This window comes from Pseudoclavibacter sp. RFBI5 (genome assembly GCF_002931395.1).
GTDB lineage: Bacteria > Actinomycetota > Actinomycetes > Actinomycetales > Microbacteriaceae > Pseudoclavibacter.
The window spans coordinates 1-57,496 of sequence record NZ_PSYA01000014.1 but is presented as its reverse complement, the minus strand read 5'-3'; the positions used below and the strand labels follow the sequence as shown (position 1 = coordinate 57,496).

The following is a 57,496-nucleotide window of genomic DNA, read 5'->3' as shown; positions in this document are numbered from 1 at the left end:
GAGCTTGGGGCGGGGCCTGGGGCGTGGGGGCAGGAGCAGGCACAGGAACAGGAACAGGCGGCACCGCGATGCCCGCGGCGGCGTCGATGACCCTGGCGCCGAGGCGCAGCATCCGCACGCCGTCGAGACCGCGCGCCGCGCCCGCTCCCAGCGCCCGGTCGTGCCGCACGAGCACCGCGGGGAACGGCAGCCTGGTGACGAGCCTCTCGGTGGCGAGGCCGGCCCTCCGATGCACGTCGACGGCGACGAGCACGACGCGTGTGCGCTCGCCGATGGCGGCGGCGATGTCCAGGGCCTGCTGGATGCTCGCGCGCTCGGCGGTCGTCACGAGGCAGAGCACGTGAGAATGCTCGGCGAGGTCGCGGATGCGTGCGAGCGGGGAGGTACCCCAGTCGGTGACGGTGAGGTCGTACCGGTCGCTCGAGGCGCGGTGCAGCCGCCACCACGCCTCGACGTCCGCCGGCCACTCGGTCGGGGCGAGCTCGAGGGCCTCGACGCTCGTGCCCTCGAGGCCGCGCTCCGGTCGTGGGCTGGGACCCTGCGCGCTGACGAAGCGGACCCGGTCGTTTCTCGCGGAGGAGAGGAAGCGCGCGAGCTCGACGGCGACGGTCGTGCATCCCGAGCCCGGCACCAGCGAGGCGACGCCGACACGTCGCCGGAGCGCGAGGGGCACGGCTGCCCGCTCGCGCAGGTCCTGCAGCTCGGCCGCGCCGCGAGCCGTGAGCGCCTGCCTGAACCCGTCGAGGCGACTCAACGGAAGGCCTCGAGGAGGTCGGCGAAGACGCCGAACGAGCCAAGCGCGAGGGGCACGACCGTGAGCACGACAAGCAGCTCGAGGATGTCCGCCCATCTCCTGAGCTTCGCGGCGACGACCTCGCTGGGCTCCCACGCCGCGACGACTACCGCGACGAGCGCAGCGACGCCCGCGATGAGCGCCTTCCCCTCGTCGCTGACGAGCGTCGTCGAGAGCAGCCACAGCGCGGTCGGCACCGCGGCCGCCAGCAGGAGTGCGATCCGCGGCGGCGCGAGGGGGAACGTCCGCATGCGGAGCAGCGCGATGACGGCGAGGGACGCGGCGAGTCCCTGCCGCCACGGGTCCTGCGAGAGCAGCAGCTCGGAGAGCGAGAGGAGCGCGACGGCCGACACCGCGATGACGGTCCAGGTGAGCTGCGCGAACGACTCCGCGATCGCCGCCCGGACATCCGACGTCGTGGCGCGCGCGCCGCGCATGATGCGGTCGTCGTAGGCGGTGAGCCCGCTCAGCGAGAGCGCCGCGCCGGGGAGGAGACCGAGCACAGCGATGCTCAGCACGGAGGCGATGACGGCCACGCCACCGCGGTCGAAGCCCGCCAGGTCGACGAAGAACAGCCCGGCGCTGAGCAGCAGCCCGACCCCAGCCCCGTACCTCGCGGAGGTCCGCTGGAAGCCGACACCCCAGACGAGGCCGAGCACGAACCATGCCGCCATCGCCGCGACGAGCACGACGGTCGGCAGCGCGTCCCAGCCGCCCTCGCGGCCACTCGCCGCACCGATCTCGGCGGCAAGGCCGAAGGCGGCGGGCACGGCGAGGCCGAGCGCAGCGCTCGCCACCCCAGCCACCGCGGCCCGCTGGCCGGACCGCGCCAGACCCGCACCAGCGGCGGCGAGCAACGCGACCGCGGCGAGCATCCACTCGGCGGGCAGCGCGAACGCGCTCATGACCCAGAGACCGGCTCCAGCGGCGGCGAGACCGGCGGCCACCGCGAGCACGGAACGTGTGTGCGCCTGCGTCCAGGCGTCCCGCCTCGCAGCGCCAGCCTCGGTGATGGCGTCCGTGATGTCGATGACCTCCGGCGCCTGCGGAGCATCATCCACGGTCGTGACCCGCAGCAGTGCGCCAGGCCGCACGCCCTGCTCTTCGAGGGTCGCGTCGAAGTCGAGGGATGCACCCGTCAACGTCGTCAGCGTCAGCACGGCGCCCCCGCTCGGGGTCTCCTCGAGGAGCTCGAGCACGTGCGGCAGGAGCACCCCCACGGGCTCGCTGTTCGGGAGTGCGAGCTCGGCCTTGCGCTCGCTGCCGATGACGGTGAGTCGCGTGTACGACACTCAGTGCTCCTCAGGGGTCGTGCGACGGGTGATCATCCGGAGGCCGCTCACTCGACGACCGTCAGCGTCTGCGGGTCGATCGTGATGCCGCTCGTCGGGTTCGTGTAGTAGCCCGTCGCGGGGTCGATGTACCAGCCGATCCTCGTGTCGATGAGCTTGCCCTCCGGGTCGGTGGCGTAGCCGGTCACGGGATCGACGACGAACCCCGTCCGTGGGTCCGTGTACTCGCCCGTCGCCTGGTCGAGGAGGAAGCCCGTGGCCTCATCCTTCACGACCGTGCCGCCGGGCAGAACGGGGTTCGCGGCGGCCGCGGCCTGGAACGCGGAGATCGCCTCCTGCTGCTTCCGGTCCTCGAGGAGGTTCACGACGAAGCTCGTGCCGAGGCACGCGCAGCAGATGACGGCTCCGAGGATGACCGAGCCGAGGAGTCGCCCCACGTTGGTGTTGACCGACCGCCGCGTCGCCTGCGGTCCGTGCGCGAGCGCGCCCAGCATCCGCTCGCGGTGGGCGCGAGTCGTGTCGATGAGGGTGCGGTCGGTGTCGCTCATGCCGCCACCCCCGATCCTGCGATGCTCGCGCCGGGCCGTCCGAGACGCACGCGCCGCGACCCGAGGGCGAGCACGGTGCCGAAGGGAACCGTGATGGCGGTCTCCGGCTGGAGCCGCCTCGGGTCGCCGCCGGCGAAGGCCCACGTGCCGCCGATACTGCCGAGGTCGGTGACCAGCACGCCGTCGAAGTTCGGCTCGAGGCGCACGTGCGTCGGCGCGAGACTCCGCGAGAAGTCGGGGACCGCGACGGGCCGCTGCCCCCTCGAGGTGACCTGCGGCGCACGACCCACGATGATGACGCCGCGCACGACGTGACGCGAGCCGTCGTCGAAGTGCAGCTCCAGGTCCGGGCTCGAGAAGCGCTGGGGAACACGCGTGGGCGGTGCGAGCTCGATGGGAGCCGGCATCAGCTCGAGCGGGTCGAGGCCTCCGCGGATGTCGAGCGTCATACGCGCGCCGGCAAGCGGCCGCGCTGGCATCCCCGTCGAGCGCGCGACGGTGCGCAGACCGAGCAGCGTGTGGCCAGGGCTCGTGCCGAGGGCCGACCGCAGCCACCACCAGAGGCCGAGCATCAGAAGAGCCGCGGATGCTCCGACAACCGCGGCGAACGCGCCGCTGATCCGCGCGGCCAAGAGCGACAGGCCAGCCACGACGACGAGTCCGAGCGCGACATCGACCACGACCGACCAGGCGCGCTGGCGGGTCGCCGCTGGGAGATCGGCCTGTTTCCACACGAGTGGCAAGGCTAGTCGGACGAACCTGACCCCGGGAGGGGAGAACTCCCCTCGAAAAAGTTGGACGAGGGCGGTGCGATCATGCTGAACTGACGTCTCCGGAGGACAACGCGCGCCGACCGCGGTGCTGGAGAGGATGCCATGAAGTTCGCAATGGAAGACCAGACACTGGTCACGCTCGGGAACAAGTCGCAGACCGAATCGGACGACCTCGGCGAGCTCGTCAAGCAGCTCTTCGATGCTGCGGAGCCGCTCGCGTCCACCTTCAACGGACCGGCGAAGGCCAGCTTCAACAACTTCAAGGCCAAGACGGACGACATCTCGAACGCCCTCAACTCGGCGCTCGCCGGCATCGTCACGTCGATCAGCGGCCAGAACAAGGCGTTCGTCGCTGCCGCCGATGACGGCGCGGCAACCCACGAGGCGTCGTCGAACTCGACCGACTTCAGCTCCGAATCCTTCCTGTCGCGCATCCGCCCGCAGGCCTAGCCTTCCCGAGAACCGGAGAACACGCATGTTCACGAACCAGATGGATCGCAACGACTACAACATCGGCTCCTCCGAGGCGACGCAGGCGAACTTCGAGCAGGTCGCCGCGCGCCTCGAGTCGGCGCTCGACCGCCGCGACGCCGACGTCAAGCAGGCCATGGCCGACTACCAGGCAGACGGCGTCTCCGAGGAGTACGCGCACCTCGAGCAGCAGTGGAACTCCGCAGGCCAGCAGGTGCGCGACGTGATCGCCGCCATCCGCAACTCGCTCGTCGAGAACGACGACGTCGCACGCCGCGCCCTGTCGGCTGCGCGCGCCTCGATCCCAAGCTAGGCCGCGCCTCCCGTGCTCGGCCGAGTTTCCGCTCGGCAGAGCACGGGACGCCCGCACCCAAGACGGCGGCACGCTTCACGCGTGCCGCCGTCTTCTGTCGTCCCGTGTCGCTGCGCAGTGCGCAGCGGGCTGCTACCGGTTGTCGTCGGCGGTGCCCGGATTGCGGCTCGGGTCGATGCCGAGACGCTCCTCGACGCGTTCGATGTCGGCGAAGCGCTGGTCCTGGACCACGAGGAGCACCTTCTTCGGCACCGACTTCAGCCAGATGCGTCCGCCGTTGCCCAGCTCCCAGTAGGGGTCTCCCTGCTGCTGGCCCGACGGGGCCCCGAGCTGCGAGTGCACCGCGTCGCGAAGGGCGCTCGCCGCCTGAGAGAGGGCCGCCGAGTCGTCGCTCTTGTCACTCGCGGCGATCGTGATCTGCGAGACCGCCTCGTCGGCGACCAGCGACCGCACGGTCGGGAGGCTCACGGGGTAGCCGGAGCGGTGCTGGATGCCGCTCGACGTCTCAAGCTTCGGCTGCCAGCCGAGTTCCTCAGCCAGCGCCGCGTAGCCGTCGCGACCGAGCGGCCACTCGACCGCGTCGAAGGCCGCGCAGACCGCACGCACCTGTTCGTCTGTCGCGCGCGAGAGTGCATCCATGGGCTGATCCTATCGAGGCAGGCCGAGGTTCAGCTCGGCAGGGTTGAGGCCGAGCCTCTGGACGGAGATGCTGCCACCCGGGCTCGCCTTGACGAGCTGGTAGTCGACCCTGACCGAGCCGTCGGCCAGGCCCGCGGCGAGGGCCGGATTGTCGCGGAGGTACGCGGCGAGGTTGGCGTCGTTGCGGAACACATCGTTGAAGTACAGCGTGGACCCCTGAGCCGCGCGGCTGCCGTTCGGCAGCACGGTGCCGTCGGACAGCGTCGTGCCGTCTGGGAGGATCCGGCCCGTCGTGCTGAGGCGCGCGCTGCCGCCCTTCGCCTCGGCGACGATGAGCGTCTGCGTTCCGTCCTCGCCGACGCGCAGACCGATCTGATCGAACGTCCCGGGGCCAGCCCCGTCGCCGTCGACCACAACCGTTCCGCCCTGCGTGGCGATCGCGTCGCGTGCCGCCTGGTCGCCCATCTGCTCGGATGCGCCCACCTGCGCCCCGAAGGCCTCGCGCTCGGCGCTGGCCGCGACCTCGAGGTCGGCGATCGCCTGCGCCGCGGCGGCGTGCTCCTCCGGCGGCAGGTCCAGCTCATCGAGCTGGTCGTTGAGCTCGTCGATGGTCGCCATGATGTTCTTCTTGTTGAGCGCCCCGCCGTCGACATCGACCGTGAGATCGAGGTCGTTCAGGGCTTCGAGCTGCTCGTTGCGGGTCTCGAGCGCCTCATGCCGGATCGCCTCCTGCTCGGAGCGCGTGCTGTGGTGCCCGTCGAAGTCCGCCGAGCGGTCGACGCCGATGTCCGTCGGAGTGCGGTGCGCGGAGTGCGGGTCGATGCTCGAGGGCTCCACGCCGGGCGAGTTGACCGGAGCGCCCGTCCGCGGGGACTCGCCGCCAGGCGCATCGCCGCCAGGCACAGCCGAACCCGGCCCATCCGGTGCGTGCGCAGGCGGTGGGTCGAAAGTGGGCGCGGTCGGCGACCCCGGGCCGGAGCCCGGGAGGGTTCCGGTGCCAGGCGCGGTCCCTGTTCCCGGGACAGTTCCGGTTCCCGGGGCAGTTCCGGTTCCCGGGACAGCTCCCGTTCCCGGGACAGTTCCAGTTCCCGGGAGGGTTCCAGTTCCCGGCACAGCTCCCGTTCCCGGGAGGGTTGTCGAGCCGGGCGCCTCGAGGCCGAACGCGTTCGACACGGGAGGAACCCCTCCCGTGGGAGCGAGCGCATCCACGACCCCGGTCGCCCCGACGTACGGCGTGATGCGCAGGCCGTCCGGCGAGAACCGGATGCCCCGCGTCGCGAGACCGACGGCAAGCGAGCCGCCGGGGATGGCGAAGTCGGCGGCGAAGGCACCGGCACGCGTCACGATCGAGCCGACACGGCCCGCCGTCGAGACGCCCTTGGCGATGTTCGCCCCTGGGATGAAGAACGTGCCGATGTTCGCGAGCGTCTCGGTGCCCGTCGCGACGGCGTCCTCCTCCCAGGCGTGGAAGCCGTTCTCTCCTGCCAGCGCAGCCTGGTGGTCCCAGCCGATGAGGCTCCCCCAGCCGGTCGCGGCGACGTTCACGCGATCGTCGAACCACTGATCGGCCTCCGATCCCGGAGCGACGAGCTTCACGGCCCAGGTCGTCGGCGACAGCACGACGGCCGTCGAGAGGGCGAAGTTGCCGAGCCCTCCCCAGGCCGCGCCCGCCTTGTCCCAGCCCCACTCGCCGGAGACGGGGTCGCGGCCGATGAGCGACGCCGCGCCCGTCCACGTGCCGTGCCAGAAATTGCCGGCGCCGTGCGCGACCGACTCGGAGCAGTTGCGGTCCTCGTCGGCCGGGTAGCCCCAGGGCAGCTCTGTCGACGCCATGATCGCCTCGGCGGTGATGGCCTCGTCTTCCGTGACGTAGCTGCCCGTGCTGAGCGTCTCGAGCCCGGCCGCGCAGGTCGTCGCGGCGGCGGAGACGGTCTCGATGATCGCGGCGTACTCGGCGAGCAGCTCCTCGTTCTTGTCCCGCGCGGGGCCGTGCTCGGTCCACGAGATGTGCTCGGTCTTGTCGCCCAGCTTCGTGATGTCGGTCGTCGCCCACTCCCACGACAGCCCGTGCGCATCCCACACCGTGACGTTGTAGCCCCGGAGCGCCTCCTGCCGGAAGGCGGCGGCTCGATCCTCGAGGTCCTTGAGCGTCGTCTTGACGCCCTCGAGCTCCTCGGCGTAGGTGCGCAGGTAGCCGGCCGCGCTCGAGAAGCTCGTCTCGACGTCGGAGGCCGCGTTGGTCGCCGGCGAGATCGCCGCGTACACGGACTCCTGCTCTGGGGCCTGGTACGAGGCGCCGATGCCCGCCCAGGTCGTGCTGATCGTCGACACCTTCTCGACGAGGCCGCTCCCCATGCCCTCGAGCGAGGTCGCCGAACCCTCGATGACCGAGGTGTCGAGGTCCGCGCTCTTGCAGACGAACGCAGACGGGTCGATGAGGCCGTCCCCGGTGCAGACTTCGATCGTCATGCGTCCCCCTGGTATCCGTGCTGCTCGAAGAAGCTGAAGTCGCCGTTCGAGCCGTCGGCGATGGCACCCTGGAACTCGAGCGCCATCTGCTCCTGCCCGTTGTTGTAGGCGTAGACGGCGTTGGCGACACCCGCGACGCTCGCGTTCACGGTGTTGCCGACCGCGGTGACATTCGACTGCTGCTCCGTGAGCAGCCCGGCGAGTGCCTCGGAGACTCCGGCGGTGATGCCGCCGCCCCACGCGACCCCGGCCATGACGCCGTTCATGCCGGCCTCCGTGATGACGGTCGCGAGCTCACCCTGCGTGGCCTGCACGCTCGTGAGCACGCCCTGCACGCCGGTCGGATCGATCTTCCAGTCGGACACGTCACACCCTCTCTGTCACTGAGCCGCCGATAGCCGAGGCGAGCCGCTCGGCGAGCTCACGCCCTTGCTGCGCCGCGCCCCTCGGCACGGTCACCTCCGTCCAGAGCCCGAACGCGGCAGGCGGATGCGCCAGCGCCGCGGCCGCGCTCGTCGCGTCCACGATCGGCTGGCTCTCGAAGAGCGTGAGCAGCGACGCGCCGTCACCGTCGACGGCGTGGCGGACCGCGCCTCCCTCGAACGAGATGAGCTGCCCTTCCGGGTGCGTCTCCGCGATGGCGCGCGCGACGGCCTCGTCGCTCGGCGCCACCTCACTCAACAGGACCAGTTCGATCGGCATGCTCAGCTCCTCCCGACCTTGGTGTCGCCCGTGGCGAACTCGAGGGCGAGTGCGGACGCGAGGCGCTCCTGGTCGAGGTCGGAGGCGAACGCGCGCAGCTGGTGCCACAGCGGGTCGCCGCCGGAGAGGCGGACGACGAGCGCAGGAGCCCTGCGGAGGCCGACGGTCGTGACGTCGTGTCGCTCGGCGAGCGCCTCGACGTCGACCGCGAGGTCGCGGACGGCGCGGGCGCCGAGAAGGACGGCCAATGGCTGCTCTGGCCTGCGTACGCCTGGGAGCCGCCCGGAGGAGCCAGCTCGCTCTTCGACCTCGCCGCAGGACAGGAGCGCGACGTTCACGCGTGCCCGCTCTGCCAGCGCCTGGAGGGTGTCGAGGACTCGCGGATGCGCGGCGAGCGCACCGCCCGGCACGTTGGCGAGCGGGGAGAGCTCCGCGTCGCGGATCGGCACGGTGCCCCGCACGTGCTCGAGCAGTCCCGTCTTGGTCCGGGACGCTGCGAGGCTCACGACCGCGCCGTCGTCACCGGATGCGTAGTGGCGCTCGGTGACGGGCATCTGCCGCCGCATCGACTCGGTGACGGCAGCATGAGACCAGCGCCCGGCGAGCGGTTCGACCACACCCCACCGTTCGAGCCCGGTCCCGCCGAGACCCGCGACGAGCTGGTCGGCGACACCACCGATCAGGGTGCGCTCGTCGGCCCGGTCTCGCACGTACACGTCGAAGACGAACGAGGGGACGGTGTGCTCGCGAAGGCGAGAGAGCGTCGGGTGCGCTTCTGGCACTCGGTCGGCCCTTGGCGCCCAGAAGTCGCCGAAGCTGGAGATGCGTGTTCCCCGGAAGGCGTCGAACATCGCTCCCCCGAAGGAGACGGCCCAGTAGCCTCCTGCCGCCTGGAACGCATCCGCGACGAAGGTGGACACGTGCGCGTGGTCGGTGGTGACGAGAACGGGCCGGAGTCGTGCGGCGTGAGCGTCCATGAGGAAGCGCTGCAACGGCCTGGAGAGCGTCACGCGCTCCGCCGACGCCCAGTAGACCGTGTAGCCGCCGCCGGCTCCGTCAGCACCTCGCTCGTCGGAGAGCGGGTCGATGAACGCGGTCACGCGGTCACCTCCTGGCAGGCTCTCGCCTTGCTGAGCTGGCACGGCACGTGGGACTGGTGCGGCACTTGGGAACCTCCGGGGCACTCGGATGAAGCGCCAGATTATCTGCAGAACGGCGACACCCGAAGGGCAGTTCTCCCCTGCCGATCGACCGCCCCACGCGAACACCGCCACCGCCGCTCCGCTGCCCCGCACAGCGCGGCCTCCTCCACAGCCACGAAGCCGGGTTTGTTACTCGAGATTCTTCCTGCTACTGTCCAAAGTGCTACTTAAACGTAGCTTCCTGGGCGGCGGACAAGAAGGAATCCATCATGGCGAACACTGACCTCGAGCGCGACATCATCGCGGCGATCGTTGCCCGGCTGGGCTTGGAGATCGAAACGGTCGACGTCGACGTCGACGCGCCGATCTTCGCCGCCCTGGCCGAGGGAACCGAGTTCGAGGAGAGCTCACTTAACCTCGATTCCATCGACATCCTCGAGGTCGTCCTCGCCCTCGGCAGCGCATTCGACGTGGAGCTGCCGGACGACCAGCCTGAGATCTTCGGCTCCGTGCGGGCCATCGCCGCCTATATCCGCGAGCCGCGTCCCCTCGACGCGAGCACGTCCTAGCCTGCGTCGCCCGACGACTGGTCCGGCAGTGCGCATCCTCATCACCGGCGTCGGGCTGCTCAGCCCGATCGGCAACAGCTTCACGGAATTCAGCGACTCGCTTCGGACCGGCGACTCAGGTTTCGCGCCGATCGCGGCCTTCGACACCACCGAGTTCCCCTACGACCGAGGCGCGACCATCAGAGAGCTGCCCGACGCGTTCGCGGCATTCGTCGCGGACCGACCAGGATGGGAGACGGCCCAGCACTACGGAGCATTCTGCGCGAGCCGCGCCCTCGCAGACGCCGGCCTGTCCTCTGAAGATCTCGACCCGTTCCGCACTGCGGTGGTCGTCGCATCGTCGAACGCCGGCGTCGAGACCAACCAGGCATACGCGGAGCAGTCGCTGGCGGGAACTCTCGAGACGGGGGCGACCATCGTGCGGACGCCGGGGACCGTCGCGGCGTCGATACGATCCGAGTTCGGGCTCCGCGGCCCCCAGGCATCCGTGTCGACAGCCTGTGCCGCAGGAAGCAACTCCGTCGGACTCGCCTGCGACCTCATCGCATCTGGCCACGCCGAACTGGCTCTCGCCGGCGGTGCCGAGCCGTTCTCGATGCTCTCCTACTCCGGTTTCACGCTGCTCAAGTCGTTGACGCACGACGCGCTCCGGCCGTTCGATGAGCTCCGGGACGGCACCGGGCTCGGCGAGGCCGCCTGCATGTTCGTGCTCGAGTCCGAGGCGTCGGCCCTCGCACGAGGCGCGAGCGTCTACGGCGAGGTCGCAGGGTACGGGCTCTCCGACGACGCGCACCACGCGACGGCTCCCGACCCGAGCGGACGAGGGGCGGAGCTCGCGATCCGACAGTGCCTCGAGCAGGCGGGCGTGCTGCCCGCCGACGTCGACTACGTCAACGCGCACGGCACAGGCACGCGGTACAACGACGTCATGGAGCTGACCGCGCTGCGGAGCGTCTTCGGCGACGGGCTCCGCGCCATCCCCGTGAGCTCGACGAAGCCGCTGCACGGCCACACGCTCAGCTGCGCGGGCAGCATCGAGCTGCTCGCCTGCCTCGCCGCGATGAAAGGCGACTTCGTACCGGGGAACTTCGGCCTCCGAGAGGCCATGAGCGGCTTCGAAGACCTCGAGCTGCCGACGCACACCCTCGAGGATCACCGCGTGGACGTGGCCATCTCCACCTCGTTCGGCTTCGGCGGCAACAACACCTGCATCGCCGTGCGCAGCTTCCGGCCGCCGGCATGATGGTCCACGTTCAGCCGGTGGGCTCCGCCGTCGCGGCCTCCGAGATCAGCGCCTCCGAGATCAGGGCCTCCGAGATCGCAGAGGTCGCGCACCCCGTCATCGCACCAGCACAGCTCGTCTTCGGCCACCTCGGCATCGAGATCGAGCCAGTGGCGGTCTGCGCCATGGCCTCCACGTTCCGCTACGTCCGGCCCATCGCCGACGGTCGAGACGAGTTCGGTGGGCTGGAGGCCGCCTTCGACCTGTTCGAAGCCGCGGGGTTCAACTGCGAGCAGTTCCGCACCGCAGACAGCGCGCAGTTCCTCGAAGCCGCACGGCGCGAGCATGCGCTGACGGAGCGACGCTGGCGAGCGGCGCCCATGTACGCCATCCACCCGGAGACGGATCCCGCGACGGGTTCGAGGGTCCTCCTCCCCGTCGCACTCAGCGAGTTCGACGCCGCGTCGGTCCGCGTCACGTCGATCTACGCCGACCGCTCGCTCAGCTACCGCGAGCTGAGCAGCGCGTCCCTGACGTCCTGGGGGTACGCCGCGCCGGTCCCCTCCCTCAGGGCGATCATCGCGCCGAGCCGATTCTCGTTCGCACGGCGGGCCGCGCGTTCCCTCGGCCTCGCACTCCAGCGCATGCGGGTCGCGGAGGACGGGCTGTCCATGCTGTCGGACTGGCTGGCCACGCGCCCCAGCCGGGGCGACGTCGCCGCCTACCGCCACCGACTCCGCGCGGTCTCCTGCGGAGACAGCACCTACGGGCGCGCACGCCTTGTCGACGCCCTCGTCGCCTACGGCGGTGCCAACGCGCACGACGCCACGAGGCTGGGTTTCCTTCGGTCCGCTGGACTGCACCGGGCATTCCTCGACGGCGACGACACCGCGCTCACCGCGATCGTCGCGGTCGAACGAGCCGCCCTCGAGACGGTCCGCGTCTGGCGAGCAGCGGAGCCCGAGTCGTGAACCTCACCGCGCGCACGACGTGGCCCGAGACCTACCGCCGCGGGTCGCACTGCTTCTCCACCATGCTCTCGAACGTCTTCCAGGGCACCGGGTTCGACCTCGACGAGGGGCTCTGCTTCGTCATCGGCGGCGGTTTCGGGTTCCTCTTCCACCGTGAGGAGAGCACCGTCTACGTCAACGCGCGCATGCACGACCTCGAGCACTTCTTCGCGCGGCGCACGGGCTCGCGCATCGAATTCCTCTCGCATCCGGACGCGCACACGATGACCGAGCGCGCACGGGAATGGTCGGAGCAGGGACTCCTGCCCTACCTGTACTGCGAGGCGCGCGAGCTCCCGAGCTTCGCGGGCGTCCTCCCCTGGGACGAGGTGCATGCGTTCGGCGAGCACGCGCTTCCCGTCAGGGCCGTCCTGCCGAACGGCGACCTGATCTGCAACGACTACCTGTGGTCGACACCGGTCGAGGTGTCCGCCGCGAGCGCGGCGACCGCGGCCTCGATGCCGAGCGATGGGTCCCTGCTCATGGCGGCGCCGGCGCGGAAGTTCGCCGTCGGGCGAATCGTTCCGCCGAGGCTCGTCCCCGACCTCGACGAGGTGCTGATCGTCTCCCTCGCGGAGAGCGCCGAGCTGTTCCTCAACCCCGCCAACAACACGCAGGGAGAACGGGCGCTGAAGGCACTCGAACGCGAGCTGTCCTCCATGCCCGACGTGCTCACGACCCAGCAGATGCGGGGAGAGCTGCTGTCGATCTCGACCATGCTCGAGAAGATCGGGACCGGCGGCGGCGCCGGTCGGCACCTCTTCTCACGTGGGCTGCGCGCAAGCGCGCGGCACCTCGGACACGGCGACCTCGACCCGATCGCCGACAAGTACGCGAGCCTCGGACGAGGGTGGCGTGCGTTCGCGAGGGCACTCCGCGCACATGCCGGGGCCGAAGACCCGAGAGACGGCTGGGGTGACCTCGTCTCTCGGATGCGCGAACTGCGCCGCGCGGAACTCGAGGCCGTCTCCCGGCTCTCATCGCTCGCCGACTGCCTCCTCCGAGGCACCTCGTGATCGCGGTCAGCTGGCTGGACCGGGCGGAGATGCGACGCGCAGCGGCGCCGACCGGTGGCTGGCAGCTGCGCCGAGCCGCGGGCCGTGCACTCCTGACCGAGACCCTCGCGGAGTTCGGCGTGCACGATGCGCGGGTGACCAGGCGGTCTCCCGAGAAGCCCCGGCTCGAGACGAGCGGGCTCCACTTCTCGACGTCGCATTCGGGCGAGCTGTCCGTCTGCGCGGTCGCCCGCGAGCCCATCGGCATCGACCTCGAAGCCGTCGGCTCACCCAGAGAGCACCGGCTGACCTGTGAGCTGCCGTCGCTGCGGTCGGGGTTCTTCACCCCCGCAGAACGCCGAGAGCTCGCGACGTCACCGGCTCGGCTGCTCGAGATCTTCGTCCTCAAGGAGTCCTGGGGCAAGCGCGCAGGGCGCGGGCTCGGCATCGGGTTCGGCGCTTTCGACGAAGCCGCACTGCGCGCGTCTCACCCGGATGTCGAGTTCACGCGCCTCACCGTCCCTGGTGCCGTCTGCATCCTGGCCCACCCCGTGGGCAGCGAGATCACGGTCCTCCGGCGCACCCCGACCGCTATCCAGCTCGCCGCCGCGGCAGCCACCGATCGAAAGGAACGAGCCGCATGATCAGACTGGCGCTGCACGACGTCGTCCACTACCGGCGCGAAGCAGCGGGCGTGGTGAGCCAGGTGGCCATCGGCATCGCGCTCTTCGTCATCGCGCTGTCCTTCGTCGGCTCCATCGGTCAGAACGCCGACCGGCTCGTCTTCGGGAGCGTCGGGGCGACGTGGCTCGTCGAGCCGAGCGCCGACAGCGGCGGCGCCCTCAGCTTCGACGCAGCGACCGCGGAGCGCTTCTCGTCCGCGAGCGACGCGAAATCCGTGCGGCCCCGGCTGCAGCTCACCGCGAACGTCTCGAACCCGAACGGCTCGAGCGCACGCCCCGAGAGCGCATCGGTGAGCCTCATCGGCGCCGATCTCTCCACGGAACCGCAGCTCGCCGAGAACCTCGGACTCCCACCGGAGCGCATCGGCACGCAGCACATCGAACTCCATGAGAAGACCGCGAGCCGCCTCGGGGTCATGGCGGGAGACGAGGTCAGCATCTCCGTTGCCGGCACCGAGATCACCTACACCGTCGACGACGTCGTCACCCCAGACACCCCGAGCTTCGTCATGGAGAGCTGGGCGATCGTCGACCGAGACAGCCTCGCCGAGCGTGTGCACGGCGACCCGGACAGCGTCAACGCGATCCTCGTCGACGCCGCTGACGACGAGTCGGCGCGAGTCGGGATCACAACCGCCGCCGCCGCGCTGGGCACCCCGACCACGGTGTCCTCCTGGTCGGAGACGAGCTGGTCGGCTCTCATGCTCGGCCCGAAGATCTGGGGCATCCTCCTGGTGTCCGTCTTCACGTTCACCTACGTCGTCATCTGCATCGGCCTCACCTCGCTCATCTACTCGGCCATGCTCTCCCGCGTCGGCGATCTCGCCGTGCTGAAAGCCGTCGGAGCGCGCGGCGGGACGCTGCGGCGGATGTACCTCGCGGAGGTGGTCGCCCAGTTCATCGTCGGATACGCCATCGGCGCCCTCATCGCCACCGCCACGGTCGCCGTCGTGAACCTCCTGGAGGTCTCCTCCACCGACTCGGCCTTCGCATTCGCCGTCGGCTCGACGAAGCTCCACCTCGACCCGAGCTGGTGGGCATTCGCCGCCCCCTTCGCCATCGGCCTCACGTTGACCGTGGCAGTGCTCTGGTTCCCGGTCCATGGGGTGTCGAAGCAGCCCGCGCTCACCTTGCTGGAGCTCCGATGAGCGGCCGCAGCGTGAACGAGACCCGGTTCTCCGTGCGCTTCAGCGAGACCGACATGGCCGGCGTCTTCCACCACAGCAACCTGTTCACCTGGTTCGAGGTCGGACGCTTCGCGCTCATCGACGAGCTCACCCGCGGCGGGAGCCTGCTCGAACTCGAGGGGGACACGCTCTTCGTCCCCGTCACCAAGACGCGAGTCTCGTTCCTCGGCCTCGGACGCTTCGGCGACGAGCTCCGCCTCGAGACCTTCCTGAAGCCGCAGGCGACCACGAAGCTCGTCTTCTACTACCGCCTCACTCAGGTGCGCGACGGCAGCCCCGTGGCGATCGGCCTGACCGAGCACGTCGTGCTCCGCGGCAACAACCGGTTCCTCTTCAGGTGGCCGGAGTCGACGAGGCACCGCATGGACAGCTTCTTCGCGGAGCACCCGCACGCGGTCACCGACGGAAAGGAATTCGATGCCAGGCTCTGAATGCATCGTCGTCGGCAGCGGCATGGCCGGCCTCGTCGCGGCGGCCCGCCTCACGGCGCACGGTCACCACGTCACCGTCCTCGAGCAGCGCGAACAGGCCGGCGGCTACTTCGGGGGGTTCCGGAACGACGCCGGCGACCATTTCGACCTCGCCGTCTCGCACCTGCTCGGCGGCCACCCCGGAGGGGCACTCCACACCCTGCTCCACGAGCTCGACCTCGAGCACGCCGTGCACCTCGAACCCGTCGACATCGCCGACGTCATGGTCATCGGCGATCGACGCGTCACCCTGCCGACCGGCCTCGACCGGCTCCAGACGAGCCTCGGAGTCCAGTTCCCGGAGTCCACGGACGACCTGGCGGCGTTCTTCGGCTTCATGCGCCAGTTCCTCGGCGACGACGGCGGCTCCGAGGACAAAGGCCGGTTCATGATGCGGAACTACCGGCGGGGCTTCGAGGAGTTCTGCACGGCCACCATCGCCGACCCGCTGCTGCGCACAGCGCTTGCCATGCGCATCCAGTGCGACGAGTCGTCGCTCATGATCATGGCCGGGTTCTTCACCGAGTGCTACGCGAAGGGGATGGTCTCCCTCCGAGGAGGCATGCGCACGCTCGTCGACGCCCTGGTCGGGTACATCACCGAGTCGGGCGGCGAGGTGCTGCTCGGCGCGGAGGTCACCGCCATCCTTGCCGCCGACGGCATCGCGCATGGCGTGCGGCTCGCGGACGGCTCGACGAGAGCAGGGGACGTCGTCCTCTACAACGGCGACGTCTTCGCGCTCGAGACGATGCTGGCCGAACACGGAGGCACGGGCATCGCCGTCGAGGGGCGACGACGTGGGCACTCCTCGCTGAGCCTGTTCCTCACGCTCGAGGGCGCCGACCTCTCACGGTTCGCCGGCGCCGCCCGCCACTACCTCACGGACACCGACGACGTGTTCGAGACCTATCGGGTGCTCGAGACCGGCAGGCTGCCGCACCACCCGGTGATCAAGCTGCACTTCCCGAGCCGGATCGACCCCTCCCTGGCGGCACCGGGCCGAGACCTCCTGCGCGTGGAGGTCGACATGTACCACGACGACGACGCCCACGACGAGGCCTTCTACGCCGAGTACGCGCGGGTTATCGAAGCTCTCGTCGCGAGGCGCCTGGTGCCAGAGCTGCGCGAGCACTGCGTCTACCGCAGGGTCGCGACCCCGCTCGACTACCTGCGCTGGTTCGGGCACCGAGGCGGATCGGCGACGGGCTGGGCTCACGACGTCGACAACTACCTGGTGCGCCGGATCAGCCAGCGCACCGGCCTGCAGAACACCTTCATCACCGGCCAGTGGGGCGAGTACGGATCGGGCCTCCCGCAGCTGATCGCATCCGCAGCGAGATCCATCTCCCTCGCAGAGAACTGGCTGAGAAAGCGAGCACAGCAATGACAGCACCCACGCTCATCACCGGCTTCGGGGCGATCTCGCCGCTCGGCCTGCGCCTCGAGGACCACGCGGCGTCCGCCGGCGCGCTCGACCGATTCGGCTGGGCCTTCGCCGACATCGACGAAGCCGAGCGCCTCGCGTCCCGCTCGACGACGCAGCACGGACACGAGACCCGGCCGATTCCGGAGGGCTTCAGCGTCACGGACTACGTGAAGCCCGTTGGGCTCCGCCGCAAGAAGCGCTTCAGCCAGATCGCCATGGCGGCCGCCACCGACGCCTTCACCTCGGCCCGCCTCGGCGAACGGCCAGCCGACCTCGAGCGAGTCGGCGTGGTCACCGGCACCGAGTACGGGCCGCAGCGAGTCGTCAGCGAGTACCTCAACGGTCTCCTCGGCGGCGGGCTCCAGCAGGCGAGTCCCGGGCTCTTCACGCAGACCGTCTACAACGTGGCCAACGGCCAGGCGAGCCTCGCCCTCGGCCTCAAGGGGGCCAACTCGACCCTCGTCGGCGGGTCAGCGCTTGCCTACGCCGAGCTGCTGCTCGCCTCCGGCAAGGCGGATGCGCTGCTCGCCATCTCCCTCGACGAGACCAACCAGATCATGACCGAGTACTTCGACCGCGTCTTCGAGTACCCCAGAGGGGTCGCCTTCACCTTCGCCACGGGGGAAGCGGCAGCCGTCGTCGTCCTGGAGTCGGCCCGGTCGGCCGAGGCACGCGGTGCGACGCCGCTCGCGACGCTCCTGAGCACAGCCTCGGCTTCGGCGGCAGGCGCAGGCGTCAGCTACCTGGACTGGCAGCCAGACGACACGACCATCGAGCATTCGATGCGGCAGGCGCTCGAACGCGCGAACCTCACCATCGACGAGGTCGACACGGTCGTCGGCACCGCGAACGGCCTCGAGGGCCTCACGCGGAGCGAGCTCTCGGCCATCCGCGCCATCGGCCACCGCGGCAGCGTGCTGCTGCCGCGACTCGCGACCGGCGAGTGCTTCGGCGGCAACGAGGCCCTCGCCCACGTCATCGGCTTGCAGGCATCCGCGCCTGGCTCGAGCATCCTCACGACCGTGGCAACCGTCAACGGCGGCGTGACCTCGACGATCACCCGGAAGGCGGCAGCATGAACGCCCATCGTCACCCCGAAGGCACGACCCGCGTCTGCGTCACCGGCGCGACCCGCGGAATCGGCCTCGCCATCGCGGAGCGCTTCCTGCACAGCGGGGCTCGCGTCGCCGTGAACTACCGCAGCGCTCGGAACGAGACCATGTCGGTGCTCGAGCGCCTCGAGCACCGCTACCCCGGCCAGGTGCTGCCGGTCAAGGCGGATGTCTCCTCCTTCGCCGAGGTGAAGGCCATGTTCGCCGAGATCAAGACCGCGTGGGGTGGGCTCGACGTGCAGGTCAACAACGCTGGCCACGCGAAGGACGGGTACGCGCTCATGATGAGCGAGGAGTCCTGGCGATCGGTGGTCGACACCGACCTGTCCGGGACCTTCTCCTGCTCGAGGCAGGCAGCCTGGCTGATGGCCGCCGCCAAGCGCGGGACCATCGTGAACATCGCCTCCGTGAGCGCCCTCACGAGCCCCATCGGGCAGGCCAACTACGCGGCCGCGAAAGCCGGCGTCATCGCCCTCACCAAGACCCTCGCGAAGGAACTCGCGACGTTCGGCATCCGGGTGAACGCAGTCGCCCCCGGCTTCATCGACACCGACATGCTCGACTCGCTGCCGCAGCCGACGCGCGACGACTACCTGAAGCTCATCCCCCAGGCCCGCTTCGGGCGGGCGGAGGAGATCGCGGACGTCGTCCAGTTCCTCGCGGGGCCGAGTGCCTCCTACATCAACGGGCACTGCCTGGTCGCCGATGGCGGGCTCACGGCATGAGTGGCGCCGCGACCACGCGCGACCTCATGGCGCGGCTCCCCCACCGGTACCCGTTCCTCCTGCTCGACAGGATCGAGGAGCTCGATCCCGGAACCTCGGTTCGCGCGATCAAGAACGTCACGGTCAACGAGCCGCACTTCGCGGGCCACTTCCCAGGGAACCCGATCATGCCCGGAGTCCTGATCCTCGAGGCGATGGCCCAGGCAGGAGGCCAGCTGTTCGACATCGGGGATCGACTCTGCGTCCTCGCCCGGATCGACACCGTCCGCTTCCGGAACGCCGTGGTCCCCGGCGACCGACTCATTCTCGACGCACGGGCGATCGCGACGCTCGCCTCCATGGGGAAGGTCGAGGCGACCGCGACCGTCGACGACCGCATCGTCGCGAGCGCCGACATCACCTACAGCTTCCTCGAAGGACGTACCGCATGATCACGACGCATGACCTGACCAAGACCTACGGCGAGGGCACGAGCGAGGTGCGCGCGAACCGCGGCATCTCCCTCGAGATCGCGGCCGGCGAGTTCGTCGTGCTCGCGGGCCCCTCCGGATCGGGCAAGACCACCCTGCTCAACCTCATCGGGGGACTCGACACGGCGACCTCGGGCTCGGTCACGGTCAACGGCGCTGAGCTGACCCGCCTCTCGCCTCGCGAGCTCTCCGACTTCCGCCGCGATCAGATCGGCTACGTGTTCCAGAAGTCGAACCTCGTCGGCTCCCTCTCCGTCTACGAGAACGCCGTCCTGCAGCTCCGGGTCCAGGGCCGGCTCACGCGAGGAGCGGCGGCCAGGACCCGCGAGCTGCTCGCCGCAGTCGGCCTCGGCGACAAGCTCACGGCGCTTCCACGGCAGCTGTCGGGAGGCCAGCAGCAGCGCGCGGCGATCATCCGCGCCGTCACGAGCGGAACCGCGGTGGTCGTCGCGGACGAGCCGACGGCGAGCCTCGACGGGCGCAACGCTGACGGGGTCCTCGACCTCCTGCGCCTGCTCAACGAACGGGACGGCACGACGATCGTCGTCTCATCCCATGACGACCGAGTCCTGGCAGCGGGGAGACGCATCGTGCACCTCGTCGATGGGCGGCTCGCGGCGTGAAGATCCTCGCCATCCACTCCAGCCCGCGGCCGAGGAACCTCAGCCACACGGCGGTGATGCTCGGAGCCTCCCGCGCCTACCTCGCCGAGCGGCGCCCTGCCTGGCGGTACGAGGAGACCGCGCTGTGGAACCTGGACATCACGACTTGCGACGGCAACGGCCGCTGCTTCCGTCGAGATGGCTGCACGTTCGTCGACGACGCGGAGAGCCTGATCGACGCGATGCTCGCCGCGGACGGCGTCATCCTCGCGAGCCCGAACTACTGCGCGAACGTCAACTCGACGATGATGCGCTTCATCGAGCGGACGACGCGCCTAAGCCACCGGCAGCTCCTGGCGGGCAAGGGGGCGCTCGCGATGTCGACGTCCGCGAGTCCGTTCGATGCCCCGTACGCGGCCGAGTACCTCAGGCGAGTACTCGGGAGCTACGGTGCCAGCGTCGTCGACGTCTGCAACATCGGCAGCCCCATGATCGTGTTCGACTACGGCGACACCGCGGCCGGCAAGGCCATGCGGACATCCCTCGACGCCTTCATCTCGGCCGTCGAATCGCCGAGCGAGCACGTGCCAGAAGAGACCTTCGGCGTCGACATCCGGAGATCGCTTCGCGAGCACCCGGAGGTCGCGAAGCGGCTCTTCCGCAGCGACGAGCGGTACTTCGCGGAGCAGGACCGAACGATGAAGGAGAGGCCGACAGATGACGCGAGCCACTGACCCAGAGCCTGCCGAGCGCCCCGGATCGCCGGCGAGGCGCGAGACGCGAGGGCAGGGCGCGAGCCTCGACCTGCGCTACAAACTCCACATGGCGGTGTCCATGATCCGCGCGAACCCCCGCAACGCCCGGACGTTCACGAGCGTCTCCGTCGCGACCTTCGGACTGCTGCTCTCGTTCGCGGCGATCACCGCGATGGGCACCATGATGACGCAGTCAGCCAGCGACATCATCAGCGGCGACGTCTCCGCATTCGCAGACGGGTACGAGTACTCGATGCTCAACCCCGAGTCCGACGTCGTCACCTACATCCCGGACGCCGAGTCCGCGGTGCAACGCGTCGCGGGAGCCGAGGGCGTCGAGCAGGTGCGGCCGCGCCTGACGGCCGGCGCGAGCATGACGGCCGAGGCGCAGGATGCCGGGGTCGTCCTCGTGGGCTCGGACGTCGCCGCGGAGGGCTACGAGATCGTCGCAGGGCAGGCGCCCGCGGGCGCCGCGCAGGTCTGCATCAACATCGCGCAGCGGGACGAGCTCGGCATCGACATCGGCACGAGCGTGCTCCTCGCGGTCGCCGGCGCGCCCGTCGATGCCGGTCCCGTCACCGCCGACGTCGTCTGCGTGTACGACAACAGCCGATTCGGGCTCTTCCGCTCCAGCTCCGTGGTCATGGACATCGCCGGCATACAGGAGATCCTGGACCGGCCAGACGCCATCACGCAGATGCTCATCACCCTCGACCCTGGTGTGGACCCCGCGACAGCGGCGGCCTCCCTCGGCGCTGACGCTCCTGGGCTGCAGTTCCTCACGTCGAAGGAGACGGCCGGGCTGATCTTCACGGTCCTCGCCGCGCAGCAGGCGATCATGTGGGCGCTCGTGACCGTCGCGGCGCTCATCTGCGCGGTCCTCATCGGCAACGTCGTCGGGTTCTCCCTGCGTCGCGACCGACGCGAACTCGCGACGATGCGGACGATGGGCTTCAGCGCGAGGGACCTCGAGACGGTGTACGCCATGCAGGTCCTGCTCATCGGGCTCGGGATGGTGATCATCGGCACTGTCGCGGCCATCGTCGCCGTCGCGATCGCAGGCGCCGTCGGCATCCCGATCGGGGAGGGGCAGCAGCTGTTCGGGGGCGACACGCTCCGACCCTCACTGAAGGCCTCGGACGTCCTGCTCACCGGAGCACTCATGATCGCCGCGCAGCAGGCGGCGAACGCGCTCGCCGCCCGGAAGCTGCTCTCCCGCTCACCGGTGCAGATGGCGGAAGCCGCATGAGGAACACGGGTGCTCGCTCCCCGTTCCGGAAGGGCGCGTTCGCCCCGGTCGCCGAGGAGGTGACCGCCTTCGATCTGGCGGTGACCGGATCCATCCCCACCGACCTCGACGGCCGGTACCTCCGCAACGGGCCCAATCCGATCGGCGTCGAGCACGCGAGGTTCCACTACTTCCTCGGCGCCGGCATGATCCACGGCGTGCGCCTCAGGGACGGCCGCGCCGAGTGGTACCGCAACCGCTGGGTCCGGCAGAGCCCCGTCACGCGAACGCTCGGCGAACCCCGACGCGCGTACGCGGTGCTCGGCGGCGTCGACACTGCCTCGAACATCAACGTCGTCGGGCACGCTGGCAGGGTCCTGTCCCTCGGCGAAGGCGGGACGCTCCCGTTCGAGCTCGACGCGAGCCTCGAGACGGTGGGCCCGTACGACTTCGACGGCACGCTGCGGGCCGGCCTGTCCGCGCATCCCAAGACGGACCCGGAAACCGGTGACCTCCATACGGTCGGCTACTTCTCCGGGTCGCCCTCCGTCGAGTACTGCGTCGTGTCCGCGCGCGGTCAGCTGGTCCGCTCGCAGTCGATCGAGCTGCCCACGGCCACGATGATGCACGACTTCGCGCTCACGAGCGAGCACGTGATCCTCTTCGACCTGCCCGCCAAGTTCAGCGCGCTGGCCGCCGCCGCCGGAGACCCCTTCCCGTTCAGATGGAGCTCGGCGGCGAAGGCGCGCCTCGGCGTCCTGTCCCGAGGCGACGAGCGCGCAGACGTGACGTGGTTCGACATCGACCCCGTCTGGATCTACCACACGGTCAACGCCTTCGAGGCGGACAACGTCATCACCCTCGACGCCATCACGCACCCCTCCATGTTCGCCACGCGTCGCGGTTCCATCGAAGGCCACGGCACCCCGTCGCTGGAGCGATTCACGCTCGACCTCACCCGCGGAACCGTGGTTCGGCGTCGACTCGACGACACCCCGCAGGAGTTCCCGCGCATCGACGACCGCCGCTCCGGCCGCCGGAACCGCTTCGCCTACACGTCAAGCGCCGGCGAGCTCGTCGCGACCTGGCGGACCGGGCCGAGAGAGCTCGACGACGTCCCAGACTCGCAGTTCGACAACGTGCTGTTCAAGCACGACCTGGACCGCGGCTCCGCGCAGGCGCGGCGGCTCGGCACGGATGCGGCAGCCGGCGAGGCGATCTTCGTCGCGCGAGCCGGGAGTACCGAGGAGGACGACGGCTACCTGCTCTGCTACGTCCACAACCCGCAGCGGAACGCCAGCGACCTCCTGATCCTGAGCGCTCAGGACTTCGGCGGCGACGAGCTCGCGCGCATCCACCTCCCCGCGCGGATCCCGCTGGGGCTGCACGGCAGCTGGATCGCCGCCCACGACGACGGCCCGCAGGCGGGGCCGGACCGCCGCGAGCATCACACGGCCATGGCGCGAAGCACGAAGGAGAACTGGTGTCGGTAGAGGTCGAGAGACTCAGCAAGACGTACGGCGAGCTCGTCGCAGTGGACGAGCTGTCGCTCTCCGTCCCCGGAGGCTCGGTCTTCGCCTTCCTCGGGGAGAACGGCGCAGGCAAGTCCACGACCATCGGGTGCATCACGACGACGCTCACGCCCACCTCGGGCACGATCACCGTCAACGGCTTCGACGTGCAGACGGAAGCGCAGCAGGTGAAGCGCACCATCGGAGCCGTCTTCCAGTCGTCCCTGCTCGACCCCCTCCTGACCGTGCGGGAGAACCTCGAGATCCGGGCGGGCTTCTACGGTCTCAGCAAAAAGGAGACCAGAACCCGCACGGCCGAGCTCGCAGGCCTCGTCGGCATCGAGCCCATCCTGGACCGACGGTACGGCCCCCTCTCCGGCGGGCAGCGGCGCCGGGCGGACATCGCGCGGGCACTCATGCACCGACCGACCGTGCTGTTCCTCGACGAACCCACCGCCGGACTCGACCCGCAGTCGCGAGAGCTCATCTGGTCGACGATCCACGACATCCGCCGAGACCAGGGCACCACCATCTTCCTCACCACCCACTACATGGAGGAGACGGAGAACGCCGACGAGGTGTGCGTCATCGACAAGGGGCGGATCGTCGCCGCAGGCACACCGGCTCAGCTTCGCGCCCAGTTCAGCTCGAGCGTGCTGACGCTCCGCCTCGACGACCCCGCGGAAGCCCTCCGCCTCTGCGCGGCCTCCGGCATCGACGTGCGCCGAGAGGGCGACGACCTCCGGGTCACCGTCTCGTCATCGACGGAGGCGCTCGACCTCCTGCGTCGCCTCCGAGTCCGAGACTTCGAGTTCCGACACGGCACCATGGACGACGTCTTCCTCGCCCTCCTCAAGGGGGTCGCCGCATGAGCAGCATCTGGCTCCTCACGGGACGCAACCTCCGTCTGTTCTTCCGAGACCGGATCGGCGTCTTCTTCTCGCTGCTGTCCGCGATCATCCTGATCGCGCTCTACGCGCTCTTCCTCGGCGGACTGCAGGTCGACATCCTCCGCACCACGTTCCCGCAGGCCGCCGACGCCGACGTGCGCTGGTTCGTCGACTCGTGGGTCTTCGCGGGCATCACGATGATCACCACCCTCACGACCGCCATCGCCGGACTCGGCGTCTTCGTCGACGACAACGTCACCGGTCGCTTCCGGGACTTCATGGTGTCGCCCCTCCGACGCTCCCAGGTGGTGCTGGGCTACCTCATCGCAGGATTCATCATCTCCGTGATCATGACCACGGTCATCATCGTGATCGGCCAGCTCTACCTGCTCACGCAGGGGCACCCGCCCCTGACACCGGGCAACCTCGGGACGACCTTCGCCTTCGTCCTCCTCTCGAGCGCGACCTTCTCAGGTCTCGGCGCCTTCATCGTCACCTTCCTGAAGACGGCCGGCGCCTTCACCGCGGTGTCCACCGTCATCGGGTCGCTCATCGGGTTCTTCTCCGGCGCGTACGTGCCAGCCGGCACGCTCCCGGCCGGAGTCGTCACGATGATCAACACGCTGCCGTTCGCCCAGGCCGCCATGCTCATCCGGCGTCCGTACACCGAGCAGGCAGCCAGCGCCCTGGCCGGCGGCGACCAAGCCGCGCTCGACGGGCTCCGGGACTTCTACGGGATGACCGCGAGCGTCGGCACGCTCGAGCTGACCGCGAGCATCGCGAGCCTCGCCCTCGCCGCCGTCTTCGCGCTCTTCCTGGGCCTCGGCGTGTGGCGCCTCTCCGCGAAGATCCGATGACCACCAGGATCAGACCCTTCGACGCCGCGACGGACGCGGAGCGGGTCGCCCGCTTCATCAACGACCACGGGAGCGGGCCCGTCGTGACGGGATTGCCGCTGGACGGCGCATCCCTGCTCGCGAGCATCCAGGAGACCGGGGTGCGCCTCCTCCTCGTCGCGGAGAGCCGAGACACGATCGTCGGCACCCTCGGCTACGCGCGCATGTCCGGACGCCGGGTGGCGCCAGAAGGCCACCTCTTCGCCGTCATGTTCGTCGTCGAGCGCACCCTGCGAGGCGGCTTCCTCGTCGGCGAGCTGTTCACCGAGTCCTTCCGCCGCTTCCCCTCGCTCGGCCTGCGCACACTGCGGCTCGAGGTCGACCCCGCCAACCAGCGAGCGTTCCCGCTCTACGTGCGCGTCGGCTTCCGCAACGTCTCCTCCCCGAGGCCGGACGAAGACGGCTACCTGGAACTCGTGAACCACCTCCCGGGGATCTCGTCGGCCCTGGTCCCCGGAGAGGCCGGCCTCGTGGGCCCGAGCGCGCCGGGCTCCGAGACACGATCGCTGCGGGAGGCTCGGGCGGAGTCGCTCACCGGCGGTGTCCGCATCGACCGAGCCGGGCGGACCGTCATCGACTACAGACTGCGCATCGGCACGAGCCGGATCGAGGCGGTCGTGGACGGCCAGACGGGCGAACTCGTCTCCGGGAGCGTCGACGGCGACCCAGCCGAGATTCCGGATGCGGAACTCGCCCCTCCCTCCCGAGCCGCGCATCCGCCGCTGCGCCACGAGCTCGGCGGGTTCAGCGCCGAGCTGGACGTCGAGACGGGCGCCCTGACCGTTCGACACAGGGACCGGCTCGGCCCGCTGCTCGTCGATGCGTTCCCCGTCTGCGGCGACACCCCGGCAGGCGTGCGGCGGCCCGCGGCCACGCGGGTGAGCGTCAGCCAGCACGGCGGCACGTGGACCACCACCTCGGAGCACCTCACCCGCGTCGTCAGCTTCCGGCGCGGGAGCATCGAGCTCACCGTCACGCAGAGCTGCGGCCACCTCCTCACCGCCTCCCCCTGGAGCGGGTTCCGCGACGCCGAGCTGACCATCGCTGCGCGCGGACGCGACGAGCGCTCGGCCCACGTCGTGCGCGGGATCTGGCCTCCCGAGGCCACCGACTTCGAACCCGCCGTCGGCGCTGCCCACACGTACGAAGCGCTCGGCATGCGGGCGAGCTGGCACGACAAGCACAGCGGAATCGGCATCGACGTGACCGGGCTCACCTCGGGCGCCTGGCGAGTCGAAGGACCGCACCTGGCTCGAATCAGCGGTAGCGGCACCATCGCCTACCGCATCGAGTTCCGCGACGGGCAGCAGACGCGGATGCCCGTGGCGGCGCAGACGCCGACGCCGACGCCGACGCCTCTGTCTCTGCCTCGGCCTCGGCGGCTATGGACGCGAGCCGCACACGAGGCCGGCGTCCTCACTCCCGCGAGCGGCCTCGACGTGTCAGCCGCGACGGGCCTCCACGCCTGGCGGCACCGCGGCATCCACGTGCTGGAATCCTCCCAGCCACGCAGTCGCTCCATCGGGCCCCTCTACCGCCTGCCAGCAGCAGCCTGGGTCGCGAGCCTCCGCGACCGGACGACGCCAGACCACGGCGTCGAGTGGGCGCCGCACGACGCCAGCTTCACCCTCGACGGCGCCAGCGCAGGCGAACGACGCTGGGGCGTTCAGCCGAACGCCGACTTCTCAGCGATCGACATCTCCCTGAGCGATTCGACAGGAGCATCCGGCACCGACGAGCTCGCAGTCTTCGTCTTCGTGCCGGCGACCGCCCAGCACATCGACCTCGGCGACGGGCCGGACGCGAAGCGCCTGAGCATCGCGGGAGCGCCATGGCGCACCTGGACGCGGGCGTTCCGGTTCCCGACCCCCGCCGGCGACGTGCTGGTCGAGCCCAGAGACGGGGACCACGCGGAGGTGCTCCTCCGGGCCGGACCGGCCGGTGTGCTCGCGACATGCCTCGCGCGCCCAGCCGGCGAGGAACGTCACGCCCGCTGGCGCCTCACCCTCCTCTGACGAGGCACGCGCCCGCAGGCTACGGAACCCGGTGCGTCCACTCCCGCGAAGCGAACTTCGACTGCGCCAGCTCGCGCGCACGCGCCAGCTCGTCCTCGGTGAGCTCACCCGGCGTGCCGCCGTAATGCTCCACGAACGTCTGCTTGAAATGGTCGATGATCGCCGAACGCTCGAGTCCCGTCTGCGAGCGGAGCGGGCTCACCCGCTTGTTCGCGGACTGCGTGCCCTTGTCGCTCAGCTTCTCCCGACCGATGCGCAGCACCTCCGTCATGCGGTCGCCGTCGATGTCGTAGCTGAGCGTCGCGTGGTGCAGCACCGCACCTGAGCCGAGCCGCTTCTGCGCCGCCCCGCCGATCTTCCCCGACGGGCTCGCGATGTCGTTGAGCGGCTCGTACCTCGCGTTGATGCCCAGGCCGTGCAGCGCATCCAGCACCCACGAGTCAAGGAACGCGTACGACTCCGCGAACGACATGCCATGCACCAGATCGCTCGGCACGTACAGCGAGTACGTCACCACCGAACCGGCCTCCATGAACATGGCCCCGCCGCCCGTGATGCGCCGCACCAGCTGCACCCCGTACTTGTCGAGGTTCTTCTGGTCGACCTCGTTCTTCACCGACTGGAACGAGCCGAGCACGACCGCCGTCTCATCCCACTCCCACAGCCGCAGCGTCGCCGGCCGACGACCGGCGCCGACCTCCTCCGTCAGCACCTGGTCGAGCGCGACGTGCTCGCGGGGCGACAGGGGGCCCGGATGCAGGATCTGCCAGTCGTACGCGCGCCAGTCCCTGGCGCCGAGGACGGCACGACGCACGACCACGCCGACCGCCTCCGGCGTGACGCCGAGCAGTGTCGCGTCCTCCCGCAGGCCGTCCCGAACCGCCGCCGAGATGTCCTCCGCCGACGAATCGGCGGCGAGCCCCCGCAGTGCGCTGTTGATGTCGTCGAGCGCCTCATCGGGCTCGAGGAAGAAATCGCCGGCGAGGTGCGGATCGACGATGCGACCGCCCTCCACCTCGAGGTCGACTGTGACGAGCTTCCCGCCAGGAACCTTGTACTCACCGTGCATGAGAGCACTCTACGGCGCTCCGCTCGCACCTGCCCTCCGCCCGCCTCCGCCACCGTCGTCGCCACCGCCGAGTAGGTCGGTTTCACCCCATCGCAGCCCCGAAAACGGGGCGAAAACGCCCCATCCGCGCACACCCGGCCGCCGCCTGCCTCCTCCCGCCTCCGCCCTCGCCTCCGCCACCTCCTCCGCCATCTCCCGCCTCCGCCACACCGAATAGGTCGGTTTAACCCCTTCGCAGCCCTGAAAACGGGGCGATAACGCCCCATCCGCGCACACACCAACCACCGCCTGCCCCCTCCCGCCTCCGCCACACCGAATAGGTCAGTCTCACCCCATCGAAGCCCCGAAAACGGGGCGAAAACGCCCCATCCGCGCACACCCGGCCGCCGCATGCCTCCTCCCGCCACCGCCATCGCGCCATCTCCGCACCACCACCAAATGGGTCGGTTTAGCCCCTCCGCGGCCCGGAAGACGGGGCGAAAACGCCCCATTTGGCGGTGGGGCGGGCGGGCGGATGCGCAGGCGCGCGCGAGCAAGCGCGCGCGAGCAGGCGGGCAGGCGGAGGTGCCGGTGCGCGGGCAGGTCGGCACGCAGGCGGGCGGGCGGATGCGCCGGCGCGCCGGCAGGCCGCTCGGGGTCAGGCGGGGAGCGGGATGCGGGTGTCGAGCCACGCGAGGATGTCGGCGATGACGTCGTCGCGGTTCAGCTCGTTGAGGAGCTCGTGGCGCGCCTCCGGGTAGATCCTCAGCGTCACATCGCTCAGCTTCGACCGCTTCCGGTACAGCCGCGCGAGCGCGCGTGGCCCCCGCTCGCCGTATCCGATCGAATCCTCCGACCCGGCCATGATCAGCACCGGCACGTCGTCGAGCTTGCCGGAGGCGGCCCGAGGCGGGATGTGCGCCAGCTGCAGCGCACCCCGCGCCGACCACACGGGCATCTTCGCGATGTCGAAGCACAGCTCGTCGTACGCGAACGCGCGGCGAGCATCCGGGTTGCGGCTCAACCAGAGCAGGCCGGTCTCGTCCGGCTCGAAGCGCTTGTTCAGATTCCCGGCGTTGATGAAGCCCGGCACCGCGAGCGTCGTCCCGGTCAGGATGCACGCGGAGAAGAACGCCGAGTCGTGGGCGAGCAGCTGCTGCGCGAGCAGCGAACCCCACGAATGCCCCTGCAGGATGAGCGGCAGCTTCGGGTACCGGTCCCGCACCCACGCAGAGATGTCCTCGAGCGCCTCGAGCGCGGCCCGATTCTCGGTCGTGGGAAGCACCGACAGCCCGTGCGCGCCGAGGCCCGTCTGCCCGTGGCCGAGGTGATCGTGCGCGACGACCGCGTAGCCGGCCGCGACCAGATCGCGCGCGTACGCGTCGTAGCGCATCGCGTGCTCGCCCGAGCCGTGCGACAGGTGGATGACGCCTCGCGGCGACTCGCAGGCCCACTCGTAGACGTGCACGTCGATGCCATGACCGACCGGCACGACGAACGAGGCCGGCGCGCCGGACGGGTCGGGCTTCGGGGAGGCTGGGCCGCGCGCATCCGCCCGCCCCTGCGAGCCGCCGTGCGACCCGCCGGCGGAACCGCCCTGCGAACCCGTGCCCGACCCCGTCATTGCTACGCCTCTCGAGTGATGTCGACCTTCACGAACAGCTGCGAGGAGAACGGGCCCGCGTACACGCCGCGCAGCGGAGGCACGTCGTTGTAGTCGCGGCCACGGCCCACGAGCACGTGGCGCTCGCCGATCGGGATGTCGTTGGTGGGGTCCCAGCCGCGCCACTCGCCGTCCCAGTACTCGATCCACGCGTGGGACTCGCCGCTGACCGTCTCGCCGATCTCGGCGTTCGGCCGCGGGTGCAGGTAGCCGGAGACATAGATGGCCGGGATTCCCGCCGCACGGAGCGCACCGAGTGCGATGTGCGAGATGTCCTGGCAGACGCCGCGCTTGTGCTCCCACGCCTCGGCCGCCGTCGTGCGGACACCCGTCACGCCGCCCTCGTAGGCGACAGCCTCGTACACGAGGTGGAGGATCTCCATCGCGGTGGACGCGGGTCCGGCGTTGGCACCCTTCACCTCAGCGGCGAGCGCCTTCACGTCGTCGGGCGGCATCGTGAGGCGCGTCTGCGCGGTCTGCTCCACGAGCTCGACGCTGCGCAGCCGCTCGCGGGCGAGCTCATCCCAGCTGAGCGACAGCTGACCCGCCTCGGGCCGCTGGCGCACCTCGACGAGGCTCGACGCGGTCAGCGACAGCTCCGAGTGCGGGTTGAGCACCTCGAACGCCGTCACCTTCGTGCCCCAGTAGTCGGAGTAGTTGTGCGTCGACGAATGCGGCGTGACGTCGAGGTGCCCGAACAGCACGAACTGGCCGTTGTTGGCCATCGGCAGCATGCGGGCCTCGTTGTACGAGGTCGTGACGTCGCCCTCGTACCGGAAACCGGTGGAGTGGCGGATGCGGATGCGGCTCATGAGTTGTCTCCCACCCAGCTCGGTGCCGTGATCGACGGGAAGTAGCGCTGACGGATCGCCTCGGAAGCCCGGGAGACCGCGTCCTGCACACCATCCATGTAGCGGGGCAGGTCGGCCAGCGTGTCGTGGATGGGGCGGTACTCGAGGTCAGAGGAGATCTGCCCGAGGAGCCGCTGGGCCTGGTCGGTGACGCCGACGCGGCCACCGCGCTCGTGGCGCGGCTGGATGTCGTAGAGGCTCGAGAGGGCCGTCGACACCGAGTACTGGATCGACCGCGGGAACAGGCGGTCGAGCAGCAGGAACTCCGCGGCGTTGGCCGCCGACGGCATGCCGTGGTACGTGCGCAGGTACGACTCGTACGCACCGCACGAGCGCAGGATCGTCGTCCACGACGCCCCGGAGGCCTCGGTGAGCGAACGCGTCGCAAGCAGCCGCGCCGTCATGTCGGCACGCTCCAGGGAACGCCCCAGCATCATGAACTGGTATGCGTCGTCACGGCTCGCCGCCGAGTTCACGACACCGACCGCGAGCGCCGAACGCTCGCGAACCCACGCGAACAGGTCGTGCACCTTCTCCTGCCGCACGCTGAACGGCATGCGCGAGTAGGTGGCGTTGAGGCACTCCCACAGCTCCGTCGACACGATCTCGCGAGCACGGCGAGCGTTCTCGCGGGCCGCGTTCACCGAGTAGGCGATGGATGCGGGCTGCGAGCGGTCGACCGCGAGGAGGTTCAGGACGTCCGAGCGGGTGAGCTCCGTGTCGGGGTGCACATCCGCCGCCCCCATGACGCTGAGGAGCGAGCGGCAGGCCGTCGCCTCATCGACCCACGGGTCTTCGAGGAGCAGCTGCAGGTGCACGTCCAGGATGCGGGCGGTGCCGTCGGCACGCTCCACATAGCGGCCGATCCAGAAGAGCGACTCGGCGATACGGCTCAGCATGCGTCCGTTCCCTTCGGGTTCTTGCCGGCGGATGCGGCTGCCGGCGACGCTTCAGCGCGCGCCTGCTGCTGTTGCTGCACCTGCTCTGACTGTGAATGCGAGTGCGACTGGGCTTGCGGCTGACGGCCCTGCGTCTGCTGCTGCACCTGCTGCTGGTCGCCGCGCTTCGGGGCGTCCTGCGGCATGTGGTCCTGGCGGTGCGGGATGACGCGCAGCACGCCCGTCACGGGGTGCGGCGTCTCCGACACGTCGGCCTGGTCGTCGAGGAGCTCCTCGACGCCGTGCGGCTGCGGCTTGGAGAAGCTCCGCTCGGCGCCGACCACCCACGTGTCCTTCGACCCGCCGCCCTGGCTGGAGTTCACGACCAGCTGTCCCTCCGGGAGGGCGACGCGAGTGAGGCCACCCGGCAGCACCCACACGTCGTGGCCGTCGTTGATGGCGAACGGGCGCAGGTCCGCGTGGCGCGGCCGCATCCCGTCGTCGACGAGCGTCGGGATGGTCGAGAGCTGCACGACGGGCTGCGCGATCCAGCCGCGCGGGTCGGCGAGCAGCCGCACCCGCATCTCGTCGAGCTCCGTCTTCGAGGCGCTCGGCCCGATCATGAGGCCCTTGCCGCCCGAGCCGTCGACCGGCTTCACGACGAGTTCGTCGAGGCGGTCGAGCACCTCCTCGAGCGCGTCCGGCTCCTCGAGGCGCCACGTGTCGACGTTCGGCAGGATCGCCTCCTCCGACAGGTAGTAGCGGATGAGGTCGGGCATGTACGTGTACACGAGCTTGTCGTCCGCGACGCCGTTGCCGACCGCGTTCGCGATCGTGACGTTGCCGAGGCGCGCCGCCATCATGAGGCCGGGCGAGCCGAGCATCGAGTCGCGGCGGAACTGCAGCGGGTCGAGGTAGTCGTCGTCGACGCGGCGATAGATGACGTCGACGCGCTGCGGGCCGGCCGTGGTGCGCATCCACACCCGACCGCCCGAGCAGAACAGGTCGCGGCCCTCGACGAGCTCGACGCCCATGAGGCGCGCGAGCAGCGTGTGCTCGAAGTACGCGGAGTTGTAGACGCCGGGGGTGAGGACGACGACCGTCGGGTCCTCGATGCCGTCTGGGGCGGAGGCCCGAAGCGCCCCGAGGAGGCGGTTCGGGTAGTCGCCGACTGGGCGGACGCGCATGCGCGAGAACAGCTCAGGGAGCGTCTGCGCCATGGCACGGCGGTTCGAGATGACGTAGGAGACGCCGGACGGGACGCGCACGTTGTCTTCGAGCACGCGCATCTCGCCGTGCTCGTCGCGGATCAGGTCGATGCCCGACACGTGGATGCGCACGCCGTTGGCCGTGCGGATGCCCTTCGCGACCCGGTGGTAGTGCACCGAGGAGGCGATGAGGCTCGCGGGGATGACGCCGTCCGCGATGGCCCGCTGGTCGCCGTACACGTCGTCGAGGAACGCCTCGAGGGCACGGACGCGCTGCTTGATGCCGGCTTCCGTCTTCTGCCACTCGGCGCGCTCGATGACGCGCGGGACCACGTCGAGCGGGAACGGGCGCTCCTCGCCGGCGAAGTCGAACGTGACGCCCTGGGCGAGGTACGAATCGGCGAGCGAGTCGGAGCGGTGCCGGATCTGCTCCTGCGTCATCCCCGAGAGGACGTCGTAGAGATCTCGGTATGTGCGCCGCGGATCGAGCTCGCCCTCTGGCGCCTCCCCCATGAACATCTCGTCGAATGGCGGCGACAGCGCCGCTTGGGATTGCCTGGTCAGAGCCTGGCTGTAGCCGTCGAAGAGGTCACCCATGCCCCGAGACTAGTGGACGCAATGTGACGCGCTTGTTTCGCGGAGGGCTCGCCTGGACGGCACGCCCGGGGTCCCGCAGAATTTCCCGTCAATCGAGCAGTTTCCTGGGGCGGCGCGCGTCCGACTTGCGTGATCGTTTCGTCCGAGCTCGCCTCCCGAGCCGGCGAAGCGGCCAATCATCACGGATGTTGGCCAGGGCAAGGCGGGCCGGGCGCGGACGGGTGGCGTCCGCCTGCCGCACGCATCCTCCCGTCCGACGCGCCGTTTCAGGGTGGGTTCCACGCCTGCAGATGGCTTGCATCCCATCCCGAAGCGTGGAACTCATCTCGAAACCTGACCGTGTGGGCTGCGGAGCCGCAGACGTGCGCGGCCGGACGGCGCGCTGCCCGGCTACTCGGCGAAGACCTTGCCCGGGTTCAGGAGCCCCTTCGGGTCGAAGAGGCCCTTGATGCCGCGCTGCAGCTCATACTGACGCTCGCCGAGCTCCGCACCGAGCCACTGCCGCTTGAGCACACCGACCCCGTGCTCGCCCGTGAGGGTTCCGCCGATCGAGATGGCGTAGGTGAACAGCTCGTCGGCCGCATCCCACACCGCCTGCGGGACGACAGGCTCCGCCCGGTCGTAGATGAACGTCGGATGCAGGTTCCCGTCGCCCGCATGCGCGACCGTGACGATCGTCGTCCCGGTGCGGGCGGCGACCTCGTCGATCTTCGCGAACATGTCTGGCAGCCGGTCTCTCGGCACGGAGACGTCCTCCACGAGCACCTGCCCGAGCGCCTCCTTCGCGGCGTACGCCTGCCGCCGCACATCCACGAGCGTGAGCGCCGACTGCGGGTCCGTCGTCATCTCCGCCGCTCCGCCGTTGGCGCGCAGCACCTCGACGATGCCCTCCGCCTCCGCCACCGCGTTCGCCCCATCCGTCTGGATGAGCAGGTACGAGTCGCCGTGAGACGCGAGGTCGACACCCGTGTACGCCGAGACAGCGCGAAGCACGCCCCCGTCCATGAGCTCCATGATGGCCGGCTGGATACCAGACGCGGTGACCGCCGCGGAGGCGCGGGCCGCGCTCCCCACGTCGGGGAAGTACGCGCCGATCGTCGGGACGACCCCATCGACCAGCGGACGCAGCTTGAGCGTGCACTCGACGATCACGCCGAGCGTGCCCTCCGAACCGACCATGAGCGCGCACAGGTCGAGGCCCGTGACCCCCTTGACCGTGCGGTGGCCGACGTCGATGACCGAGCCGTCGATGAGCACGACCTTGAGACCGAGTACCGCCTCGCGAGTCACCCCGTACTTCGCGCACAGCAGCCCGCCAGCGTTCGTCGCGATGTTGCCGCCGACCGACGAGATGTGCTTCGACGCCGGGTCCGGCGCCCACCAGAAGCCGTGCCCCTCGAGCACCTCGTTGAGAGCGCCGTTGAGGATGCCCGGCTGCACGACGGCCAGCTGGTTCGCCGCCGAGATCTCCAGGACCCGGTTCATGCGCAGCGTCGACAGCACGATCTCGCCAGCGCCGCCCGCGCCCCCGCCAGCGAGGCCGGTTCCGGCCCCGCGCGTGACGATCGGCACCCCGAACTCGCTCGCGATGCGGCACACGGCCTGTACATCCGCGACGGACTCCGCCTCGACCAGCGCCACCGGCACGCCAGCGGCGACCACACCGGAACGATCGACGCGCAGCGGCTCGAGCGCCGCCGGGTCCGTCACCACCCGTCCCGGCAGCTCACGGTGCAGAGATTCGAGTGCGTGAAGGGTGTTTGGCGCTCCGGCGACATCGGCAGACATGCGCCCGATCGTAGGCGAAGCGGATGCGCCCTCGCGAGCCGCGCATCCCGCCGCCACGCGCAGCAGCTACCCCGCGCAGCGTCGCCTCCGCTGACCAACGTCAGTGCAAAAACAGCGCCCCACCCCCTCCAACTGGCCTCAAACGCCGAAATCGCACTCATGTTGGACAGCGGCGGCGCCGACGGTCGAGCAGGACCAACAGCAGAGCCACGCGGATAGCGGCACGGCGAAGGCCGACTGTCGGCGCATCTCCGGCTCCCTCGCCGGCGCCACGGACCAACGTCAGTGCAAAAACAGCGCCCCACCCCCTCCAACTGGCCTCAAGCGCCGAAATCGCACTCATGTTGGACAGCAGCGGCGCCGACGGTCGAGCAGGACCAACAGCGAAGCCCCGCGGACCGGAGCACCCACGCCCCGGAGTCCGCTGCGTCGCTGGGCAGCTGACCCCTGCATCGCTGCCCGCTGCGTCAGCGCGCCTACCCGCGGGACTTCGTGGGGCCCTGCGTGATGGGCGCGTCCGGATCGAACGTCTGCTCGTACGGGAAGAGCTGCTGCATGCGCGGGTCCGGATGCCCACCGCGGTGCGCCGTGATGGAGATCGCCTGCTCGCGGAGGAACGGGAGCGCCTCGATACGACCAGCCGGCGTGACCTCATCCGACCAGATCGAGATGTCCGGATCGCCTTCGAGCGCGTCGCAGAACTCACGCCGCTTGCCGCCGACGAGGCGCACGCGCAGCGTCTCGATGCCGCCGGCCCTCGCCCGCTCGGCGAACTCCGCGTCCGTCTCTCGCCGCACCGTCAGGTTCTGGGCCTGCAGTTCGGCGAGCACCGCGTCCGGCACCTCGATGCCGGACGTGATGAGCGGCTTCGAACGCACGATGCGAGCCGCGACGACGATGCGGATGAGGTCGGCGAGCGTCGCGTCCTCGGCGGCGCGGATCGTCGCCTGCACCGGGATGTACCGCATGAGGTTGCGCTCGAACCCCAGATTCGAGACATCGGAGACCTCCCCGAACTCCTCGTTGAACGCGATCTGGTCGCTCAGCGAGGCTCGACGCAGCCGGTCGAAGGTCTCGTAGTCCATGAAGGGAGCCGCCGACTCGATGAGGGCCGTCGCCTGCTCGTCGATGCCCCTCAGGTGCAGCGTCTGCGACTGCTCGCCGTGGTTCGGACGCCACGTGCCGAGGGAGAGCAGCGAGTTGGGGCCGCCGAACTTCGTCGCCGTGCCGACCATGGAGCGCAGCCAGCCGCCGAACGGCTGACGCTGGGGAGTGTTGCCGAGGATGTCGCGGTTCACGTAGAGGTTGCCGGCCTCCACTCGCCGCAGCCACTCGGCGATCTCCGTCCGGTCGAGCGAATGGATGCCCGCCGTCAGCCCGTACTGGGTCGAATTCTGCAGGCGGATCGCCTCGTCGAGCGTGAGCGTGTGCATGACGCTCAGGACAGGACCGAAGAACTCGGTGACGTGCTGGTAGCTCCCTGGCTTCACGCCGGCGCGGATGCCGGGCGACCACAGGCGCCCGGTGTCGTCGAGCTGCCTCGGCTCGACGAGCCACGACTCTCCTTCGCCGAGGGAGCTGAGCGCGAAGCGCAGCTGCGAGTCCGGCGGGGACACGAGGGGGCCGACGACGGCGCCGGGGTCGCTCGGGTAGCCGATGCGCAGGGAGGCGACGGCGTCGGCGAGCTGCTCGTGGAAGCGCTTCGAGCGGGCCACGGAGCCGACGAGGATGACGGTGCCCGCATGCCCCGGGCGCTGTCCCGCGCTGAGGAACGCGCTGCGTGCGACGTCGAGCGCGGCCCGGTCGAGGTCGGCGCTCGGCGTGATGATCATGGAGTTCTTGCCGCTCGTCGCGGCGATGAGCGGCAGGTCGGGACGCCAGCGCAGGAACGAGCGAGCCGTCTCCCAGTTGCCGCTGAGCAGCACACGCTGCACGCGGTCGTCGGTGATGAGCATCTGCCCGAGCTGCTCGTCGGAGAGGAGGCTCTCGTCGCAGATCGCGAGCTGCACGAGGTCGCGCGGGATGTCCGCGTCCCACAGCACCTCCGCGAAGACCGCCGCCGTGCGGCGCGTTCGAGGCGACGGCTTCAGCACGACCGCGCTGCCGGCGGCGAGCGCCTGCGCCGTGTGGCCTGCGCTGCCTGCGACTGCCGGGACCCAGGAGGGCGTGACGACGGTCACCGCGACGGGTTCGAAGTCGGCCCCCTGCATGCGGTCGAGCTGGCGTGCGAGGTGCGCGTAGTAGTTCGCGAGGTCGACGCAGCGGCTCACGTCGGCGTCGACGTCGGGCAGCGGGGTCCCCGTCTCGGAGACGGCCACCTCGATGAGTCGCGCCCGGTTCGCTTCGAGGGCCTTCGCCACCTTCTCGAGCACCGCTGCCCGCTCCCAGCCCGGCTTCTGTGCCCACGGCTCGGCCGCACGCTCTGCCCGCGAGAGCAGCGCATCCACGTCGCCCGGCTCGTGCAGCAGGTGCCGTTCGACCTCGTCGATGCCGAGTTCGCTGCGCGGCACGCGGCGCTGGATGGAGAGGAGCCACTCGCGGTTGCTGGCGAGCGAAGGGTCGGTGCCCGGCGCGTTCCTGAACGTGTTGCGCAGCAGCCTGCCGCGCTTCAGGCCGAGCACCACCTCGGTGAGGCGGGGGCTCGGCCCGGTGTCGGCAGGGTTCTCGGTGACTTCTTCCTCGTCGTCGATGACGGGCTTCGAGGCGGGCTTCAGCTTCTTCACTCGCGCGGGCCGTTCGGCCGCTGGCTCCTCGTCCTCGAAGAGGCCCTCGGGGAAGAGCTCGAGCTGGATGCTGGCCGTGACGGTCGCGGCGTCGTCCGCGAGCACGCGGTCCTGCTCGCGGTTGGGCCCGGAATCGATCTGCCGCATGCGCGCCGTCGCGCTGAGCAGGCGTTCGTCGTCGGGATGCACGGCGTCGGCCGGGAGGCCGGCAGGGGCAGCGGGTGCGCCCTCGGCTGGGTCCGCCCCGAGCTGCCTGGCCCGCACGTCCACCCGGTGCTGCAGATAGCTGGCCGCGTGGCGCTGCGTGCTGCCCGTGATGACGGGCGTTCGCTCGACGACCTCCACCCCTGCCGAGCGGATGCGACCGAGCGTCGCCTCGTCGCTCGATCGCGGCACGACGACGCGCACCGGCCTCGGCAGGCCTCGCGCCTTCGCGATGGCAGCGGCGAGCGCGACGTCGCGGAGTGCATCCGCCTCGACCTCGACCCTGAACGCCGCGGCGTGGTCGATGGCGAGAGCCTCGTCGAGGAGGCGCGCGAAGTTGGCGTCGACGTCGGCCTCGGACGCGTAGGTCGCGAGGCGCCAGCCGTTGATCACGGCGTCGGCGCGTTCGAGCTCGTGGTTCGCGTCTCTGGTGATGGCGACCGTGATGTCGGAGCCGAGGTCCTCGCGTCGCATGTGCGCCCACCCGCCGATGCGGCGCAGCAGGCCGGTCGTCTCGGGGAACTGCGCCGGCAGGGAGATGCCGACGTGCAGGCCGCGCAGCTCCTCCTGCTCGAAGGCGCGCATGAACGCCTGCACGGTCAGCTCGAGGTCGGCCGAGGACTGCGTGCGCAGCATGATCAGCGGCGGGGTCGGGGCAGTGAGCGCCGCGCGTCCGAGCGCGGCGAGCTTGAAGACGACCCGTTCGAGGGTGCCGTCGAAGTCCCAGAGGGCCGGCTGCGCCTCGATGTCCGCGACGCGCAGCTCGAGCTCGCGAACCTGACCAGCGGCGAGCAGCTGCGTGTAGGTCTCGAGGCTCGCGTTCGAGCCGCGCTCGCCGAGCACAGCGTCACCGAGGAGGCGGATGCGCGGCACCGCTCCCCTGGAGGCTGCGCGCTCGGTGGCGACGGAGATCTCGGCGGGCACGTTGCGGACGGTGTCGTCGCCGAAGAACGCCGACGTGGCGCGGCGCATGAGCGGGACTGCGAGCCACGGCACGCCGGGACCCGCGAAGGCGCCGAGCTGGAACGCGCGCTTCGTGCCAGGCGAGAGGCTCGCGGGGAGCTTCGGCGCGAGGTCGCCGAGGCCGTTGCCGGCTGCGATGGCGTCGTCGGGTCGGATGACGTCGTCGATGAGGGAGCGCAGGAAGTCTGCTCCGTCTGGTCCGCTGAGCACGCGGTCCAGCTCGGAGGTCGTGTCGGCGCGGCGTCTCGCCCGGGCACTCGAGGCGGCCTCGACTGCGGCCGCGCGCTGCGCGTCGGAGGCGGCGAGCTGCTCGCGCCAGCCGCGCAGCGTCGCGAGGGCCGCGGGCAGGGCCTCCGAGACGGGCACGTCGCGGAGCTGCGTCACGACGGGCATCGCCGCGGTGGGCGGGGCGGCGTCGACCGGAGCCTTGCGCGCTGGGGCGGCTGGTTCTGCCGAGGTGGGCGGGGTCCCCGGCGCTGCGGGGCCCGCTCCTCGCGCTGCGGCTCGGGACGCGTCGCTCGCGTCGCGGTCGCCCGTCGCCGTGCGCCCCTCGGCTCGCAGGGCTGCGACGATCGAGTCGTCGACGGCGACGGTGCGCTCTGCGACGGGACCCGCGGCATCGGCGGGCCCAGCGGTGCCGGCGACACCCACGCCATCGGCACCGTCACTCGCGGCGTCCCGGTCGCTCGAGGCCGTCCGGCCCTCGGCCCGCAGTGCACGCACGATCGAGTCATCCACCGTCACGGTCTCGTCCGGCGAGAGCTGCCCGGCGGGCGAACCGGCCCCCGGGAGCGCCGACTCGCTCGAGGCGGACACGGACGACTCGGGGTCTGCATCCGCTCCGCCGTCGCGCTTCGCGAGCACCTGCTTCACGAAATCGGCGCGCTGCACCCGCCTGGCGTCGACCTCCTCGAGTCCGCGAGCGCGGCGGTCGCCATCGCCGCGGTCGTTCGTACCGGTGCCACGGTCGTTCGCACCGGTATTCGGGGAAGTCGCGCCGTCGTGCCGTGATTCTTCACTGGGGTCCGACGGGATGCGCATGCGAACGAGCGTAACCAGCGCACCTTCGGGCCAACCCGAGCCGCGCCGCGACACGCCGCAGTGCGCCGGGCCGCGCCCATACGATCAGAGCGTTGCCGACCGAAGCGACGGTCGACGCCGCGTTGCTCAGCGTTCGTCTGCCCGTGACGGTCTCCTCAGTCAGCGTCTCCGTCGCGGAGGCTTCGTGGAAGGAAGCACCATGCCAGTGCAGAAGCAGTCCAAGGTCGCCATCGTCGGAGCCGGCAGCGTCGGCACCTCGCTCGCGTACGCCTGCCTCATCCGCGGTGTCGCGCGTGAGATCACGCTCTACGACATCGACACGAAGAAGGTCGAGGCGGAGGTGCTCGACCTCGCCCACGGCACCCAGTTCACGGGCTCGAGCGTCATGACCGGCTCGAGCGACATCACGACCGTGGCCGGCGCCGACGTCGTCATCATCACTGCCGGTGCCAAGCAGAAGCCGGGGCAGACGAGGCTCGACCTCGTCGGCGTGAACGTCGGCATCCTCGAGTCGCTCATGCCGCGACTCGTGGAGCTCGCCCCCGATGCCGTGTTCGTGCTCGTCACGAACCCCTGCGACGTGCTCACGGTCGTCGCCCAGCGCATCTCCGGCCTGCCGCCGGGGCGCGTCATCTCCTCCGGAACCGTGCTCGACACCTCCCGCCTCCGCTGGATCATCGCGAAGCTCGCCGGTGGCCTCGCCCCCACGAGCGTGCACGCCACCATCGTCGGCGAGCACGGCGACAGCGAGTTCGCCCTGTGGTCCCAGGCAACGATCGGGCCCGTGCCGATCCTCGACTGGGAGCGCGACGGCGAGCGCCCCTTCACCGAGGAGACGCTCGAGAGCATCACGAACGACGTGCGCACCGCCGCCTACAAGGTCATCGAGGGCAAGGGCGCCACGAACTACGCCATCGGCCTCTCCGGGGCGCGCATCGCCGAGGCGATCGTCAACGACGAGCACGCCATCATGCCCGTCTCCACGCTCCTGCAGGGGCAGTGGGGCATCGACGACGTCGCCATCTCCACCCCCGTCATCGTCAGTGCGCGAGGCGTTGAGCGCATCCTCGACACCCCCATGTCGCCGAGCGAGCTCGAGAAGTTCCTCGCCTCGGCTGAGGAGATCCGCTCGACGGTGCGCTCCGTCAGCTAGGTGCGCGCCGTCAGCTAGGCCGGACGCGGGCAGGAGCACCCACCTATCCACTCTTCCGGAGTGGACCGCGATACCCGCGCGCGCTGAGGCTTAGATACACGGATGCGCTCCATCGTCCGCCTGCCCCGCCGCGCCACGCAGCTCACCGTCGGCCTCTTCCTCTACGGCTTCGCGATCGCCATGATCGTGCGCGGCGAGCTGGGCGTCTCGCCCTGGGACGTGCTGACGCTCGGCGTCCAGGTGCAGTCCGGGCTGCCGTTCGGGCTCATCACGGTGCTCATCAGCGTCGTCGTGCTGTGCCTGTGGATCCCGCTCCGGCAGCGGCCCGGCTTCGGGACCCTCGCGAACGCGCTGCTCGTCGGCCCCTTCGCCGACCTGGGGCTGTGGATCATCCCACCCGGCCTCGACCTGTGGTGGCGCATCCTGCTGCTCGCCGGCGGCATCCTGACCCTGGGCCTCGCGACGGGCCTCTACATCGGCGCCCTCTTCGGCCCGGGGCCGCGCGACGGCCTCATGACGGGCCTGCACCGGGTGACCGGATGGCGCATCTGGATCGTGCGCACGAGCATCGAGGTCGTCGTGCTCGCCATCGGGTGGATGCTCGGCGGAGACGTGGGCATCGGCACCGTCGCGTTCGCGCTGCTCATCGGACCCATCTGCGGCGTCACGATCCGCTGGTTCACGGTCGACGTGGGAGACGCGGCCAAGTCGGAGACTCCACTGGAGCGTGACGTGCGCGGCAGCGTCGCGCCGAGCGACCCCGAGATGCTGCCGGGCGACTCGCCCGCGAGCTGACGCGCACCGCCATCCCGGACGGGCCCAGTCCCACCCCGCCGCGTCACTTATGAACACAAGGTGAACGGGACACGCGCAGGGCCCTACCCTTGCTCGGTACCGACCTCGAGGCGCCCGCCGCGCTCCTCCCCCACGTGCTGAGTCCTCAGCGAGCACGTGACGCCCGGGGCCCCCTTCACCAGGAGAAACGTGATCCATGACGTCCCCAAGCGCTGACGGCAAGATTCCCGAAGGCGCAGCAGCGCCTCACACCGAGGCCGTCTTCACCGAGAAGGGCCGCGATCTCAGCGAACGCGGCCACCAGCGCGGCAACGGCCGCCCCGTCGAGCAGGGCGAGGCCCTCGCGAACACGCTCAAACCGCGCCACCTGTCGATGATCGCGCTCGGCGGCGTCATCGGCGCTGGCCTGCTGGTCGCCTCCAGCACGGCGATCCTCGCCGCCGGACCCGCCGTGATCCTCGCCTACGCACTCGCCGGCGTCGTCGTCGTCCTCGTCATGCGGATGCTCGGCGAGATGGCATCCATCTCCCCCGAGACGGGCTCCTTCTCCGCCTACGCGACGCGATTCATCGGCCCGTGGGCCGGCCTCTCCATCGGCTGGCTCTACTGGTGGTTCTGGGTGGTCGTCGTCGGCATCGAGGCGACCGCGGCCGCCGTCATCATCAGCGGCTGGCTGCCCGAGGTCCCCCAGTGGATCCCAGCGCTCATCATCACGCTCGTGTTCCTCATCGCGAACCTCATCAGCGTGAAGTCGTTCGGCGAGTTCGAGTTCTGGTTCGCGTCGATCAAGATCGTCTCGATCATTATCTTCATCATCGTCGGCGCGCTCCTCATCGCGCACGTCATCCCCAACAACACGGCCACGTTCGGCAACCTCGCACCAGCAGACGGCGGATTCGCGCCGTTCGGCGTCGCGGGCATCCTGGCTGCCCTCCTCCCCGTCATCTTCTCGATGTTCGGCGCCGAGGTCGCGACGATTGCCGCCGGCGAATCCGAGCAGCCGGCGCAGGCCGTCCGCAAGGCCGTCAACTCGGTCGTCTGGCGCATCCTGCTCTTCTACATCGGGTCGATCCTCGTGGTGCTCATCGTGCTGCCCTGGGACCAGATCACGGCAGGCGTGAGCCCCTTCGTGACCATGCTGAACGCGGCGGGCATCGGCTGGGCGGCCCTCGCGATGGACATCATCGTGCTCTCCGCGCTGCTCTCCACCCTCAACGCCTCCCTCTACACGGCATCCCGCATGGCGTTCTCCCTCTCCCGCCGCGGGGAAGCCCCAAAGGCGTTCCGGAAGGTCTCGAAGCGCGGCACCCCGTACGTCGCGATCCTCGCCTCCGCCGTCGTCGGCCTCCTCTCGGTCGTCCTCAACTACACGACCCCCGAGTACGTCTTCTCGTTCCTCGTGAACTCGACGGGCGCCGTCGCGATCTTCGTGTGGATCGTCATCGCCGTCTCCCAGCTCCGCTCGCGCCGGATCCTCGCGGAAGACGCCGTCGCGGCCGGCGAGGACCCGAACGAAGCGGCGAAGGGCAGCATCCGCATGTGGGGCTTCCCGTGGCTCACCTGGGTGGTCATCATCGCCCTGTCGGCGCTGCTCATCTACATGTTCTTCGCGGGAGAGACGCGCCTCATCGAGGTGACCACGAGCTTCGTCATCGCCGGCATCTCGATCGTCGCGGGCGTCTACGTGCAGCGAAAGCAGAAGCGCGAGCGCACGGCGGCGGCCGTGGCTGCGGGTTCCGCGGCTTCGGGCTCGGGCTCGGGCTCGGCGGGTTCTGCGGAGTAGCTCGTCCCCCGCAGCGATCTCTCTCCAAGGTGCGCTCTCTCGGGGTCGAGCGATGCACTCGGGGCCGGGTTCCTGCGGCGGTAGCCCTCTCGGGGTCGGTTGTCTCGGGCGCGGACTCTCTCGGGATGGGTTCCACGCATGCGGATGGGTTGCAACCCATCCGCAGACGTGAAAGCCATCCCGAAACGGCGGGCAGGGAGACGGGCGCGGCGGCAGCGGCGGCGGCAGCGGCCTACGCGTCCGCGGCGGGCGGCAGGTCGTCGTCGGCCGCGAGGAAGCTGCCCGTGACGCGGACCGTCGCGGCGGCTACCGTCATGGCGCGCTGCAGGATGCGCCGCGCATCCGCCACATCTTTCGGGATGCCGCCCTGCGCGATCGACGCGACAGCGGTCGCGAACACCGCGTCGCCCGCGCCCATGGTGTCGACGATGTCACCGGGCAGGTCGACGATCGGCTCGGCGACGTCGATGCCGGCCCGGTTCACCCAGCGGCCGCCGCGCGTGCCCTCGGTCGCGAGGACGTGGGTCGCGCCGAGGTCGAGCATGTCGCTGGTCGCCTCGTCGAGGGGCGCGTCGAAGAGCAGGTCGGCGTCGTTGTCGGACAGGTGCGCGAAGAGAGCACTCGACACGTGCCGTTCGAAGTTGTCGAGGAACGCGCCCGCGTCCTCCACGAGCCCGAGCCGCGGGTTGGGGTCGAGAAGCAGCCGCTCCTGCGGTCGGATGACCGCCTCGAGCAGGCGCCGGTGCTGCTTCTTGTCGTCGAACGCGAAGCCGGAGATCGCGACGAACGGCGCGGCCCGGATGAGAGCGACCTGCTCGTCGTCGAAGCGGATGCGCCGCGCCCTCGCGGCGTCGTCGAACGTGTACAGGGGCTCCCCGTCGGCGGACTCGCCGACGGCTCGCCCGGTTCCGGCGAGCGAGACGGACGGCGCGAACTGGATGCCGCACCTGTGGAGGTGGTCGCGGATGCGCAGCCCGTCCGGGTCATCGCCGATGCTGGCGATGAGCGCGATGGGCACGCCGAGGCGAGCGAGCGCCATCGCCACGTTGAGCGCCGAGCCGCTCACGTAGCTGCGGCTCGTGAGCCCGCCGCGCGCCTCGGTCTCCCGCAGCTCGGTCACGATGGCATCGCCGACGACGACGACTGGCGCGTCCGAGGTCGGCCGGGTCTTCGCTGTGGGTTTGCTGCTCATGCCCCCGATTGTGCCTTGCATGGATGGACCCTGACTGTCTGCGCGAAGTGCACGCCTATCCTCGTTGCATGTCCACTCCAGCAACCAGTCGAGAAGCAGCGCATGTGCTGCTCGACGCCGTCTCCGTCACGGAGGTCTCTCCGGACGCGGCGGCGCTCGCGTACGAGCGCCTCGTCGAGGTCGGCGCGTTCGTCGTGAAGGTCGAGCAGGGGCAGGGACTCGACGCCGACACGGACCCGGATGCGGAGCAGCCCGTCGACGGCGGCCCCAACCAGGTCAAGGTCAACATCGAGCTCTCGAACCTGCTCCACGCGAACTACATGACCCTCGACTGGCTCATCGAGGAGCTCGCACATGCGCGCAACGCGACGCGCGACGACATCATCATCGCGCTGCGCGAGCACCTTGACAGCGTCGCCGCGAAGTAGCCGCGCTTCCCGCGTTCCCGGCGCATCCGCGAGCGAAAACGGGCGGGTCGGATAGGCCGGGCCGGGAACGGACGCGCAGCCCGCTCACGATGACGGCCGCTCTCCGCGCAGGAACATCCCCGTTCGAGGTCATGCTCGAATCCTACGAGCGGACTCCGACATCCCAAGCGCCTCGCGGGCCTATGCTTGCTCCGCCATGGCACAGTCCCGCGTCGCCCGCGTCGCCCCCATCATCGCCACCGCCGTGCTCGTCGTCGCGGCGGTCGTCGTCGCGGCCTTCGGAGTGCTCCCGGCCCCTGAGCTGCTGGAGCTGGGCGAGCGTGTGGTCCCCGTCCTCGCCTTTGTCGTCGGCATCACGATCGTCGCAGAGCTCGCGAGCGACGCCGGGGTCTTCTCTGTGCTCGCCGATCGGCTCGCGAAGCTCGGGCGAGGGCGCCTGTGGCTGCTGTGGACGCTCGTCCTGCTGCTCGCCACCGTCAGCACCGCCTTCCTCTCGCTCGACACGACCGCCGTGCTCGTGACGCCCGTCGTCGTGCTGCTCGCCGTGCACGTCGGCGTCTCGCCGATCCCGTTCGCGCTCGCGACGGTGTGGCTCGCGAATACCGCCTCCCTCTTCCTCCCGGTCTCGAACCTCACGAGCCTGCTCGCTGCCCGCTCCTTCGAGGGTGGGCCCTTGCAGTTCCTTGCGATCACGTGGGCCCCTGCACTCGTGGGCGTGCTCGCGAGCGCAGCCATCCTGTCGTTCGTCTTCCGGAGGGAACTCGACCGCCGCTACCGGATGCCGACCCCGACGAGCATCCAGGACCGCCCGCTTCTGATCTTCGCCGCCGTGGTCACCGCCCTGCTCCTCCCGGCGCTCGTCACCGGCGTCGAGGTGGCGATCCCGGCTGGAGTCGCCGCGCTGCTGCTCATCGTCGCCTTCGCCGTCCGCCGCCGCGGGGCGCTGCGCTTCGGGCTCGTGCCGTGGCAGGCGCTGGGCATCGCAGGCTCGCTGTTCGTGCTGGTGGAGGCGGCCCACGCGCACGGCCTGAGCGAGCTGCTCGCCGCGGTCTCGGGAAGCGGCGACGACCCGCTGAGTCTCCTGCAGCTCTCCGCGATCGGTGCCGCGAGCGCCAACGGCATCAACAACCTGCCCGCCTATCTGGCACTCGAGCCGGTGGCCGACAGCCCGGCTCGCCTCGTGGCGCTGCTCATCGGGGTCAACCTCGGCCCGCTCGTCACCCCGTGGGCGTCGCTCGCGACGCTGCTCTGGCACGAGCGTCTCGTGGCGCTCGGCGTGACGATCTCGTGGCTCCGCTTCGTGGCCCTCGGGCTGGTCGGCGTCGCGATCATCGTCCCGCTCGCGACGCTGGCCCTCGCGGCCACGATCTGACGCCTACTTCTTCTTGCGCGCCAGGTCGTCGAACGCGGCTTGCAGGGCGATCGCGAAGCCGACGCCGATCGCGACGCCCATGAAGAGGAACGCGATCGTGAACCCGGCGCTCATCGAGAGGATGACGGAGATCACGGCGCCGATCGCAGCACCGATCGCGATGCCGAGGGCCCACGGCACGAGGCGGGGACGGTAGCTGCTGACGGGGTCTTCGCCTTGCTTCGGTGCGGTCACGGTCGCCTCCGGTCCTCGTCGAGAGCTGTGCGCCAAGTCTGGCGGGTCGATCGCCCTGCCCACGAGCGGTGGCGGCGAACCGTCAGGTTCCCCTCGGCCGTTGCACAGGCGCGCGTGACGGCCAGCGCCCGAGCAGGAGGATGGCGGCGCTCAGCAGCACCGTGCCGGTCGCGGCGAGGGGCAGGTCCATGAGGAACTGCAGCACGAGGAACGACGGCGTGAAGGCGCAGGCCACGGCCAGTGCGACCACCAACCCCGGCGGAGTGCGCCCCACCTCCCGCGGCGTCTCCCACCGCCCCACGATGAACGACAGCCCGTAGACCGAGATGAGCACGACGAGGAAGTACGGGATGCGGCTCCACCACCACGCCGTGGAGCCAGGCTCGGGTGCCGCGCCCGGGATGAGGAGCGCGAGACCTGAGACGAGCAGGATCACGGGCAGGTGCCAGAGGTAGATCGTCATGAGCCGAGACCCGACGAGGAACACGACCGCGCGCGCTCCCGACGTCTCCATGAGCCTCGCCAGTGCGGGCCTCAGGAGACGCAGGATGCACGCCTGTGCGACGGCGAGCACCACGAGCGGGAACGTCGCCGGGTTGAGGTTGAAGAGCATGTCCGGCGAGTAGGGGCCGAGCGTCGTGAGCGGTGCGAGCGACGCGTACGCCAGGACGGCGATGGCCAGGAGCGTGAGCGGGTGCCGCCGGTCGAGCCACCCGTCGGCGAACCAGAATCCCAGCTGCTGCACGAGCACCCACACGAAGAACAGATTGAGGAGGCCCACCTCGGCAACGCCAGTCGCGAAACGGGCCGCGTCGACCGCGATCACGCCGGCGAGCAGGACGCCCAGGGTACTCCGCGGGGCGCGGGCGTGCCAGCCAGCCATCCACGGCACGACTGCCTGGCACAGCGTGTACGCGGCGAGGAACCACAGGGGTGTGCCGGCGCCGGATGCGGCCAGGTCGACGAGCGCCGGGTCGAGTCCGGCGAGCGTGGCCGCGCCGATGCCGACGAGGAAGAAGGCGTACAGGGGCAGCGCCGGCTGAGCCAGCCTGAGCACCCGCGAGCGCACGTAGTCCGCCGGCGTCGAGCCGCGACGCACGGCACTGCGCCAGGCCGTGATCGACGCGAAGCCTCCGACGACGAAGAACAGCGGCATGATCTGCCCGGCCCAGGTGGCGAGCGCGAACCAGGGCTGGGCCTCGAGCGGACGGGACGCGACCAGCTGCCCGCTCGCATCCGCACCGATGCCGACCATAAGGAGGTGGATGAGGACCACGAGCAGCACGCAGAACACGCGCGCGAGGTCGAGCGTCAGGTCGCGCTTGGCGAGGTCGACGGCGACCACCTGCTGTCTCGGCTCGGCCACGTCACCGCCCCTTCCCTGACTCCCATCGGGGCGCCTGCCCCTGCACCGCTGCATCCAGAACCTACCGCCAAACACGACGCTCACGGTCGGGCTGTGGATGGGTGCGAGCCTGCTCCGGTAGTTTCGCGTCATGCAGAAGACCAGGTGGGCGATCCTCGGACCGGGTGCGATCGCGGAGTCGTTCGCGACGTGGCTGCCCAGCTCCGAGCACGGCGAGCTGCGGGCGGTCGCGAGCCGCGACCCGGATCGCGCGGCGGCCTTCGCTGCGCGCTACGGCGCGGAGGTCTCCGGCAGCTACGCGGACATCCTGGCGCGCGACGATGTCGATGCCGTGTACGTCGCCACGGTGCACACGACCCACGCCGAGCTCGCGATCGCGGCGCTCGAGGCGGGCAAGGCCGTGCTCTGCGAGAAGCCGCTCGCGCCGAGCGCCGCCGAGACCGAGCGTGTCCTCGCCGCCGCCGAGCGCGCGGGCCTGCCCGTCGTCGAGGCGTACAAGCACCGCTTCAGTCCGCTCGCTCGCGCGATCGACCAGCGTCTGCAACGGCGCCAGGTCGCCGCCCCGATGCAGGTGCGCGCAGAGTTCGGCTTCGCAGCGGGCGGCAGTGACGGCCGGCTCTTCGACCCCGCACTTGCCGGTGGGGCGATCTTCGACGTCGGCGGCTACCCCGTCTCCTTCGCGGTCGCGGCGGCCGCTGCAGCTGGCGTCGCGCTCGAGGGCCTAACCCTCGAGGCCGCGCACGGGCGAGTCGAGAGGGGCGTCGACGTGGACGCCTCCGCACGGCTGGCGGCGGTGGGCTTCACCGCCCACGTCGACTGCTCCATCGGCACCCAGCTGTCCAAGCGGGCCGACATCGTCGGGGATGGGGGCTGGATCACGCTCGAGAACGCGTTCGGCGACCGGAACCACTCGCCGAAGACCCTCGACCACTTCCACGACGGGCAGCGGGACACGATCGAGGTGGCGCAGGTCCACCCGTTCGCGGCCGAGGCTGACGCGGTCTCCCGCGCCCTCAGGGACGGGCGGCTCGAGTCGCGCGCCATGCCGTGGGAGCAGACCCGCACGGTCGCGCGCCTCCTGGATGCCTGGCACGCGACCGTGATGGCCGGGGCCAGATAGCCGAGCCCTGGCCGATCCTCAGCCGTTGAGATCGAGCTCGATCCCGACCCCCCGCACGCGGGCCTCACGCACGAGGAGGTCCGCGATGGCGAGGTCCTGAGCGCCGATGCCGACGGAGTCGAACAACGTGATCTCGTCGGCGCTCGTCCGCCCGGGCCGCAGCCCGGCCAGCACCTCGCCGAGGGTTCCGACGAGGTCGTCGAGGCTGAGCGCACCCTCCGCGACCGCGAGCATCAGATCGCCCGATTTCGTGCGCGCCGTCGCCAGGTCGTCGACCCACACGGACGATCGCGACATGGTCAGCGCATCCACCTCGCGCTCGTCGGCTCGTGGCCTGGCGCCGACGACGTTGAGATGCTGTCCGGGGCGCAGCCACTCGCCTCGCACGATCGGGCTGACCGATGGGGTGAGCGTGCACACCGTGTCCGCCACCCCGAAGACGCGCTCGCACGAGTCGACGACCTCGATGGCCCCCGACCAGTCGAGCGACTCCGCGAGCGCGACCGCCCGCGCTCCGGTGCGCGACCAGATGACGAGGCGATCCCAGTCGCGCACGCCTCGCAGCGCCTCGACGTGCTCCCGCGCGAGCCCGCCAGCGCCGACCAGGCCGAGGACGCGGCTGTCGTCGCGGGCCAGGGCCCGCGTGGCGACGGCACTCGCGGCTGCCGTGCGCACCCGGGTCGGCACCCCACCGTGCAGCAGGGCGACCGGGGCTCCCAGCTCGCGGTCGAGCACGGTGATCATGGAACGCTGCGTCGGCAGCCCCCGCGCCGCGTTGTCGGGGACGTCGGCGAGCAGCTTGACCGCGGCGGTGCCGGTGGCCTCCGAGAGTGCCGACATGAGCACGTAGCGGCCGGTGCCAGCCTCCGTCTTCATGGAGGTGGGCGGCGGCTGGTCGGCGCTGCCTCGCGCGATCTCGGAGAAGATCCTCGCCACGGCACGCTCGGTGGCCGGTCGGTCGACCAGCGGCTCCAGCTGCGAGGCGGTGAGCACGATCACGCGGTGCCCACGAGTTCGAGCGCGTCTGCCACGACCACGCCGCCGAAGAGCACGGTGCGATCGGGGAGGCGGTCCATGATCGCGCTGGTCACGGTCTCCCCCTCGATGAGCTGCAGGTCGGCGGGGTCGCCGACGTCCACACCCGGCCTGTCGAGCGCGCCCTGCAGCGCTGGCGCGGTGCCGAGCACGGAGCGGCCGCCGATGGTGGCGATGGCGATGCAGTGCTCGATGTCGGCGTCGCGGCGGAAGCCGTTCGTGAAGGCCAGCTGCCAGGTGCGGTCCAGCATGTCGGCGTTGCCGTACGGCGACCAGTAGTCCCGCTGCCCGTCCTGGCCGAGGCCGAGACGGATGCCGTGCTCCGCCAGCAGGAGCGTCGGCAGGGGCTTGGCCGGTGCGATGGTCGCCCAGGAGATGTCGAGCTCTGCGAACTGCTCGACGAGGGGGACGAGCTGCTCGCGCGGCAGCTCGCCGAGGCCGTAGCCGTGGGAGATGGTCACTCGTCCGGTCATGCCGAGCGCGCGGGTGCGCTCCACGATGAGCTCGGCGGAGAAGCGAGCCAGCTGATCGGGCTCGTGCAGGTGGATGTCGATGGGGGCGTCGTAGCGCTCGGCGAGTCCGAAGACCAGGTCGAGGTGCTTGGCGGGGTCGCGGTCGAGCTGGCACGGGTCGATGCCGCCGACCACGTCGGCCCCGGAGCGCATGGCCTCCTCGAGCAGCTCGAAGGAGCCTTCCTCGCGGAGCAGACCGGCCTGGGGGAAGGCGATCACCTCCACGGTGGCGCGGTCGCGGTGCTGCTGCTTGGCGGCGAGCACCGCCTCGAGCCGCTCGAGTCCCGCATCCACGTCGACCTGCGCGTAGCTGCGGGCGCTCGTCGTGCCGTGGGCGATCATGCGCGCCAGCGTTCCGCTCGTCCGCTCTTCCATGGAGACCTCGGCCTCGCGCCAGTTGACGCGGTCGTTGAGCATCATTCCCCAGACGCCGGGGCTGCCGGTGTGCGGGCGGAACGGCAGGCCGATGCGCGTGGAGTCCAGGTGCACGTGCACGTCGGCGAAGGAGGGCAGCAGGATGCGGCCGCGACCCTCGATCACCGTCTCGCCCGGCTCCGGTGCTGTGCCGGGCGGCAGGATGGCGGCGATCCTGCCGTCCTGCAGCCGGACGTCGGCCGACTCGCCGCCCCAGGGGCGGGCGTCGCGGATCAGCGCGGCGCTCAACGGAAGCTCGTCTGGGTGAAGTCGAACAGTCCATCCGCGCGGGGCGTCCAGTCGAGGTCGGGGTCTGCTGCGTAGTTGTTCATGGGCACGTAGAGCGGCACGAAGTATCCCTGTTCGTTGCTGTAGTTGAGGAGCTCGGCGAAGACGTCGAGGCGTTCCTCGCCGGTGACGGCCCGCTGTTCGGCCGCGAGCTCGGCGGTGCGCGGGTCCTGCGCGTAGTTGTTGTTGCCTGCGGTCTCGTAGAAGTCGGTCAGCGGGAGGTCGCCGTCGACCGTCGAGGGCGCCCAGGTGTTGAGGTAGATGCCCTGCATCTCCTTGCTGCGGACCTTCAGCGTGTGGGCCTGCTGGTCTGCGCCGCGGAGCTCGACGGTGATGCCGACCTCGGCGAGCGACGCCTGGATGGTCTGCGCGACCTCCGAGGAGAGGGGGATGCGTCCGTCGGTCGCGTAGTCGAAGGGAATCGACTCACCCGCGTAGCCGGCTTCCGCGAGGAGCTCGCGAGCCCGCTCCTGGTTGTAGCCGGGGTCAGTCACGTCGTCACTGTAGCCTTCGACGGCTGGCGCGAGCATGGCGCTGGCGGGTTCGGCGAGGCCGCCGAGCAGCCCGCCGGTGATGGCTTCCTTGTCGATGGCCAGGGCGATGGCCTCGCGGATGCGCACGTCGGTGAGCACTCCGCTGGTGGAGTTGACGCCGAGGAAGACGACGCCGTTCGACAGGGCGGAGAACACCTGCGCGGAGCCCTGCCCGTCGACCGAGGAGACCTGCGTGGGTCCGATCGGCGCGACATCGAGGCTGCCGGAGAGCACCCCGTTGACGCGCGACTCGTCGGAGGAGACGGGCTGCAGCGAGATCTGCTCGATGGCGGGGGCCTCGCCCCAGTAGTCGTCGTTGCGAGCGAGGTCGTAGGAGACACCGGTCTGGATGCTGTCGAAGACGTAGGGGCCGGATCCGATGGGGTCCTGGGCGAAGGCGTCGGCGCCCGCCTCCTGGTAGGTGTCGGCGGGCACGATCGAGATGAGCGAGGTGTTGCGCGGGAACGCCGAGAACGGCGAGTTGAGGGTGAAGCGCACGGTGAGCTCGTCGACAGCCTCGACCGACGCGACGGAGCTGAGGTAGGCGAAGTTCTCGCCGGTCGGGTCGTCGAGGATCGTCTGGTACGAGAAGGCGACGTCTTCGGCGGTGATGGCCTCGCCGTTGCTGGCGGTGACACCCTCGCGCAGCGTGAAGTCCCACTGCGTGAGGTCGTCGTTGGAGGTCCACTCGGTGGCGAGCTTCGGTGCGAGCTCGCCCTCGGCGGTGATCGCGACGAGCTGGTCGAAGGTGTGGAAGAACACCGACAGCACGACGAGAGCTCCCGAGCGGATCGGGTCCATGGAGCTCGGGTCGGTGGGGATGGCGGCGACGATCTTGGTGGGCGTCTCGCCTTCGGCGCTGGTGGGTTCGAAGCCACCTGCGCAGCTGGTGAGCAGGAGGGTGCCGGTGGCGGCGAATGCACCGGTCGCGAGGAGGCGACGTCGGAGGGCGTGCTTGGGCATGGAGTTCCTCAGTTCGGTGGGGGGGGTCGGTGGGTCAGGAGACGGGAAGCGGATGCGCTCCGCGGCGCGCCCCGTCGAGGCGGGGCACGGCGTCGAGGAGCTGTCGGGTGAACGGGTGCTTCGGGGAGGTGAAGATCTCAGCAGTCGGGGCCTCCTCGACGATTCGCCCCTCCTGCATCACGACGACGCGGTCGGCGATGCTGCGCACGACGCCGAGGTCGTGTGAGATGAAGAGGTAGCCGAGCCCGTGCTCGCGCTGGAGTGCGTCGAGCAGCTCGAGCACCTGCGCCTGGATCGACACGTCGAGGGCCGAGACGGGCTCGTCGAGCACGAGCAGCCGTGGGCGAAGCGCCAGGGCGCGCGCGATGCCCACACGCTGGCGCTGACCCCCGGAGAGCTGAGCAGGGAGGCGGGCGCCGTGCTGCTCGTCGAGGCCGACATCGGCGAGCAGGCGGGTCACGGTCCCTCGGTCGTAGGCGTGCCGGATGCGCAGGGGCTCGGCCACGAGGTCGTGCACGGTCAGTCGCGGGTCGAGCGCCGAGTACGGGTCCTGGAAGACGATCTGCGCGCGTTCCCGCTCCGCCGCGCTGCGCGCCGCGAGCTCGTTGTGCACTGCGACCCCGCCGAGCTCGATGCTGCCTGCGGCGGCGGGTTGCACGCCGAGCACGGCCTTGGCCAGCGACGACTTGCCGCATCCCGATTCCCCGACGACGGCGACCGTCTCACCTGCCGCGATCCGCAGCGAGACGCCGTCCACAGCCCGCACCGGCTGCCGGCGGCCGTGTACTCGGTACTCGACCACGACGCCGTCGGCGACCAGCGCGTCCGGCTCTCCGGGGCGCACGGCGCTCGCGGAGCGCTCGCTCTCGGCGGGGATGGCCGCCATGAGGCGCTTGGTGTAGTCCTCGGCGGGGTTGTCGAGCACGGCGCGTGTCACGCCGGTCTCCACGACCCGGCCGTGGTGCATGACGGCGAGCCGGTCGCTGTTCTCGGCGACCAGGCCGAGGTCGTGGGTGATGAGCACGAGCGCCGAACCGGTGCGCTCGCGCACTTCGGCGAGCAGGTCCATGACCTGCGCCTGCACCGTCACGTCGAGGGCGGTGGTGGGCTCGTCGGCGATGAGCAGGAGCGGGTCGTGGGCGATCGCCATCGCGATCATGGCTCGCTGGCGCATGCCGCCGGACCACTGGTGGGGTCGGGCGGCGGCACGCTCGGCAGCATCCCGCACGCCGACCGCGGTCAGCAGCTCAACGGCGCGCTCGCGCGCCGCGCGTCGGCTCATGGGCTGGTGCACCCGCACCGCGGCGGCGACCTGCGCGCCGACCGCGCGGAGCGGGTCGAGCGAGGACATCGGGTCCTGGAACACCATCGCGGCGGTGCGTCCGCGCAGACCGCGCAGCTCGCGCTCGCGCATCCAGATGTCGGCCTCCGTGTCGACGAGCACCGTTTCGTCGAGCAGGATGCGGCCGGCGGCGATGCGGGTGCCAGCGGGCAGCAGGCCGAGCGCGGCGAGCACGGTCAGGCTCTTGCCCGAACCGGACTCCCCGACCACTCCGAGCGATTCGCCGCGGTCGACCTGGAGCGTGACGCCGTCGACGAGCGTGCGTGGCGCCTCGCCTGTCGTCTCGATACGCAGGTCCTCGATGCGCAGTACCGGATTCATCGCATGCCTCCCTTCCGCAGCAGCGAGCCGCGGGTCTCTGCTGTGAACTGCTGGCTCAGGAACTGCACTCCGCCGACGGCGAGGAGCATGACGATTCCTGGGAGGAGCGACAGCCAGGGGTCGCTGCCGAGGTGGCGCTGGCCGTCGAAGATCATGCCGCCCCAGCTCGGCACCGGGGGCTGCACGCCGAGACCGAGGTACTCGAGCGAGGAGGTGATGAGCACGATCGTGGCGAGGTCGGTGGCGGCGATGATGAGCGTGTGCGGCCAGATGTTGGGCACGATGTGGCGGGTGAGCACCCAGATGGTGTCGCCGCCCTGGGTCAGTGGCGAGACGACGAAGTCCTGGCGTCGCAGCGAGGCAGCGACGTTGCGCGTGACCCGTGCGTAGCCGACCCACCAGGTGCAGCCGAGCACCAGGATCGTGAGCCCAGCGCTCGGACGCAGGACGGCGCAGATGGCGATGAGCAGCAGGACGACGGGCATGGCCAGCGTCACGTTGCTGAGCAGCGTCACGAGCGCTTCGAGTCGCCCGCCGAAGTAGCCGGCGAGGATTCCGACGGTGCTGCCGATGAGGGCGTTCATCACCACGATGAGCACGGTCATGCCGAGCGTGACCGCCGAGGCGAGCGCAATGCGGTCGAGGAGGTCTCGGCCGAGAGCGTCGGTGCCGAGCGGATGCGCCGGATCGGTGAACGGGGGCAGCATCGCGGCGCGCAGGTCCTGCCCCATCGGGTCGAAGCCGGGCAGCATCGGCACGACGGCCGTGAGGAGCAGCACGGCGCCGACCATGACCGCGCCGACGATGGCGCCTGGGCGCAGGCGCCGCGGCACGGGTGTGACCGGCGTGACCGGGCTGACGGGGGTGACGGGGGTGATCTGAGCGGTCATGCTGCGGCCGTCCTCGTGTCGATTCGGCGGACGAGCACGTCCACCGCGGTGTTGACGATGACAAAGGCAAGCGCGACGAAGACGAGGCCGGCTTGGACGATCGGGAAGTCACGCTGGCTCACTGCCGTGGTGAGGAGCTGGCCGAGTCCCGGCCAGGCGAACACGACCTCGACCACCACGGTGCCGCCGAGCAGTCCACCGAGGTTGAGACCCGCCATGCCGAGCACGGGCAGCGCCGCGTTCGGCAGCATGCGTGTGAACAGCACCGTCGAGCGCCGCTGTCCCTGCGCGATGGCGGTGCGCACGTAGTCCTGACCGGCCTGCTCGCTGAGGGACGAGTCGAGCAGGCGCAGGTACATGACGAACTGGCCAGTGGCGAGCGTGAGCACGGGCAGCACGAGGCTGGCGTAGCTGTTCCGCCCGAGCGAGGGCAGCGCGCCGAGCAGCACCGAGAAGACGAGCACCAGGAGCAGCGCGAAGAAGAAGTCCGGCACCGACTGGCGCATGGCGCCGGCCCACCCCACCACGGCGCGCAGGGTCCGGCTGCCGGTGAGCTGGATGGCAAGCGCTGCGGCGACGGCGAGCACGAGTCCGATGACGAAGGCCCAGAAGGCCAGCTCGAGCGTCGCGGGGACCCGCTCGAGGACCAGTCCGAGCGCTGACTCGTGCAGCCGGTACGAGCTGCCGAAGTCGCCGGTGACAAGACCGGCGAGGGTGTCGAGGTATTGCACGATGAGGGGGCGGTCGAAGCCGAGCGCGGTGTTGAGCGCATCGACCTCGGCCTGCGTCGCGTTGTCGGGCAGGAGCAGCGCACCGGGCTCACCGGTGGCGCGGCCGAGCGCGAAAGCGATGGTCACCACGGCGAGCACGGTGGCGACGGCGAGGGCCAGTCGGCGGGCGATAAACGGGAGCACGTCGGCGACGCTATGCGACCACCTGCGCGCTTCGGCACGAAGTAACACGCTCGTCACACAGTTCTTACCCTGGCGTCACCTTTGCATACCAAAACGTCAATTCAGCGCTTCCAGGGTCGCCTTAAGTGGGCATTGGCATTCCAAAAGTGACATCGCGACCGTGCCAGAATGGTCCCCATGAGCCTCGAGCCGACCCCAGCACGCATCGCGCACGCCCTCCGCGAGCAGATCATCACGGGCGAGCTCGCGATGGGGTCGAAGCTCAACGAGCGCGAGATCGCGGAGCGACTCGAGGTATCGCGCATCCCCGTGCGGGAGGCGCTGCCGATCCTCGAGTCCGAGGGGTTCATCACCTCGCAGCCGCGTCGCGGCGCCGTCGTGCACATCCTCACCGTCACCGATGCGATGGAGGTGTTCGACCTGCGCCGACAGCTCGAGCCGATGGCCTCCGCCTTCGCCGCCAGGCGGGCGCAGGCCGGCGCCGACGTGGGCCCGATGCTGGCGGCCCTGCAGTCGGCACACGGCGGGTCGATCTCCGACGCCCAGTCGGACGCACCGCCTTCGACGCGCAACTCCGACCTGCACGAGGAGATCATCGCGCTCGCCGACCACGCGCTCCTGCGCCGGGTCACGAAGCTGATGAGCGGACGCGTGCGCTGGCTCTTCCGCCTCACGCCGCAGCGCGACACCGCGGCGATGTGGGTCGAGCACCGCGAGATCGTCGACGCGATCGTGGCGGGCCAAGCCGACGTGGCAGAGCTGCTGACGGCCGCTCATGTCGAACGCGGCCGCATCGAGTCCATGCCGCTCCTCGAGGCGCGGCTGCCGAGCGAGGCCCCGGCGACGAAGGTGCGCCGTCGACGCGCCACCCCCGCCCCTGCCCCCGCCGCCGAAAGCTGAGTTGTGGTCGTCAACACCGCCCGGAAGCGACCACAAGTCAGCCCTCGGCGGCGGAGGCAGGGGCGGGGA

General features: G+C 70.4%; 52 protein-coding genes. 27 read left to right on the top strand and 25 right to left on the bottom strand.

Translation table 11 applies throughout. The features are described from left to right. The 4 genes from C5E06_RS17260 to C5E06_RS17245 all read right to left on the bottom strand — a co-directional run. Nucleotides 1–754: hypothetical protein (locus tag C5E06_RS17260; RefSeq protein ID WP_219820241.1), on the bottom strand; the 754-nt coding region annotated here is incomplete at its 3' end. Then, nucleotides 751–2,085 carry an EsaB/YukD family protein gene (locus tag C5E06_RS17255; protein ID WP_104307679.1) on the bottom strand — a complete coding sequence of 445 codons (1,335 nt, stop codon included), beginning with the start codon at nt 2,083–2,085 and terminating at the stop codon, nt 751–753. The genes C5E06_RS17260 and C5E06_RS17255, both read right to left, overlap by 4 nt. A gap of 47 nt (nt 2,086–2,132) precedes the next feature. Further along, complete coding sequence (locus tag C5E06_RS17250; protein WP_104244293.1) at nt 2,133–2,633, bottom strand: hypothetical protein; 501 nt, start codon at nt 2,631–2,633, stop codon at nt 2,133–2,135. After that, complete coding sequence (locus C5E06_RS17245; protein ID WP_104307678.1) at nt 2,630–3,367, bottom strand: FHA domain-containing protein; 738 nt, start codon at nt 3,365–3,367, stop codon at nt 2,630–2,632. Before C5E06_RS17245 ends, C5E06_RS17250 begins: the two co-directional genes overlap by 4 nt. A 141-nt stretch (nt 3,368–3,508) precedes the next feature. On the opposite strand from C5E06_RS17245, the gene C5E06_RS17240 reads away from it, so the two are divergent. Next, the gene (locus C5E06_RS17240) at nt 3,509–3,856 is read left to right on the top strand and encodes a hypothetical protein (RefSeq protein WP_104244289.1); all 348 of its coding nucleotides are present in this window, start codon (nt 3,509–3,511) and stop codon (nt 3,854–3,856) included. 25 nt (nt 3,857–3,881) lie between these two features. Continuing rightward, entirely contained in the window at nt 3,882–4,190 is a 309-nt protein-coding gene (locus C5E06_RS17235; protein ID WP_104244287.1) for a hypothetical protein, read from the top strand. A 132-nt stretch (nt 4,191–4,322) separates the two neighbouring features. Here C5E06_RS17235 and C5E06_RS17230 read toward each other — a convergent pair whose 3' ends face one another. Genes C5E06_RS17230 through C5E06_RS17205 form a run of 5 tightly spaced genes read right to left on the bottom strand, consistent with a single transcriptional unit; the run spans nt 4,323 to nt 9,100 of the window. Next, the gene (locus C5E06_RS17230) at nt 4,323–4,829 is read right to left on the bottom strand and encodes a DUF6301 family protein (protein WP_104300568.1); all 507 of its coding nucleotides are present in this window, start codon (nt 4,827–4,829) and stop codon (nt 4,323–4,325) included. 9 nt (nt 4,830–4,838) lie between these two features. Further along, nucleotides 4,839–7,298: a hypothetical protein gene (locus C5E06_RS19430; RefSeq protein WP_181063022.1), complete on the bottom strand. Its 2,460-nt coding sequence runs from the start codon at nt 7,296–7,298 to the stop codon at nt 4,839–4,841. Beyond that, on the bottom strand, nt 7,295–7,663 hold the full coding sequence (locus C5E06_RS17215) for a DUF6507 family protein (protein WP_104244283.1): 369 nt from the start codon (nt 7,661–7,663) through the stop codon (nt 7,295–7,297). The genes C5E06_RS19430 and C5E06_RS17215 overlap by 4 nt, the downstream gene beginning before the upstream one ends. Nucleotide 7,664: 1 nt before the next feature. After that, a complete protein-coding gene (locus C5E06_RS17210; RefSeq protein ID WP_104307677.1) occupies nt 7,665–8,000 on the bottom strand; it encodes a hypothetical protein in 336 nt (111 codons plus the stop codon). Between the two features lie 2 nt (nt 8,001–8,002). Continuing rightward, the gene (locus C5E06_RS17205; protein ID WP_104300564.1) at nt 8,003–9,100 is read right to left on the bottom strand and encodes a DUF6177 family protein; all 1,098 of its coding nucleotides are present in this window, start codon (nt 9,098–9,100) and stop codon (nt 8,003–8,005) included. A gap of 311 nt (nt 9,101–9,411) precedes the next feature. On the opposite strand from C5E06_RS17205, the gene C5E06_RS19425 reads away from it, so the two are divergent. The 18 genes from C5E06_RS19425 to C5E06_RS17120 are packed head-to-tail and all read left to right on the top strand — an operon-like array spanning nt 9,412 to nt 26,908. Further along, a complete protein-coding gene (locus tag C5E06_RS19425; RefSeq protein WP_181063021.1) occupies nt 9,412–9,711 on the top strand; it encodes a phosphopantetheine-binding protein in 300 nt (99 codons plus the stop codon). Nucleotides 9,712–9,739: 28 nt separating this feature from the next. Continuing rightward, nucleotides 9,740–10,954, top strand: a complete 1,215-nt coding sequence (locus C5E06_RS17200; RefSeq protein ID WP_181063020.1) for a beta-ketoacyl-[acyl-carrier-protein] synthase family protein — start codon at nt 9,740–9,742, stop codon at nt 10,952–10,954. Beyond that, nucleotides 10,951–11,904: a hypothetical protein gene (locus C5E06_RS19420; RefSeq protein WP_181063018.1), complete on the top strand. Its 954-nt coding sequence runs from the start codon at nt 10,951–10,953 to the stop codon at nt 11,902–11,904. The genes C5E06_RS17200 and C5E06_RS19420 overlap by 4 nt, the downstream gene beginning before the upstream one ends. Beyond that, nucleotides 11,901–12,959 carry a DUF4872 domain-containing protein gene (locus C5E06_RS17190; RefSeq protein WP_104307675.1) on the top strand — a complete coding sequence of 353 codons (1,059 nt, stop codon included), beginning with the start codon at nt 11,901–11,903 and terminating at the stop codon, nt 12,957–12,959. The genes C5E06_RS19420 and C5E06_RS17190 overlap by 4 nt, the downstream gene beginning before the upstream one ends. Continuing rightward, complete coding sequence (locus C5E06_RS17185; RefSeq protein ID WP_104307674.1) at nt 12,956–13,582, top strand: 4'-phosphopantetheinyl transferase superfamily protein; 627 nt, start codon at nt 12,956–12,958, stop codon at nt 13,580–13,582. The genes C5E06_RS17190 and C5E06_RS17185 overlap by 4 nt, the downstream gene beginning before the upstream one ends. After that, entirely contained in the window at nt 13,579–14,769 is a 1,191-nt protein-coding gene (locus tag C5E06_RS17180) for an ABC transporter permease (protein WP_104307673.1), read from the top strand. Before C5E06_RS17185 ends, C5E06_RS17180 begins: the two co-directional genes overlap by 4 nt. Next, entirely contained in the window at nt 14,766–15,239 is a 474-nt protein-coding gene (locus C5E06_RS17175; RefSeq protein WP_104307672.1) for a thioesterase family protein, read from the top strand. The genes C5E06_RS17180 and C5E06_RS17175 overlap by 4 nt, the downstream gene beginning before the upstream one ends. Next, complete coding sequence (locus tag C5E06_RS17170) at nt 15,226–16,665, top strand: NAD(P)/FAD-dependent oxidoreductase (RefSeq protein ID WP_104307671.1); 1,440 nt, start codon at nt 15,226–15,228, stop codon at nt 16,663–16,665. The genes C5E06_RS17175 and C5E06_RS17170 overlap by 14 nt, the downstream gene beginning before the upstream one ends. Next, entirely contained in the window at nt 16,662–17,783 is a 1,122-nt protein-coding gene (locus tag C5E06_RS17165; RefSeq protein WP_104307670.1) for a beta-ketoacyl synthase N-terminal-like domain-containing protein, read from the top strand. Before C5E06_RS17170 ends, C5E06_RS17165 begins: the two co-directional genes overlap by 4 nt. Then, entirely contained in the window at nt 17,780–18,541 is a 762-nt protein-coding gene (gene fabG / locus C5E06_RS17160) for a 3-oxoacyl-ACP reductase FabG (protein ID WP_104307669.1), read from the top strand. The genes C5E06_RS17165 and fabG overlap by 4 nt, the downstream gene beginning before the upstream one ends. 26 nt (nt 18,542–18,567) lie before the next feature. Beyond that, a complete protein-coding gene (gene fabZ, locus C5E06_RS17155) occupies nt 18,568–18,972 on the top strand; it encodes a 3-hydroxyacyl-ACP dehydratase FabZ (RefSeq protein ID WP_374953246.1) in 405 nt (134 codons plus the stop codon). After that, nucleotides 18,969–19,634, top strand: coding sequence for an ABC transporter ATP-binding protein (locus C5E06_RS17150; RefSeq protein ID WP_104244255.1), 666 nt, complete (start codon nt 18,969–18,971; stop codon nt 19,632–19,634). The genes fabZ and C5E06_RS17150 overlap by 4 nt, the downstream gene beginning before the upstream one ends. Continuing rightward, on the top strand, nt 19,631–20,347 hold the full coding sequence (locus C5E06_RS17145) for a flavodoxin family protein (RefSeq protein WP_104307667.1): 717 nt from the start codon (nt 19,631–19,633) through the stop codon (nt 20,345–20,347). The genes C5E06_RS17150 and C5E06_RS17145 overlap by 4 nt, the downstream gene beginning before the upstream one ends. Then, nucleotides 20,331–21,617, top strand: a complete 1,287-nt coding sequence (locus C5E06_RS17140; protein WP_104307666.1) for an ABC transporter permease — start codon at nt 20,331–20,333, stop codon at nt 21,615–21,617. Before C5E06_RS17145 ends, C5E06_RS17140 begins: the two co-directional genes overlap by 17 nt. Continuing rightward, a complete protein-coding gene (locus C5E06_RS17135) occupies nt 21,614–23,089 on the top strand; it encodes a carotenoid oxygenase family protein (protein ID WP_104307665.1) in 1,476 nt (491 codons plus the stop codon). The genes C5E06_RS17140 and C5E06_RS17135 overlap by 4 nt, the downstream gene beginning before the upstream one ends. Then, nucleotides 23,080–23,979, top strand: coding sequence for an ABC transporter ATP-binding protein (locus C5E06_RS17130; RefSeq protein ID WP_104307664.1), 900 nt, complete (start codon nt 23,080–23,082; stop codon nt 23,977–23,979). Before C5E06_RS17135 ends, C5E06_RS17130 begins: the two co-directional genes overlap by 10 nt. Beyond that, nucleotides 23,976–24,854 (top strand): ABC transporter permease, encoded by an 879-nt coding sequence (locus C5E06_RS17125; protein WP_104300530.1) that lies wholly within the window; start codon nt 23,976–23,978, stop codon nt 24,852–24,854. Before C5E06_RS17130 ends, C5E06_RS17125 begins: the two co-directional genes overlap by 4 nt. Beyond that, the gene (locus tag C5E06_RS17120) at nt 24,851–26,908 is read left to right on the top strand and encodes a GNAT family N-acetyltransferase (protein ID WP_104307663.1); all 2,058 of its coding nucleotides are present in this window, start codon (nt 24,851–24,853) and stop codon (nt 26,906–26,908) included. The genes C5E06_RS17125 and C5E06_RS17120 overlap by 4 nt, the downstream gene beginning before the upstream one ends. A 19-nt stretch (nt 26,909–26,927) precedes the next feature. Here the strand turns inward: C5E06_RS17120 and C5E06_RS17115 are convergent, their stop codons facing one another. From C5E06_RS17115 to C5E06_RS17085, 7 genes are all read right to left on the bottom strand, one after another. Next, nucleotides 26,928–27,977, bottom strand: a complete 1,050-nt coding sequence (locus C5E06_RS17115) for a lipoate--protein ligase family protein (protein WP_104244241.1) — start codon at nt 27,975–27,977, stop codon at nt 26,928–26,930. A gap of 637 nt (nt 27,978–28,614) precedes the next feature. After that, nucleotides 28,615–29,580 carry an alpha/beta fold hydrolase gene (locus tag C5E06_RS17110; protein ID WP_104307662.1) on the bottom strand — a complete coding sequence of 322 codons (966 nt, stop codon included), beginning with the start codon at nt 29,578–29,580 and terminating at the stop codon, nt 28,615–28,617. A 2-nt stretch (nt 29,581–29,582) separates the two neighbouring features. Further along, entirely contained in the window at nt 29,583–30,431 is an 849-nt protein-coding gene (locus C5E06_RS17105) for a transglutaminase family protein (protein ID WP_104244237.1), read from the bottom strand. Next, the gene (locus tag C5E06_RS17100; RefSeq protein ID WP_104244235.1) at nt 30,428–31,369 is read right to left on the bottom strand and encodes an alpha-E domain-containing protein; all 942 of its coding nucleotides are present in this window, start codon (nt 31,367–31,369) and stop codon (nt 30,428–30,430) included. Before C5E06_RS17100 ends, C5E06_RS17105 begins: the two co-directional genes overlap by 4 nt. After that, nucleotides 31,363–33,153 (bottom strand): circularly permuted type 2 ATP-grasp protein, encoded by a 1,791-nt coding sequence (locus C5E06_RS17095; RefSeq protein ID WP_104244233.1) that lies wholly within the window; start codon nt 33,151–33,153, stop codon nt 31,363–31,365. Before C5E06_RS17095 ends, C5E06_RS17100 begins: the two co-directional genes overlap by 7 nt. 390 nt (nt 33,154–33,543) lie before the next feature. Continuing rightward, complete coding sequence (locus tag C5E06_RS17090; RefSeq protein ID WP_104307661.1) at nt 33,544–34,941, bottom strand: FAD-binding oxidoreductase; 1,398 nt, start codon at nt 34,939–34,941, stop codon at nt 33,544–33,546. Nucleotides 34,942–35,417: 476 nt separating this feature from the next. Then, nucleotides 35,418–39,872, bottom strand: a complete 4,455-nt coding sequence (locus tag C5E06_RS17085; protein WP_104307660.1) for a proline dehydrogenase family protein — start codon at nt 39,870–39,872, stop codon at nt 35,418–35,420. A 199-nt stretch (nt 39,873–40,071) separates the two neighbouring features. Between C5E06_RS17085 and C5E06_RS17080 the strand changes: the two genes are divergently transcribed. From C5E06_RS17080 to C5E06_RS17070, 3 genes are all read left to right on the top strand, one after another. Further along, nucleotides 40,072–41,025, top strand: a complete 954-nt coding sequence (locus C5E06_RS17080) for an L-lactate dehydrogenase (RefSeq protein ID WP_104244226.1) — start codon at nt 40,072–40,074, stop codon at nt 41,023–41,025. Between the two features lie 102 nt (nt 41,026–41,127). Further along, nucleotides 41,128–41,820 (top strand): YitT family protein, encoded by a 693-nt coding sequence (locus C5E06_RS17075; RefSeq protein WP_104244224.1) that lies wholly within the window; start codon nt 41,128–41,130, stop codon nt 41,818–41,820. 196 nt (nt 41,821–42,016) lie between these two features. Then, nucleotides 42,017–43,603 (top strand): amino acid permease, encoded by a 1,587-nt coding sequence (locus C5E06_RS17070; RefSeq protein WP_104307659.1) that lies wholly within the window; start codon nt 42,017–42,019, stop codon nt 43,601–43,603. Nucleotides 43,604–43,835: 232 nt separating this feature from the next. Here the strand turns inward: C5E06_RS17070 and C5E06_RS17065 are convergent, their stop codons facing one another. After that, entirely contained in the window at nt 43,836–44,795 is a 960-nt protein-coding gene (locus C5E06_RS17065) for a carbohydrate kinase family protein (protein ID WP_181058088.1), read from the bottom strand. Between the two features lie 68 nt (nt 44,796–44,863). On the opposite strand from C5E06_RS17065, the gene C5E06_RS17060 reads away from it, so the two are divergent. Continuing rightward, nucleotides 44,864–45,223, top strand: coding sequence for a hypothetical protein (locus C5E06_RS17060; RefSeq protein ID WP_146080119.1), 360 nt, complete (start codon nt 44,864–44,866; stop codon nt 45,221–45,223). Between the two features lie 196 nt (nt 45,224–45,419). Next, on the top strand, nt 45,420–46,595 hold the full coding sequence (locus tag C5E06_RS17055; RefSeq protein WP_104307658.1) for an SLC13 family permease: 1,176 nt from the start codon (nt 45,420–45,422) through the stop codon (nt 46,593–46,595). Nucleotides 46,596–46,598: 3 nt separating this feature from the next. Here C5E06_RS17055 and C5E06_RS17050 read toward each other — a convergent pair whose 3' ends face one another. Both C5E06_RS17050 and C5E06_RS17045 read right to left on the bottom strand, forming a co-directional pair. Next, complete coding sequence (locus C5E06_RS17050) at nt 46,599–46,829, bottom strand: hypothetical protein (RefSeq protein WP_104307657.1); 231 nt, start codon at nt 46,827–46,829, stop codon at nt 46,599–46,601. A gap of 82 nt (nt 46,830–46,911) precedes the next feature. Then, nucleotides 46,912–48,195, bottom strand: coding sequence for an acyltransferase (locus tag C5E06_RS17045; protein WP_258067737.1), 1,284 nt, complete (start codon nt 48,193–48,195; stop codon nt 46,912–46,914). 130 nt (nt 48,196–48,325) lie between these two features. Between C5E06_RS17045 and C5E06_RS17040 the strand changes: the two genes are divergently transcribed. Continuing rightward, nucleotides 48,326–49,315: a Gfo/Idh/MocA family protein gene (locus C5E06_RS17040; protein ID WP_104307656.1), complete on the top strand. Its 990-nt coding sequence runs from the start codon at nt 48,326–48,328 to the stop codon at nt 49,313–49,315. 18 nt (nt 49,316–49,333) lie between these two features. Here the strand turns inward: C5E06_RS17040 and C5E06_RS17035 are convergent, their stop codons facing one another. From C5E06_RS17035 to C5E06_RS17010, 6 genes are read right to left on the bottom strand one after another with little or no spacing between them, the layout of a single operon-like run. Then, nucleotides 49,334–50,314, bottom strand: coding sequence for an ornithine cyclodeaminase family protein (locus C5E06_RS17035; protein WP_104307655.1), 981 nt, complete (start codon nt 50,312–50,314; stop codon nt 49,334–49,336). Then, nucleotides 50,311–51,525 (bottom strand): amidohydrolase family protein, encoded by a 1,215-nt coding sequence (locus C5E06_RS17030; RefSeq protein WP_258067735.1) that lies wholly within the window; start codon nt 51,523–51,525, stop codon nt 50,311–50,313. Before C5E06_RS17030 ends, C5E06_RS17035 begins: the two co-directional genes overlap by 4 nt. Continuing rightward, nucleotides 51,522–53,060, bottom strand: coding sequence for an ABC transporter substrate-binding protein (locus tag C5E06_RS17025; RefSeq protein WP_104300506.1), 1,539 nt, complete (start codon nt 53,058–53,060; stop codon nt 51,522–51,524). Before C5E06_RS17025 ends, C5E06_RS17030 begins: the two co-directional genes overlap by 4 nt. A gap of 34 nt (nt 53,061–53,094) precedes the next feature. Then, the gene (locus tag C5E06_RS17020; RefSeq protein WP_104307654.1) at nt 53,095–54,723 is read right to left on the bottom strand and encodes an ABC transporter ATP-binding protein; all 1,629 of its coding nucleotides are present in this window, start codon (nt 54,721–54,723) and stop codon (nt 53,095–53,097) included. Beyond that, nucleotides 54,720–55,613 (bottom strand): ABC transporter permease, encoded by an 894-nt coding sequence (locus tag C5E06_RS17015; protein WP_104307653.1) that lies wholly within the window; start codon nt 55,611–55,613, stop codon nt 54,720–54,722. Before C5E06_RS17015 ends, C5E06_RS17020 begins: the two co-directional genes overlap by 4 nt. Continuing rightward, the gene (locus tag C5E06_RS17010; RefSeq protein ID WP_104307652.1) at nt 55,610–56,527 is read right to left on the bottom strand and encodes an ABC transporter permease; all 918 of its coding nucleotides are present in this window, start codon (nt 56,525–56,527) and stop codon (nt 55,610–55,612) included. Before C5E06_RS17010 ends, C5E06_RS17015 begins: the two co-directional genes overlap by 4 nt. Nucleotides 56,528–56,704: 177 nt before the next feature. On the opposite strand from C5E06_RS17010, the gene C5E06_RS17005 reads away from it, so the two are divergent. Beyond that, on the top strand, nt 56,705–57,427 hold the full coding sequence (locus tag C5E06_RS17005) for a GntR family transcriptional regulator (RefSeq protein ID WP_181058087.1): 723 nt from the start codon (nt 56,705–56,707) through the stop codon (nt 57,425–57,427). Nucleotides 57,428–57,496: the final 69 nt, after the last annotated feature.

Coding starts and splice junctions, on each gene's coding strand:
- C5E06_RS17070 (WP_104307659.1), top strand. CDS start 42,017: ATGACGTCCCCAAGCGCTGACGGCAAGATTCCCGAAGGCGCAGCAGCG.
- C5E06_RS17100 (WP_104244235.1), bottom strand. CDS start 31,369: ATGCTGAGCCGTATCGCCGAGTCGCTCTTCTGGATCGGCCGCTATGTG.
- C5E06_RS17125 (WP_104300530.1), top strand. CDS start 23,976: ATGAGCAGCATCTGGCTCCTCACGGGACGCAACCTCCGTCTGTTCTTC.
- C5E06_RS17210 (WP_104307677.1), bottom strand. CDS start 8,000: ATGCCGATCGAACTGGTCCTGTTGAGTGAGGTGGCGCCGAGCGACGAG.
- C5E06_RS19420 (WP_181063018.1), top strand. CDS start 10,951: ATGATGGTCCACGTTCAGCCGGTGGGCTCCGCCGTCGCGGCCTCCGAG.
- C5E06_RS17055 (WP_104307658.1), top strand. CDS start 45,420: ATGGCACAGTCCCGCGTCGCCCGCGTCGCCCCCATCATCGCCACCGCC.
- C5E06_RS17150 (WP_104244255.1), top strand. CDS start 18,969: ATGATCACGACGCATGACCTGACCAAGACCTACGGCGAGGGCACGAGC.
- C5E06_RS17235 (WP_104244287.1), top strand. CDS start 3,882: ATGTTCACGAACCAGATGGATCGCAACGACTACAACATCGGCTCCTCC.
- C5E06_RS17085 (WP_104307660.1), bottom strand. CDS start 39,872: ATGCGCATCCCGTCGGACCCCAGTGAAGAATCACGGCACGACGGCGCG.
- C5E06_RS17105 (WP_104244237.1), bottom strand. CDS start 30,431: ATGAGCCGCATCCGCATCCGCCACTCCACCGGTTTCCGGTACGAGGGC.
- C5E06_RS17115 (WP_104244241.1), bottom strand. CDS start 27,977: ATGCACGGTGAGTACAAGGTTCCTGGCGGGAAGCTCGTCACAGTCGAC.
- C5E06_RS17060 (WP_146080119.1), top strand. CDS start 44,864: ATGTCCACTCCAGCAACCAGTCGAGAAGCAGCGCATGTGCTGCTCGAC.
- C5E06_RS17005 (WP_181058087.1), top strand. CDS start 56,705: ATGAGCCTCGAGCCGACCCCAGCACGCATCGCGCACGCCCTCCGCGAG.
- C5E06_RS17090 (WP_104307661.1), bottom strand. CDS start 34,941: ATGTCTGCCGATGTCGCCGGAGCGCCAAACACCCTTCACGCACTCGAA.
- C5E06_RS19425 (WP_181063021.1), top strand. CDS start 9,412: ATGGCGAACACTGACCTCGAGCGCGACATCATCGCGGCGATCGTTGCC.
- C5E06_RS17025 (WP_104300506.1), bottom strand. CDS start 53,060: ATGCCCAAGCACGCCCTCCGACGTCGCCTCCTCGCGACCGGTGCATTC.
- C5E06_RS17110 (WP_104307662.1), bottom strand. CDS start 29,580: ATGACGGGGTCGGGCACGGGTTCGCAGGGCGGTTCCGCCGGCGGGTCG.
- C5E06_RS17175 (WP_104307672.1), top strand. CDS start 14,766: ATGAGCGGCCGCAGCGTGAACGAGACCCGGTTCTCCGTGCGCTTCAGC.
- C5E06_RS17240 (WP_104244289.1), top strand. CDS start 3,509: ATGAAGTTCGCAATGGAAGACCAGACACTGGTCACGCTCGGGAACAAG.
- C5E06_RS17135 (WP_104307665.1), top strand. CDS start 21,614: ATGAGGAACACGGGTGCTCGCTCCCCGTTCCGGAAGGGCGCGTTCGCC.
- C5E06_RS17170 (WP_104307671.1), top strand. CDS start 15,226: ATGCCAGGCTCTGAATGCATCGTCGTCGGCAGCGGCATGGCCGGCCTC.
- fabZ (WP_374953246.1), top strand. CDS start 18,568: ATGGCGCGGCTCCCCCACCGGTACCCGTTCCTCCTGCTCGACAGGATC.
- C5E06_RS17075 (WP_104244224.1), top strand. CDS start 41,128: ATGCGCTCCATCGTCCGCCTGCCCCGCCGCGCCACGCAGCTCACCGTC.
- C5E06_RS17095 (WP_104244233.1), bottom strand. CDS start 33,153: ATGGGTGACCTCTTCGACGGCTACAGCCAGGCTCTGACCAGGCAATCC.
- C5E06_RS19430 (WP_181063022.1), bottom strand. CDS start 7,298: ATGACGATCGAAGTCTGCACCGGGGACGGCCTCATCGACCCGTCTGCG.
- C5E06_RS17040 (WP_104307656.1), top strand. CDS start 48,326: ATGCAGAAGACCAGGTGGGCGATCCTCGGACCGGGTGCGATCGCGGAG.
- C5E06_RS17020 (WP_104307654.1), bottom strand. CDS start 54,723: ATGAATCCGGTACTGCGCATCGAGGACCTGCGTATCGAGACGACAGGC.
- C5E06_RS17080 (WP_104244226.1), top strand. CDS start 40,072: ATGCCAGTGCAGAAGCAGTCCAAGGTCGCCATCGTCGGAGCCGGCAGC.
- C5E06_RS17250 (WP_104244293.1), bottom strand. CDS start 2,633: ATGAGCGACACCGACCGCACCCTCATCGACACGACTCGCGCCCACCGC.
- fabG (WP_104307669.1), top strand. CDS start 17,780: ATGAACGCCCATCGTCACCCCGAAGGCACGACCCGCGTCTGCGTCACC.
- C5E06_RS17065 (WP_181058088.1), bottom strand. CDS start 44,795: ATGAGCAGCAAACCCACAGCGAAGACCCGGCCGACCTCGGACGCGCCA.
- C5E06_RS17015 (WP_104307653.1), bottom strand. CDS start 55,613: ATGACCGCTCAGATCACCCCCGTCACCCCCGTCAGCCCGGTCACGCCG.
- C5E06_RS17165 (WP_104307670.1), top strand. CDS start 16,662: ATGACAGCACCCACGCTCATCACCGGCTTCGGGGCGATCTCGCCGCTC.
- C5E06_RS17120 (WP_104307663.1), top strand. CDS start 24,851: ATGACCACCAGGATCAGACCCTTCGACGCCGCGACGGACGCGGAGCGG.
- C5E06_RS17140 (WP_104307666.1), top strand. CDS start 20,331: ATGACGCGAGCCACTGACCCAGAGCCTGCCGAGCGCCCCGGATCGCCG.
- C5E06_RS17230 (WP_104300568.1), bottom strand. CDS start 4,829: ATGGATGCACTCTCGCGCGCGACAGACGAACAGGTGCGTGCGGTCTGC.
- C5E06_RS17180 (WP_104307673.1), top strand. CDS start 13,579: ATGATCAGACTGGCGCTGCACGACGTCGTCCACTACCGGCGCGAAGCA.